The following is a 57671-nucleotide window of genomic DNA, read 5'->3' as shown; positions in this document are numbered from 1 at the left end:
CTGCAATACGCAGGGCTTTCACGTTACCCGCCTCATCACCGATGAACTCTTTAGTCAGAATATTCCAATGACGCTCACAGCCTTCTTCATGTGACGTGGATGTTTTCATTATCATCGGGTAAGACGGCCAGGGTTGGTGAGCTGGACGCTTCTCTGGCGGGATCGGCATGATCTCCACCTGAGTAACACTGACCGCGCCGTGACGGTTAGAGGTTCCGACACAGTCCGAGCCGGTATCACCGCCGCCGATAACCACAACATGCTTGCCTGTAGCGTGAATTTCTTCACCCTTAAGATCCATGTCGTTGGCACGGCGGTTATTTTGCGCAAGGAATTCCATTGCATAATGAACGCCCTTAAGCTCACGGCCGGGAATTGGCAGGTTACGTGGTACGGTTGAGCCGCCCGTTAGCAGGACAACATCAAAATCCTGCCGAAGCTGCTGTGCATTAATCTCAACACCGATATGGGCGTTAACCTCGAACTTAATTCCCGCTTCGGCCATTAAGTCGATTTTACGGTCAATGATATCCATGCCCAGTTTGAAATCCGGAATACCAAAACGCAGCAGACCGCCGACTTTTTCATCGCGTTCAAACACTGTGACGCAGTGACCGGCACTGTTCAGCTGTTCGGCTGCGGATAAACCCGCCGGGCCTGAACCGATAATCGCTATGGTTTTACCGGTACGAGAACGTGGTGTTTTCGGTTTAGCGTATCCTTCGCGATATGCCGTCTCGACGATTGTTTTTTCGATATTACAGATAGTGATCGGGTCTTGGTTAATCCCCAATACACAGCCACTCTCACAAGGGGCCGGGCATACACGACCGGTAAACTCAGGGAAGTTATTGGTAGAACTTAAAATGTTCCACGCTTCTTCCCAGCTGTCACGATAAACCGCATCATTGAACTCGGGAATGATGTTGCCAATCGGGCATGAGTTATGACAGAAAGGCACACCGCAATCCATACAACGTGATGCCTGTTTGTTGATCTTAGCGCCAAACTCCTTATTTAAGACAAACTCTTTATTGTCTTGAATTCGAACGCTTGGATCTAACTTCTGTGGCAGTTCACGGCCAACTTCTAAAAATCCTGTAGGCTTACCCATTTACGGCCTCCAACTCTTCCTTGTTTTCTGCATCAGCTTTACGCTGCTGCAGTACAGCTTTGTAATCCCTTGGCATCACTTTCACCATTTTTTGAAGGTTTACTTCAAAGTTGGAAAGGAAAGTTTCAGCCACTGTACTGCCCGTCAGCTCAATATGCTTGGTAAGCATCTCTTTGAGCAAGTCCTGATCTTCTTGTTCAATCGGGTCAAGATCAACAAGCTCTGGATTCAGCTTGGTTTCGAAATCTTCAAATTGGTCCCAAACATACGCTACACCGCCACTCATACCGGCTGCGAAGTTACGCCCTGTCTGGCCCAGGATAACGGCCACACCGCCGGTCATGTATTCACAGCCGTGATCACCCACACCTTCCACCACGACTCTCGCGCCGGAGTTTCGGACACAGAATCGCTCGCCAGCTAGGCCGCGGATGTAAGACTCTCCCGAGGTCGCACCGTAGAAGCAGACGTTACCCACAACGATGTTATCTTCCGGGATAATGTCGGATTTGGCGTTCGGATAAAGTACCAGTGTTCCACCAGAGAGGCCTTTACCCCAGTAATCGTTGGCATCGCCTTCGACTTCGAAGTTCACGCCTTTCGCGAGGAAGGCACCGAAGCTCTGGCCTGCTGAACCATTGAACTTGACGTTCATGGGTTGTGGTAACCCCTGGTCTTTATAGATTTTTGAAATCTCGTTCGACAGCATGGTACCGGTACTGCGGTCGGTATTGATGATGTCAAATTCAACGTCGACTTGCTTGCCTTCGTAAAGTGCAGGTGCTGCAGCTTTAATCAGTTTACGGTCAAGGACATTTTCTAAGTTATGTTCTTGCTGGCGCTGATTGTAGATCCCGTCGTCTTCACGTGCCGGTTCGTTAAATAGCACAGGGCTGAGATCAAGGTTCTTGTATTTCCAGTGACTGATATCATCACGGATTTTCAGTTTGTGGGATTGGCCCACCATCTCTTCGATAGTGCGGAAGCCTAGCTCTGCCATCACTTCACGCAGACCTTCGGCCATGTACTGGAAGAAGGTAACCACATCATCTACGCGACCATCAAAGCGCTCGCGTAGTGTTTTGTTTTGGGTCGCGATACCGACAGGACAGGTATTCTTATGACACTTACGCATCATGATACAGCCTTCAACAACCAATGCAGCGGTTGCGACACCCCACTCTTCAGCCCCCAGCAGTGTGGCTACTGCAAGGTCGCGCGGTGTTTTCATCTGACCGTCTGACTGGACAACGATACGGTTGCGCAGGCCGTTTTTCAGCAGGGTCTGGTGGGTTTCAGCCAGACCCAGTTCCCAAGGTAAACCGGTGTGGCGAATTGATGAGATTGGCGAGGCGCCGGTACCGCCATCAAAACCGGCAATCAGTACCACGTCAGCTTTGGCTTTCGCGACACCCGAGGCAATCGTACCGACACCGGCTTCTGATACCAGCTTGACGTTTACGCGCCCCTTGCGGTTAGCATTCTTCAAATCGAAGATCAGCTGAGCCAAATCTTCGATTGAATAAATATCGTGGTGTGGCGGTGGTGAAATCAGGCCGACTCCAGGGGTGGAGTGACGGGTAGCGCCGATCCAGTCATCGACTTTATCACCCGGTAGCTGACCCCCTTCACCAGGCTTCGCGCCCTGCGCCATCTTGATCTGAATTTCGTCAGAATTAGTCAGGTAGTAAGAGGTGACACCAAATCGACCTGAAGCGACCTGCTTGATCGCAGAGCGTTCCCAGTCACCGTTGTCTTTCTTCTCGAAGCGATCCGGATCTTCACCGCCTTCACCTGAGTTAGATTTCGCACCGATGCGGTTCATGGCAACGGCCAGTGTTGAGTGTGCTTCGTACGAAATAGAGCCAAAGCTCATTGCACCTGTTGCGAAACGCTTCAGGATGCTTTCAATGGGCTCGACTTCCGCCAGCGGAATAGAACCTGCCGGATTTTTAATGAACTCAAGCTGGCTACGCAGGGTTGCCGCGTGGTCACCCTGAGAATCAACCGCATGGCAATATTCTTTAAACTGGCTGTAATCCTTGCCGCGGGTGGATTGCTGCAGCAGTGAAATCGTTTCAGGGTTGAACAGGTGTTTTTCACCACGCTGTTTCCACTGGTAGACGCCGCCCACATCCAGCATTTGGACTGGGATCTCGCGCGTCGGGTAACCGACACGGTGACGAATTAGGACTTCCTGGGCAATGTCATCGATGGTCAGCCCCTGAATCCGGGACACGGTACCGGTGAAGTATTTATCAACAACGGCTTTGCTGATCCCCAGCGCTTCAAAGATTTGCGCACCGTGGTATGACTGCAGGGTTGAAATACCCATCTTCGAGAAGATCTTAAGCAGGCCGCCATTCACACCTTTACGGTAGTTATTGAATAACTCGTCTGTTGGCAGCTCCGGGTCTAGCTTGCGCTTTTTCTGCAAATCAACCAGCGTTTCTGTTACCAGGTACGGGTTAACCGCGTTAGCACCGTAACCGACCAGGGTGGCAAAGTGGTGCGTTTCACGTGCGTCGCCGGTTTCAACAATGATGTCACACTTGGCTCGCAGGCCTTTGCGGATCAGGTGGTGATGCACCGCGCCTACCGCAAGCATCGCAGGGATCGCGGCATGGTTTGAGTTAACTGCCCGGTCCGTCAGAATGATGATGGAGTAGCCGTCAAGCACGGCATCTTCTGAGTACTGACAAATACGCTTTAGCGCGCGTTCTAATTTGCCCTGCTCACCATTGGCGCGGAATACGATATCCAGCGTTTTAGCCTGCAGGTGCTCTTTATCGATAGCCCGCAGCTTTTCAAGCTCTGCGTTTGAGAGTACCGGTGATTCCAGCTCTACTTTCTGGCAGTGCTCGGGGGTTTCTGTCAGCAGGTTCTGATCTTTACCGAGGTAGGTGTTCAGCGACATCACCATCCGCTCACGGATCGGATCGATCGGCGGGTTGGTGACCTGGGCAAATAGCTGTTTGAAGTAGTTTGACAGATGTTGTGACTGGTGCGAAAGAATCGCCAGTGGCCAGTCGGCCCCCATTGCCCCGAGAGGCTCGTAAGCTGTTTTTGCCAGTGGAACGATGATCTCGTTCACTTCTTCAGAACTCATACCAAACGCTTGTTGATGGTGAAGAAGGCGTTCTGGTGTTGGCTGGTGGTGCATGTTATCAGCTTCAGGCAGCGCTTTGAGGGTCAGCAGGTTGTCTTTAATCCACTGCTCATAAGGCTGTGCTGTTGCAATGCTGTCTTTTACCTCGTCATCGGAAATAATCCGACCTTGTTCCAGATCGGCAACGAAGATACGGCCAGGTTGCAGACGACCACGGAACTGAACGTTTTCCGGTTCGATTTTAACCACGCCTGTTTCTGACGCCATCACCAGGAAGTCATCTTTGGTCACGGTATAACGTGACGGGCGCAGACCGTTACGGTCAAGTGTTGCACCGACCTGAACACCATCGGTGAAACAGACAGACGCCGGGCCATCCCAAGGTTCCATCACGTTAGCGTGGTACTGATAGAACGCACGACGTTTTGGATCCATGTTTTTGTTTTCTTGCCACGCTTCGGGGATCAGCATCATCAATGCATGGGGCAGGCTGCGGCCAGACAGAACCAGAAGCTCCAGCGCCATGTCGAAGTTAGATGAATCTGAACTGCCTTCCTGGCAGATAGGAAGGAGCATGTCGATTTCTTGCTGGCTGAACAGGTCAGATTCAAGGATCGCTTCACGCGCTTTCATCCAGTTCAGGTTACCGCGAACAGTATTGATTTCACCGTTGTGGGCAATATAACGGAATGGTTGCGCCAGGCGCCACCTTGGGAAGGTGTTGGTCGAGAAACGAGAATGCACCAATGCCAGCGCGGTAACCATAGATGGGTTTTGCAAGTCTAAGAAATACAGCGGTACTTGCTCAGTAGTCAACTGCCCCTTATAGACCAAGGTTTTATACGACAATGAGTTGATGTAGAAATCATCGCCGATATTTGAAATGCTTTCGAGGCAAACACGAACGGTATAGTTACGCAGTACATACAGTTTTCGTTCAAGTACGGCGGGGTCTAAGTTGGCACCGCCGGTAATAAAGACGTGTTCAAACTGTGGTTCAGTGCTGAGTGGATCTTCACCGATCATTGAGTTGTCGACTGGCAATACGCGATAGCCAATCACTTCAAGATCAAGGCGTTTTGCATTACGCTCTAAAATATCGCGACATTGCTGGCGTTTGTGCTCGTCTTTAGGGAATAGCACAACACCGACACCGTATTTATCAAATGACGGTAATTTAATGCCTTGTTTTACAGTTTCTTCTAATAAAAACTCATGGGGCTTTTGCAGAAGAATACCGGCACCGTCACCACTGCATGGATCGCAACCCTGGCCACCGCGGTGCTCCATACGCGCGAGCATGTCGAGGGCTTGAGTTACAATCTCGTGAGATTTACGGTTTTTCAGGTGGGCGACAAAGCCGATACCGCAGGCATCGTGTTCCAATTCAGGCACATAGAGTCCCTGGGCGTTAAGCTCTTGATCTGTCATAGATACATCCTTCCAGTTTTCAACAAGCCCTTATCCAAAGGCTTGGTTATCCCTAATATTATTGTCACCTCTTCATCGAGCTTTATAGCGGACAGTCTGTCCGGCTCATTGATGAGATGCTGTTTGCTATGGGATGAAGTTCTTATTCATTAGCAAACTAAATTCTGAAGTGCTTTTGATCTGGTATGCAAAAACACTGCAGTTTTGCCAAAAGGGTGGCATAAATCACTATTTTAAGAGTAGATTTAGTCACATTTGTTGTTCATATTTTGCACACAAGTGTAACTATCCTACATTTTTGATACATTAATTACCAACAAAAATTAGCACCAGAACAGCATTAAATCACCGCCATCTGCATTTAAACCGTTTCAATATGACTGGATATTCGATAATGGTTATTACTATGAATACTGTCCGGCCTGAGTGCACACTAACCCTTATTTTTTTTATGTTTTATCGTGGGGTTGAAGAATAATATCTGTAGTTTTTTATCAACAATAAAAAGGCATTACATTGGTGGTATCAGATATACGTTTTTTCTTGCTTTGGCACAACATTCAGTGGCGGCTGTGATGTTACTCTGCGCGACTTTAAAATGCCCCTGCACAGTGGTTGCAGGTTATTATCGCATGCTCCTTATGGGCTACTGGCGACAATGCATACAGAGATAAAAACGTAGGTGAAATGATGCAGCTGCACGAATTAGTCAATACATTTGGACAAGACCTCCAGCGTCGCTACGGGGAGAAGGTGCATAAATTGACCCTGCATGGCGGCTTTAGTTGTCCAAATCGCGATGGCACGATCGGACGGGGCGGTTGTACTTTTTGTAATGTGGCTTCTTTTGCGGACGAACAGGCCCAGTATTTACCTATTCGCCAGCAACTTGCTCAACGTGCCGCTCAAACGGACAGGGCGAAGCGTTATCTGGCTTATTTCCAGGCCTATACCAATACCTATGCTGAAGTTCAGCTGCTGAAAAACATGTATGAAGAGGCATTACAAGCTGCAGATATTGTTGGTCTGTGTGTGGGAACCCGTCCCGATTGTGTGCCCGATGCGGTATTAGCGTTATTGGCGGGGTACTGTCAGCAAGGGTATGAAATCTGGCTTGAGCTTGGATTGCAAACCGCCAACGATAAAACCTTAAAACGGATTAATCGCGGGCATGATTTTGCTTGTTATGAGCAAGTCACAAAGCGTGCTCGTGCAATGGGGATCAAAGTGTGTACCCATTTAATTGTCGGGCTGCCGGGCGATACGAAAGATGATAATCTCGAGACCATCAGGCGCACAATAGCCGTTGGTGTTGATGGCATTAAGCTTCATCCGTTGCATATTGTGGAAGGCAGTAAAATGGGACAAGCCTGGAAAGCCGGGCGCCTTGAAGCGCTCAGCCTTGAAAAATATGTCGACATTGCTTCTGACATGATCCGTCTGACTCCCCCTGATGTGGTTTATCATCGTGTATCAGCCAGCGCACGCCGCCCCACATTGCTCGCCCCTACGTGGTGTGAAAACCGCTGGTTAGCGATGACTGATATTGGTCGCAACCTGGACCAGCTCGGCGCGCAGGGGACGGCTTTGAACCAGCCTTTCGTGTATCAGCCTGTCACCCCTAAAAAACCGCGACAGGTGTAATGCTTATCTCATCGCGGTCTTCCCGTCCGGTATGCCTTCTCTTTGCTTTTTAATAAAATAGTGGCATAAACATACTGAGTAATTGCAATTATGTTAGATTAGCCTGGTGCCATCAATTAACTGATTAATAACAGCTTGTTATATTCTTGGTTGTTTTAGATTGGTTGTATATGCCTGTTGGTATGATCAGGTGAGTTGTTATTACTGTCCGGGAATGCGCGATGCTTTTGAGTCGTAGTTTGATCATTTTATCCTTATTGCTCAGCCCTTTTTCGGGCTGGGCTGCTTTGTCCGCTGCGGAGATGGCCAGTCCGATCCTTGTTTTTACCCTGACGGTCCTGCTGCTTTTTCTGGGTAGCGCGGTGCTTGTACTCGTCTTGCATAATATTGAAGCCTCTTCATTTAAAAAAATGTATGCCACTCTGACGAATATGCCCGTGGCGGTAGTGATCGTCAGAAGTAAAGACGGCGCGCTGTTATATGCCAATAAAACCTGCAGGGAGCTGACCGGTGCACGTAAAGTCGGCAGCAGCTATTTTTATCCGGATGATATCGACCCCCAGATGATCTGCGATGTGTTACGTCCTTATAGCCATGGTAAAAGGGGGCGGGGCACAAGTGAGGTATTGCAGTTATCGGATCGGATGGCATTGAAGTTACAGGTTTCAGGTCAGCAGGTTCGCTATAAATGGCAGTCTGCCTGGATGCTGTTTTTGTTCAAGCCCCAAGATCAACCGTCAACCCAGACCCAGCTTGAGCAAGAGCAGCGGGTCTTCCAGAGCGTACTTAACTCGCTGTCGGAGTTAGTCTACTTCCAGGATAATGCGGGCAATATTCTCGGAACTAATAAAGCGTTTGACCGATTCTGGCGCGGGCGCGTTAATGAAGGCATGATTGACGGTGATGAAATGTCATCATCAGCCGAAGCGTCATTATCCGACAATAACTCAACCCATACCTGGACGACCTCGCCAGATGGTTCAAGTCGGCTACTGGAAACGAATAAGACGTTACTTATTGATGATCTCGGCGAAACCATCGGTACCTTGAGTATCAGCCATGATGTGACCGACTGGCATGAGATGCAGGAAAGTCTGAAACTGGAAATTGAGAAACGGGAAGTCACAGAGCAAGCACTTGCCCAGCGAAATAACCTATTGGACACGATCTTAAGTGCGAGCCAGGATCCTATTGGTCTGTTTAACGAGCACTGGGTCTATGTCGGTTGTAACGAACCGTTTGCTCAATCGCTCGGTTATACCCAGGAAGAGTTGCTGGGCAAAGTGGCTTCTGATGTGCTTGAACCTGACAAATGGGAAATATTTGAAGGTATCGATCGCGAGGTGATGGAAAAAGGCGTCACCAGTAAAACCGAAGATTACGTTATCTTAGAAGACGGTACACCGATTTGGTACGAGGTCGCCAAGTCTCCCTATTGTGATCCGACGGATGGTTCGGTGGGGGTCTTGATCATGGCTCGCGATGTCACGGAGCGTAAAATGGCGGAGCAACAACTAGCTGATGCGATCATGGAACTCCAGGAGCTCAGCTTTGTTGACAGCCTGACAAAAGTTGCCAACCGACGTAGTTTTGATGAGCTGTTGCGCCGAATGTGGCATGATCATGTCCGTGAGCAAAAGTCGCTGACGTTGATTTTATGCGATATCGACTATTTTAAAGCTTTTAATGATAACTATGGCCATCAGCAAGGTGATTTTGCCCTGCGGGAAGTGGCAAAAGTGCTGCGGAGTGTCATCCATCGTGAAACTGACGAGGTCGCCCGTTACGGCGGGGAAGAGTTTGCTTTCCTGCTGCCAAATACGGATTTAACCGGCGGCGAAGTCGTGGCCGAAAATATTCACCGGCAACTGGCAGCCAAGGGTATTATTCATCACTATTCGGATGTGGGCACGAAACTGACGGTTAGCCTTGGAGTGGCAACGCTTATTCCGCAGCCGTCACAGGACTATGGCGAGCTGGTCGAAATGGCTGATGTTGCGATGTATAAAGCGAAAGCTGCAGGGCGAAACTGTACCATGTCGCTGTCTGAGAACGACAAATGGAACCGTGACAGTAAGTATACCAACGCAATGTAATGTTAAGCGGGACAACTATCCCGAAGGGGATGTCGACATGTGATTTAAAGCCTGCGCATGCAGGCTTTTTTGGGCAGGAATAACAACATTAGAGTATAACTGTGGGGCTTGTCCTTTGGATCGGTCACTGCGCACGATATTATCGAATGAAGCACTTTTGGGTTACGGGTTGAATAATGAAACAAATCAAAGTATTGGCTCAGTTTTATGTCGACTTGCTGGTCAAGTTAGGCATTGTACGGTTCAGTATGTTGCTGGCGCTGGCCTTGGTGGCACTTGCTGTGGTGGTTCAGGTCAGTGTGACCTTAGTGCTTCAGGGGGAAGTGCTTGACATTGATATTGTCCGATCGGTATTTTTCGGTCTGTTGATCACACCATGGGCTGTTTACTTCTTATCAGTGGTGGTCGATCAGTTAGAAGACTCCCGCCAGCGCCTGTCTAAACTTGTGACCAAGCTGGAAGAGATGCGCTCGCGTGATATGCAGCTGCATAAACAGCTACAGAGCAATATCACGCAGCTGAATCAGGAAATTGAAGAACGAGAGAAAGCGGAAGAAGCCCGCCAGCTCGCGATGCAAGATTTAGAAAATGAGGTATACCAGCGTGAAAATGCTCAGCTTGAGTTGGCAGAGCAGAGCGCACTGGTCAAGTCATTCCTCGATGCTTCACCGGATCTGATCTATTACCGCAATGAAAAAGGCGAATTTTCCGGTTGTAACCGGGCGATGGAAGAGCTGACGGGTAAAACAGAAAAACAGTTGGTGGGTTTGACCCCGTGGGATGTCTACAGCCAAGAAGTTGCCACCAAAATCGCTGAAACCGATCAGCAGGTGTTTAAGCAAAATGTTTCTCTCACTTATGAGCAGTGGCTGGAATATCCTGACGGCGGAAAAGCGATATTTGAATTACGTAAAGTCCCGTTTTACAGCCGTGACGGACGCCGGTTGGGATTGATGGGATTTGGCCGCGATATTACCGAGCGTAAGCAGTATCAGGACGCGCAGGAAAAAGCCAGTCGCGATAAGACTGCCTTCATTTCAACCATTAGCCATGAATTACGTACGCCGTTAAATGGTATTGTCGGTTTAAGCCGTATGTTGCTGGACACCAAGCTGGATGACGAGCAGCGCGGCTACATGCGAACCGTTCATGTCAGTGCTATCACCTTAGGTAATATTTTTAACGATATTATCGATATGGATAAGTCGGATCGCCGTCGTTTGGAGTTGTTGCCTAAGCCCTTGGACTTTCATGAATTTGTTGCCGATATGGAAAATATTTCCAGTTTAATGGCAGAGCAGAAAGGGCTGCGTTTTGATTTAGAGCGGCTAACGGAATTGCCTGCATGCATTGAAGTCGACAGTACCCGCCTACGCCAGGTGTTGTGGAACCTGATCGGTAATGCCACCAAATTCACCAAAGAAGGGGGAGTGGTGCTGTCGATCAGTAGCGAGCTCCACGATAACGAGGCGGAGATCATCTTTGAGGTAGAAGATAGCGGCATCGGTATTCCGGCATCAGAGCTGGATAAAATTTTCGCGATGTATTATCAGGTCAAAGAGGGTGACGATAACCTCCATGCGGTGGGCACCGGAATCGGCCTGGCGGTATCGCGTCAGCTGGTGCAGCTGATGGGGGGCGATATTACAGTAACCTCAGATGTGGGTGAAGGCAGTACATTTACCGTCACCATTCGTGTGCCGCTGGTGGAAAGCGCTGTTGAAGAAGAAGCGATGCCAGTGCTTCCGCAAGTCAGCTTAAATATCTTAATGGTTGAAGACATTGAGTTGAATATTACCGTGGCCAAGGCATTGCTTGAAAGCCTGGGCCATGACGTCACGGTTGCAATGCGTGGTGATGAGGCTCTGCGGCTGTTTGATCCTGACATCTTTGACTTGGTGCTGCTCGATATCCAGTTACCGGATATGACCGGTTTTGACATTGCTCAGGCACTGCGTGAAAAGTATGATCATTTGCCAGCTCTGGTGGCATTAACGGCTAACGTCATTAGTGACAAAGCCGAATACCTTGATAAAGGCATGGATGAGGCTCTGAGTAAGCCATTAAGCGTTAAAGCGATCACCGATGTGATCCAACGTCTGGTACTGACCTGCCCTCTTGAGGAACCGGATGAAATTGCGTATGACGATGCGCCGGGCAGCCCGAGTAATGAGATGATTAACCAGCTGCTTGATTTGGAAATGCTCACCTCGTATATCGATATTGTTGGCGCAAAGCCGGTGTATGACAGTATCGCGATGTTTGAAAAAATGATGCCGGAGTACATTACGATCTTAGATTCTAATATGACCGCTAAAGATAAAGACGGGATCAAATTTGAAGCTCATAAAATTAAAGGGGCGGCAGGTTCGATAGGCTTGAAGCATATCCAGCAGGTCGCCCAGAAAGCTCAGTCGCCAGAGCTCCCGGCATGGTGGGAGAACATTAATGATTGGGTTGATGAGATCAAAAATGGTTATCTGAATGATATTCAGGTCTTGAAGGAGTGGCTTGCTCAGCAGAAGTAAGCATAGGCTACAGGTTCGCCGCGACAGCCTGATTATTTACCGCATTAAAAAAGGCTCCCACGGGAGCCTTTTTTCTATCTAACTGGTTGCTGCAGACGGGTAAGAATCTTACCACGGCAGCAATGCCAATTATTCTTCGCCGAGATCACCGCAGAAACGATAGCCTTCACCGTGAATCGTAGCAATGATTTCAGGAGTATCAGCGACGGATTCGAAGTGCTTACGGATACGACGGATTGTTACGTCAACTGTCCGGTCATGAGGTTTGAGCTCACGGCCTGTCATTTTCTTCAACAGATCAGCACGAGTCTGGATCTTACCCGGGTTTTCACAGAAGTGAAGCAGGGCACGGAACTCAGAACGTGGTAGTTTGAACTGATCACCATTCGGACTGACTAGAGAGCGGCTGTTAATTTCCAGCGACCAATCATTGAACTCGTATCGCTCTACCAGTTTCTTGTCTTCAGTTGGCAGGCCTTGATTCATGGCACGAGTCAACAGGTTACGCGCACGAATGGTCAGCTCACGAGGATTGAATGGCTTGGTGATGTAATCATCGGCACCAATTTCAAGACCCAGGATCTTATCAACTTCATTATCACGCCCCGTCAGGAACATTAATGCCATATCACCTTGTTCACGCAGTTCGCGCGCGAGTAATAGGCCATTTTTACCTGGAAGATTGATGTCCATGATCACCAGGTGAACATGGTGCTCTGAAAGCATCTGGTGCATTTCAGCGCCATCGTTGGCTTCGAATACCGTGTAACCTTCAGCCTCAAAAATACTTTTAAGGGTGTTACGTGTTACGTGCTCGTCTTCTACAATTAGAATGTGAGGGGTTTGCATTGGCAGTACCTAATTTCAAAAAACTAAAACTGGTCAAAAATAGAATAGTTAAATTCTATAAAAAAAATTCACATACAGGCAAAGTATTAGACAAAATACTTTCATTTACGCTGTAAAGCAGCCTGTTTGGTATGCCATCCATAAATTCAGTGTGGTTTTGTGTCATCACAAGACTGAAAGGCCCGATATTCTACGGGTATTGGCTACAATCTCCCTGGGATGGCGACGATTGTAAGCACTTAACAGCTCGCTAACAATATAGCGATTTGTTTCAATAACGCTTTCTGGATGTTTCTTGATTTACATCAAGTTGGGTGAAGATGTATTGCGGTCAATCAGGTTGATTAACATACGCGACAACTTAAGACATCATTAACCGGCAGAATCTGCGATGTGTAAAAATACCTTGCTGTGGCGAAGCTATCAAACCATTTCATTCAAAGCTAGGCAACACCCTGTTTACCATTCTTTTGCAATTCTAACAGCATTTAATCCCAGAAGCATTGTTCTTAATAGATTGGACAATCAAAAGCGTAATAAAATATTAGAAAAAGAGTTGGCAATGTTAACTGGGTCATATTTTCCTGTGCGCTGTTGCGCGTCGGATGGGGATTGGGAGGAGGCGGGTTATATCGTCGATATAAGGGCCGAGCAGGCATATCAGTTAGCAAAAAAATGGCAACAAAATGCCATCTACTGGGTTGAGGACAATCAGTTATATTTGGTGCCAGTGTTAATTAAGGGGTTTAAAAAACAAAGACTAGGTAAATTTTCAGCCTTTTTCTACACTTAATGGAATAATCTCTATTTACGGCGTGCTATGTGAAAGCTATTTGTGCTGGAAAGTAGAATTCGAGATTCTTCGCGGGATTGGAACCCGTAACTTTGGGAAGATCAACAAAGGAGTAAGTGAGATGAAAGATCTATTACCTGACTTGTGTGATCACTATGAACAGGATGTTAGCTGGCTGCCTCTTACCTTTCACAATTATGGCGGAAAAAAAATATTCTATGGCGAAGTCGTTACCCTCCGCTGTTTTGAAGATAACAGTTTAGTCCGGGAAATTGTGTCGCAAGATGGCAGAGGAAAAGTACTGTTTATTGACGGTCATGGTTCATGTAATCGGGCGTTATTGGGTGATCAGCTGGCTTTACTGGCCGTTGAAAATGGCTGGCAGGGGATCATTATTAATGGTGCGGCTCGTGATGTTGGAACTCTGGCCACGCTCGATCTTGGGGTTAAAGCACTGGGCGTCTGCCCGTTTAAAACGGTAAAACGTCAGAGCGGTGATAAGAATATGACGTTGATTGTAGGGCACACCATGATTTATCCCGGCGATTACGTCTACGCAGATCTTAACGGTATCTTGCTAAGCCGTCACCCTCTGAACTTGGCAGTGCTGTAAATAATGGTGACGGCGCATCCATCGATCCTGTGCCGTCTTATTCGGAATCAGAAGCGATAGCCAATTCCAAGCAGGTAAATTTGCTCTAAGGCTTCGTAATCAACGGTTGCATGCAGGTTAACCTTCTCCGTCATTTTATACTGACTGCTCAATTCAACGCCGAGTATGGTATCTCGATCAACGGTTTCGGACGTGATAGCACTTTTCAGGCTCACTTTTGGTGTGACTTGATATTTTACCCCCGATAAAACCCCACGGCCTGCAGAGATAAGATCATTACCAGAAGAGAGGCGGGTACTGAGATAAAGCTCGAGATTATTGTTGAGCGAATAGGCATAGCCACTATCAATTTGCCACAGATCGAATTGATCTGCCGCTCGTGAATGTGAAGATATGAACCACCCAGAGGGAGTATTATCACCGATTAAGCTGAAAAGTCCCTTTTCTGCTGCTGTTGTTGGTAAAGCCACGACCAGCAGGGCTAATGTGAGCAGCAATTTTTTCATTACGTCACCATCCCTGTTCTTAATTTTGCTTATGCTTATGCTTATGCTTATGCTTATTCATATTAGGGCACAATTCTAATTATTAAAATGCAATGAGAGACATAATGAGACTTTCTGCATAAAATCCGGCTTTGTTATAAAGTCGACGGTTTTTTTCAGCCTGACACGGTGTGTTAGCTGCCACGAAGATCGGCTGTAATGCATTATTTTCGCAGTCGATGTTCCTTTTTATAGGGATAGACATCTTCATACTGGCCGTGCGTGATATTTTGCTGGAGTTGCTGCCAGTATTTAGCCTCAAATAAGTCACTGTGCAACTCATTAAACAGTGCGCGGACTTTTGGGTTGATCAGCAGAAAGGTACGAAACTCTTCAGGGAAGACGTCGTTGATCCCCACGCTGTACCAGGGCTCTGCGGCCATCTCATCTTCTGGATAACGAGGCGGTGGGATCTTGCGGAAGTTCATTTCTGTCATGTAGCTGATTTCATCATAGTCGTAAAAGACCACTCGCTTATGACGGGTAACCCCGAAGTTCTTAAATAGCATATCCCCGGGAAAAATATTGGCCGCAGCCAATTGTTTAATTGCTTTGCCATATTCATCGACCGCATGACGAAGATCATCATCGTTAGCCTGTTCAACATAAATATTGAACGGGATCATCCTTCGTTCCATATAGAGATGCTTGATAATGACCCTGTCCTTGGTCACTTTAACTATCGAGGGGGCCACCTCGAGCAGTTCAGCCAGTAATTCGTCGCTGAAGCGATGGCGTTCAAAGGTGAAGTTGCGATATTCCTGGGTATCAGCCATGCGCCCGACCCGATCGTGTTCCTTAACCAGCTTATATTTCTCTTTGACCGTGGCATGGCTGATGGCTTTTTGTGGGGCGAACTTATCTTTGATGATTTTGAAGACAAAACCATAAGAGGGCAGGGTAAATACCGCCATCACCATCCCTTTAATTCCCGGAGCTGGAATAAACTTATCGTCAGAATGTTCCAGATGATCTAAAAATTCCCGGTATAGCTCGGTTTTTCCGTGTTTCTGACAACCAATTGCGGTATACAGCTCGGCGGTGGTTTTGTTCGGAATGATATGCGATAGAAAGCATACCAGTGCCGCCGGGGCTGGGGCGTAAACCATGAAGTACGAGCGGGCAAAGCCAAAGATAATACTGACATCGTTGACGTGGCAGATACAGGCATCGATATAGAGCTGCTTGTTGCTGTTGCTCAGTACCGGTAATACCAAAGGAACGGTCTTCTCCTGGTTATTGTGGCGGAGTGTGATGGATCCGATTAAGTAAGCGGCTTTATTACGGTAAAAAGGTTCCCGGATCAGTTCGAGGGAAGTGTCCTGGTTGAGGGCTTCTCCGAATTCGTGTTGTAAGTGGTCAATGATTAATGTGATATCTCGACTCTTATCTTCCCAGTCCAAGGTAAAAGGAGTGTCGTCGAGTACGCGTTCAAATAATGCCGAGAGCCCGGAGTGGGCGGTATAGCGGCGTGTTAGCTGAGTCGGATAGGTCGGAATACGATTTTCTTGTGAACTATGGACAAACAGCTTGTCACGATTGATATTGCGGTGTTCGAAAATTCGGCAATAGACCGAGTTAAAAAAACTTTCGGCGATTTCATAGCGGGGGTAATCGAGCAGCAGATCTTCATAAGCAGATTTAACGGCCATTAAAAAAGAGCGGTTAGCATGACGTTTACCCAGCATAATCTGGATCTGGCTGGTGACTAAGCCGACATGGTGGTCATAAAAGCTGATCCGCTTTTTGAGTGCCAGATGCACCGCTGACCAGTCCTGATGTTCAAATCGTTCCTGGGCACCAGCCGTCACATCAAGGAATCGGCCATACATGGCATCAAAGCCTTGCAAGATAGTATGGGCGACAAGCTGTTCCATTGCTGCAGCCATTCGGGTGTCCCTCCGAATTGATTTTTTATGTCATTACTATTCACTATGCAACGTGGAGAGGTTAACTGCAATAAGTGATGGTTATTTTTTATACTTTTTCCGAATAATATGATTGTATTCCCACCTAGCCCCAGGATGCTCGTTTCAGAGGTCGCGTAGGGATACTCTGCGGGCCAAGGGGCGGTGATTTTATCGGTTAAGCGATAAAACGTGGTTGACTCTGAATCCCGGTTCCGGTAAATGTAAAGTAATACAGAATTTTGAGTAAATCGACAGCACACATGTTTAACGTAATCAGCGCAACCACCACCATTATTATTACCGGCACAATGAGTGCTGGGGCGGGCTGATGCGTATACGATTTATATGAAAAAGCCCGCACTTCACATAGTGCGGGCTTTTTTTTAACTTCACGGAATTGAATGAAATTGTTTATTTTTGCTACCTATACAATGTGGTAGCCAATAAATTAGGAACTTGGGAGTAGGGAATGCGAGTATTTAAGTTTGGTGGTTCATCGTTGGCTGATGCTGAACGATTTTTAAGGGCAGCAGATATCATCGCCAATAATGTCCAGCAAGGGGATGTGTCTGTGGTGCTGTCGGCGCCGGGCAAAGTGACGAATAAATTGGTGTCAGTGGTCAACAGTACAATAAATACCGGCGATGCGGAGCTTCAACTGGCCGATCTTGAAGCGGTATTTACTTCGCTGTTTGAAGGCTTATTGGTTTTGGAGCCTAAATTCGATAAAGCCCTGCTAGATGCCAAGCTGGCCAGTTCGCTGGGACAGCTGAAACAATATGTGCATGGCATGAAGTTATTAGGCCTGTGTCCTGATAATGTTTATGCCAAAGTGATCAGCAAAGGCGAGCGCCTGTCGATTGTCGCGATGAAAGCGCTGCTCGAAGCCAAAGGGCTGGCCGCAAGCCTGATTGATCCGGTTGAATACCTGCTGGCTCATGGTGATTACCTTGAAGCGCATGTCGATATTGAAGTTTCCACTGAAAATTTCAAACGAAATCCCCTCCCACAAGGCCACGTTAATATCATGCCGGGCTTTACCGCAGGCAACAGCAAAGGTGAGCTGGTGACGTTAGGCCGTAACGGTTCCGATTATTCCGCTGCGGTATTAGCGGCTTGCTTACGTGCTGAGTGCTGCGAGATCTGGACGGATGTTGATGGTGTTTACAGCTGTGATCCGCGTATCGTTCCCGATGCTCGCCTGCTGAAATCCCTGAGCTATCAGGAAGCGATGGAGTTGTCTTATTTCGGGGCCTCTGTACTGCACCCTAAAACGATCGCCCCGATTGCCCAGTTCCATATTCCCTGCTTGATTAAGAACAGCTTTAACCCTCAAGGTGCCGGAACCCTGATCGGTCAGGATACCGGCGAAGACAAGCTGGCTATCAAGGGCATTACGACCCTGAAAAACCTGACGATGGTGAATGTCTCAGGCCCGGGTATGAAAGGGATGGTTGGCATGGCGGCGCGCGTGTTTAGCGCGATGTCAGCGTCAGGAATCTCTATTGTATTGATCACTCAGTCCTCATCGGAGTACAGCATTAGCTTCTGCATTGAGAGTGCGGATAAAGCCGCAGCTCAGGAGACGTTACAGAACTGCTTTGAACTTGAGCTGAAAGAAGGCCTGCTGGAGCCAGTTGAGTTTCTTGATGACTCCGCTATCGTTACTCTGGTTGGCGATGGCATGCGGACATCTCGTGGTGTGGCATCACAGTTCTTCACGTCGCTGGCTGAAGTCGACGTCAATGTTATTGCGATAGCCCAGGGATCTTCAGAGCGTGCGATTTCGGCCGTGATCCCGGCGGATAAAGTGTCTGAATCGGTCAAAGCATGTCATGAGAATTTGTTTAACAGTCAACACTTTCTGGATGTTTTTGTCATTGGTGTCGGTGGTGTCGGGGGCGAGCTGGTTGAGCAGATCCACCGTCAGCAGGCGAAATTAGCCCAAAGTGGGATTGTTATCCGCGTCTGTGGGATGGCGAACAGCAAGGGGCTGCTGCTTGATAGTAACGGTTTGCCTCTTGATAACTGGCGAGATCAGATGGGGTCGGCCCATGAGCCACTGAGTCTGGCGAGGATGATCCAGTTAGTAAAGCGTCACCACATCATTAACCCGGTCATTATTGATTGCACATCGGATCAAGGTATCGCCGAGCAATACGTCGATTTTCTGGCTGCGGGCTTCCATGTCATTACTCCAAATAAGAAAGCCAATACTGCGAGCATGATGTATTACCACCAATTGCGTCAGGCGGCACGTTCTAAACGGCGTAAGTTTATGTACGACACGACAGTCGGTGCCGGTTTGCCGGTCATTGAGAACCTGCAAAACCTGATGGCTGCGGGTGATCAGCTAGAACGTTTCTCCGGCATTCTATCGGGGTCACTCTCTTATATTTTCGGTAAACTCGACGAAGGTATGAGCTTCAGCGAAGCAACGACGGTTGCCCGAAGCAATAGCTTTACCGAACCCGATCCCCGCGATGATCTGTCCGGTATGGATGTCGCGCGCAAGCTGCTGATCCTCGCCCGTGAAGCCGGAATGGCACTGGAACTTGATGACGTTGTGGTGGAGCAAGCCCTGCCGCCTGGTTTTGACTCTGATGGTTCGGTTGAAGATTTTATGGCGCGGTTGCCTGAAGCCGATGAGTACTTTAAACAGTTATCAGAAAAAGCTACCAAAGAAGATAAAGTGCTGCGTTATGTCGGTGAAATTGATCATGGCCAATGTTCGGTGAAAATTGCGGCGGTCGATCCTGACGACCCGATGTTCAAGATCAAAGACGGTGAAAATGCGCTGGCGTTTTATAGCCGTTATTATCAGCCGATCCCACTGGTGCTACGTGGTTATGGTGCCGGTACTGAAGTTACCGCCGCCGGTGTGTTTGCGGATTTGATGCGTACATTAGGCTGGAAGCTAGGAGTATAAGATGAGTGTTGTAGTTTATGCGCCAGCGTCGATTGGCAATGTCAGTGTCGGGTTCGATGTCTTAGGCGCAGCAGTTTCACCAATTGACGGCACCCTGCTGGGGGATCGGGTGAGAGTGGCTGACGGCGAACAACCGTTTACCCTCGATTGTGTGGGTGAATTTGTTGCCAAATTACCGCCCGAGCAGGAAGATAATATTGTATATCAATGCTGGCGTGTGTTTGCCCGCGAGCTGGATAAAAAGGGCCTGGCGCTAAAACCCGTTGCCATGACGCTGGAAAAGAACATGCCGATTGGTTCTGGGCTCGGCTCTAGTGCCTGCTCGGTTGTTGCGGCCCTCGATGCACTCAACCGTTTTCATGACTTGCCGCTCAATGAGGTTGAATTACTGGCCTTAATGGGCGAAATGGAGGCGCTGATTTCTGGCAGTCTGCACTATGATAATGTCGCCCCTTGTTATTTGGGCGGCCTGCAGTTTATGGTTGAAGAGCTGGGGATCATCAGCCAGTCGGTACCGTGTTTTGATGACTGGTACTGGGTCATGGCGTATCCGGGGATTAAAGTACCAACCGCAGAGGCGCGTGCCATTCTGCCGGCTCAATATCGCCGTCAGGATGTTATTGCACATGGTCGCTACCTTGGCGGCTTTATTCATGCGTGTTATTCACAGCAGCCGGAGCTTGCAGCAAAAATGATTAAAGATGTGGTTGCAGAACCCTATCGCGAAAGATTATTACCGGGTTTTTCCAATGCAAGGCAATATGCGCTGGAAGCTGGCGCACTGGCCAGTGGGATCTCTGGCTCTGGGCCGACGATGTTTAGTGTCTGTAATGACCTCGAAGTTGCAAAACGTATTGCACGTTGGCTCGAAGAGAATTATGTTCAGAACGATGAAGGATTTGTCCATGTCTGTCGCCTTGACAGCCAGGGCTCAAAAGTAACAGGAAGTGAGCTATAAACTATGAAGTTGTATAACTTAAAAGAACCTCAAGAGCAGGTTTCATTTGGTCAGGCTGTGCGTCAGGGCTTGGGTCGCAACCAAGGCCTGTTTTTCCCATCAGAACTACCTGAACTGGGCGATATTGACGCCCTGTTAGAGATGGATTTTGTTAGCCGCAGCAGTAAAATTCTCTCTGCCTTTATTGGTGATGAGCTTGCTTCTGAGACCGTCAGCCAGATGGTCAGTAACGCCTTTCAATTCCCGGCCCCGATTGCAAAGATTAAAGACGGTGTTTATGCCCTGGAATTGTTCCATGGCCCGACGCTGGCGTTTAAAGACTTTGGCGGCCGCTTTATGGCCCAGTCGCTGGCTGCCGTGTCAGATGGCGACGGTAAAGTGACCATTTTAACCGCCACATCCGGTGATACCGGTGCCGCGGTTGCTCATGCCTTCTATGGTATGGACAATATCAAGGTCGTGATCCTGTATCCGAAAGGCAAAATCAGCCCGCTGCAGGAAAAATTGTTCTGCACCCTTGGCGGTAATATCCATACCGTTGCCGTTAATGGCACGTTTGATGACTGTCAGGCCCTGGTTAAAAACGCATTTGATGATGCAGAGTTGCGCCAGGAAGTCGGTCTTAACTCGGCCAACTCAATCAATATCAGCCGGTTGATGGCGCAGATATGCTACTATTTTGAAGCGGTTTCTCAGCTGCCAAAAGCACAGCGTGATAATCTGGTGATTTCGGTACCAAGTGGTAACTTTGGTAATCTGACGGCAGGTTTATTAGCGAAATCACTCGGCTTACCGGTTAAGCGTTTTATTGCCGCAACGAACGTCAACGATACGGTGCCTCGTTATCTGAAAACCGGCGAGTGGACACCAACCCCAACGATTCCGACTATTTCTAATGCAATGGATGTCAGCCAGCCAAATAACTGGCCACGTATCGAAGAGTTGTGTCAGCTTAAAGGTTGGGGACTGAATGAGCTTGGATATGGCGCGGTTACCGATGAGCAAACGGCAGAAACGTTACGTCAGATGCACACGGAAGGTTATCTGTGTGAACCGCATGGTGCGATAGCCTATCGGGTGCTTAATGAACAACTACAAGACGGTGAAACCGGTTTGTTCCTGTGTACCGCGCACCCGGCGAAGTTCAAAGAAGTCGTTGATGAGATCCTTGGCATCGATGTTGATCTGCCGGCACCATTAGCCAAGCATGGTGCAATGGAGCTGCTGTCACTAGAGCGTGACAATGACTTTGACCAGTTGAAAGCTGTGTTGCAAAGCGTACAGGATTAACCTAGGCCGGATGTGCGCACCATAGTGATCGAAAAGGGAGCCAGTCGGCTCCCTTTTTTGTCTCTTGGTTTACAGAAGCTGCGCGCTATGAGATCACAGGCTTTTAGTAAATGTACGTGCAATAACGTCGCGCTGTTGGTCAGGCGTTAGCGAGTTGAAACGTACTGCGTAACCTGAGACGCGGATAGTTAGCTGAGGATACTTCTCTGGGTGTTTAGCGGCATCTTCTAGTGTTTCACGCTTAAGGACGTTAACGTTCAAATGCTGACCGCCTTCGATTTTAGCCGGCGCTTCGATAGCCAGTTCGCGGTACTCAATCTCACCAAGTTCTGCGGTGGCTACAACTTGATCTTCTTCGTAGCCAGATTGTGCACATACGCAGCGAGCCTGGTTTGTTTCGCTATCCAATAACCAGATAGAGTTCAGTAGTTCGTTGTTTGCTGTTTTCGTAATTTGAATACCGGTGATCATGACTTACTCCTTCGAAGGATGTTGTTAGATTTTTCAATTTCTTGTTGAGTTGCGTATTATATACCCCGAAACTGGTGGGCTGGTATTGACTTAGATCAAGAAACAACTATAAACCTTAATTTTGATAGGGCTGTTTTTTTGAGCTAAATCAACATAACCTTATTTTTTAAGTATTAATGAGAATATTTTATTCTTTAAAAAATATTTTAATAGTTGGATTGTAGTAAAATTACAACAAAAAGAGGGCGATTTTCATTTTTTTAGCGAAGGAATATGGTCTGTGTCTGATCATCTTGTCGTAACTATCGTGGAAACATAACACAATTAAGAGGTGAAAAATGAAGTTAATCGGTGCTCATGTGTCTGCAGCTGGTGGGGTGTTTAATGCGCCGGAAAATGCGGCCAAGATCGGAGCGAATGCATTTGCATTGTTTACCAAGAACCAAAGACAGTGGGCTGCTAAACCTCTTGAGCAAGATGTGATTAAGGCATTCAAAGCGCGTTGCCAGCAATATGGCTTCAGTGCCGATGCCATTTTGCCTCACGATTCTTACCTGATCAATCTGGGGGCACCTGAAACGGATAAGCTGGAGAAGTCTCGCGCAGCCTTTATCGATGAAATGCAGCGCTGTAATCAGCTTGGTTTAACCCTGTTGAATTTCCATCCGGGCAGCCATTTGAAGAAAATTTCACAGCACGATTGCCTGTCGTTAATAGCGGAGTCGATTAATCTTGCCCATCAACAGGTGCCTGGTGTCGTCGCGGTTATTGAGAATACTGCTGGTCAGGGGTCCAATTTAGGCTGGCGTTTTGAGCATCTGGCTGAAATTATTGCGCAAGTTGATGATAAGAGCCGGGTCGGCATCTGTATCGACACCTGCCATACTTTTGCCGCCGGTTATGATTTGCGTACCGAAGCGGCGACAGAGGCAACTTTTGCAGAGTTCGATCAGGTCGTCGGAATGAATTATTTACGCGGCATGCATTTAAATGATTCGAAAGGTGGCCTGGGCAGCCATCTCGATCGCCACCACAGCTTAGGTGAAGGTGAGATTGGCTGGGATTGCTTCCGCTACCTGATGCGCGATAGCCGATTTGACAATATTCCCTTGGTGCTGGAAACCATTAACCCGGATCTCTGGCAGCAAGAAATTATGACGTTACGCTCATTCGTGAATGCTGAGATCTAATGGTGGTTTGCTCCTGATCTTCAGGCTTGATGCAGGTAGAATATAGGGCTTAAAAGTATCAGGAGCATGTAATGGACCATTCACTCACTTGGCATGAGATCATTGAGCAGGAAAAACAGCAATCTTATTTCCAGTACATAGAACAGTTTGTAGCGACCGAGCGCGCCGAGGGAAAAGTCATTTACCCTGCAGAACAAGATGTCTTCAATGCTTTTGACTCCACCCCCTTTAATCAGGTTAAAGTCGTTATTTTAGGGCAAGACCCTTATCACGGTCCCGATCAGGCTCACGGCTTGAGTTTTTCGGTATTGCCCGGGGTTAAAATTCCCCCCTCACTGGCTAATATGTATAAGGAGCTGGCGACTGATATTCCGGGCTTTGAAATCCCGAATCATGGCTGTTTGCAAGGCTGGGCCGGCCAAGGCGTATTACTGCTTAATACAGTGTTGACGGTGGAACGCGGACAAGCACATTCACACGCCAAAATTGGCTGGGAAACCTTTACTGACCGCATTATTGATACGCTGGATCGCCACCTGGAAGGCGTGGTGTTTTTGTTATGGGGCGCCCATGCACAGAAAAAAGGCAGAAGAATAGATGATGAAAAGCATCATGTACTGAAGTCAGCGCACCCATCGCCATTGTCTGCTTATCGGGGGTTCTTCGGCTGCCAGCATTTTTCTCAGACGAACCTGTTGCTAAAGCAGATGAATAAACCGGAGATTAACTGGCAACCCTGAGTACTGGTGTCATTGACGTTTGTTCGCTAATTGAACAATTTGCAACTACGATCAATATGCTTTCTCCGGCTATGGCATACACTTAAAAGGTAACGATTAGGGAAATGTTGCCTGGGAGTGAACTATGATTTTGGAAATTATTCATACAGAACACGGTTATATTAATCGCTTGCTGAAAGTGCTGCAGCAGAAGTTAGCAAGCATTAAAAATGGTCAGTCGGTTGACTACAGTTTGATCAAGGATATTGTTGACTACCTGCACAATTATGCTCAATGCTGCCACCATCCTAAAGAAGATATCTTGTATCACTATTATCAGTCGCATTATGACAAGAATGACGATATGAAAAGTCTGGAGCTGGAGCATCAGGAGCTGGCGCAACTGACCAGTGAGTTTTCCGAGACGGTCGATATGATTCTGATGGATGCGGTGATCCCATTAGATGTGTTTGCGGAAAAGCTGAATACTTTTGTCACCCGCCAGAAAGCCCACCTTGAGTTCGAAGAAAAGCAGGTCTTTCCTCTTATTCGTCGCCATTTTACTGCTAAGGACTGGGTCGCGGTATCGGCTGAATATCAAGGGGAGTATTCCGATCCACTGTTTGGGGATCAGGTTGCGGACCGCTATCTGAAACTGTCGAAGCGCCTCTTGATCTGAATCGCGATAGAAAGAAAAAGCGCCAATGGCCAACAGATTAATTATCTGGCGCTTTGAGTACCAATCGGATCAAATAACAATACGTTAAGTGATTCGATTGGCCTGAAATTAACATTCAGCCATTTCGTCTGAATACTCTCTGAACAGATCAATATCTTCTAATTCTTTGCGCAGTCTTTGCTTGTCCTTTAAAGCTTCAATTTCACGCCATTTACGTTTTTCTGGCTTGTTCCGAGAGCGACGTATCGGGCGTTCTGTTGCAAGAATGTCATCGAATGCATAGCTATCCATAAAGCACCTCTTTCTTACATATTGGGATTAACTAAATATCATATCGGGGTTTAAAATAATATTGAGGTGTTTCACAAATGTTACTTTTTAATGAATTATTTATGTGCCAATAATCACACAAACAACCTTTCCGCTCAAAAAGTAAGCACAATCAGTATTTTGTATAAAGAAGTGTTTAGAGTGCTTCTTATCAACTGTTGGGTTAGGCTCTAAAACGGAATGAGGAATAAATTACAAGAAAGGCATACAGTTAAGTTATTATGTTCACTTCAAATATTGCTATTATCAACTTAAATTCATATTTTCTTGTGCCATTTGTTTCGTGCTACAGAACACACATTTCTTCACTGCATCATAAGAACAGCGACTACTCATTTTATTGTATCTGGCTCGTGAAATGACCGAGGAGATGCAGCTTGTTGACGATTTTTAAGAGGGGGGGTTGCTGTGGCAAGCCAGATTAATTTTTTTAACGATCTGTTGTGGGGCTCAGTACTCATTTACCTCTTGGTTGGTGTGGGCATTTTCTTTACCTATCGCCTGGGGTTTATCCAGTTCAGGCATTTTGGTCATATGTTCAAAGTGATGAAAAACAGCCGCAGATCAGATAAGGCGGGTATCTCCTCTTTTCAGGCACTTTGTACCAGTCTGGCGGCTCGGGTCGGAACGGGAAACATGGCTGGTGTGGCCGTGGCGCTTACTTTAGGTGGTCCAGGAGCTATATTCTGGATGTGGCTGATCGCAATGCTGGGCATGGCCACGGCATTTGCCGAGAGTGCCCTTGCCCAGCTGTATAAAACCCGTGACGATGACGGTAACTACCGCGGAGGGCCTGCTTATTACATGGAAAAAGGCCTCGGTATGCGCTGGATGGGGATCGTTTTTTCGATTTGTCTCATTATTGCATTTGGTCTGGTATTTAACTCGGTACAAGCCAATTCCATTACTCTGGCGATGAATGTCGCCTTTGGCTGGAACCCGACGTATATGGGCGTGGTTCTGGTCGTGATGACGGGCGCGATTATTTTTGGTGGTCTGCGCACCATTGCGCGGACGGCTGAAATTTTAGTTCCGGCGATGGCGTTATGTTACCTGGTATTGGCGCTGTTTATTATGTTCAGCAATATCGAGAAGTTGCCGGAGGTACTGTCGCTGATTTTCCGCAGTGCGTTTGGCCTGGAAGAGGCGGCGTCAGGCGCACTGGGTTATAGCATTGCTCAGGGGATGATCAACGGCCTGAAGCGTGGATTGTTCTCAAATGAAGCGGGTATGGGGTCTGCACCGAATGCTGCGGCATCTGCAACGCCGTATCCGCCGCATCCGGCTTCGCAAGGCTATGTTCAGATGCTGGGTGTTTTTATGGACACGATTGTGATCTGTTCGGCGACCGTCGCGATTATCCTGATGTCTGGCGAGTATGTTCCGCATGGTGAAATTACCGGTATAGAACTCACTCAACGTGCGTTAAGTGCCCAAGTAGGCGGTTGGGGGGCAATCTTTATCGCGGTGGCTATTTTCTTTTTTGCGTTTACCTCTCTGGTGGCTAATTATTCGTATGCCGAAACCAACCTGATCTTCTTAGAGCATAATCATAAAGCGGGTCTGACTATTTTCCGCCTGGTTGTACTGGCTATGGTGATGTTCGGTGCGGTAGCCGATCTGCCAACCGTGTGGGCGATGGCGGACGTGTCGATGGGAGTGATGGCAATCATTAACCTGATAGCGATAGTACTGTTGTCCGGAACGGCGGTTAAGCTGGCGAAGGATTACAATAAACAGCTAGCGCAAGGAAAGGTGCCGACATTTAACAGTAAAGATTACCCTGAGCTGCATGCCCAGCTGGAAGAAGGGATCTGGGATCAGGACAATCGGTGATAGGTTAAGCTTATTGGAACAATACCTAAAGTCACGCGTCAATGCGTGGCTTTTTTTATCGATGATGATAATCTCATATTACACCAATCGGGATTATCATCCGTTAAGGAACAAAGCCTTATGTTAATTGTGGTCTCTCCTGCCAAGACACTTGACTATGAATCGTCTCTGGCGACCCAAACTTATACCCTGCCTGAACTGACGGATCACTCAGCAGAGCTCATTGATGTGTGTCGTAAGCTGACACCCGTGGACATTGCAAGCTTGATGAAAGTGAGTGATAAAATTGCCGGCCTGAACGCCGCTCGTTTTGCTGAGTGGCAGCCGGAGTTTACGATGGATAATGCCCGCCAGGCTATTTTGGCGTTCAAAGGTGATGTCTATACCGGTCTTGATGCGCAGACCATGAATGAAGATGATTATGCTTATGCCCAGCAGCACCTGCGGATGCTCTCGGGCCTTTATGGGTTATTGCGGCCTCTGGATTTAATGCAGCCATACCGTTTAGAAATGGGGACCAAGCTGGCCAATGCCCGTGGTACTAATTTGTACCAATTCTGGGGCGATATTATTACCGATAAACTCAATGCTGCATTGGCAGAGCAAGGCGATAATATTCTGATCAACCTGGCATCGAACGAATACTTTAAAGCGGTAAAAATCAAAAAATTGGATGCACAGCTAATCACTCCGGTATTCAAAGACTGCAAGAATGGTAACTATAAGGTTATTAGTTTCTATGCCAAGAAAGCTCGTGGCATGATGGCTCGTTATATCATTGATAACCGTATCAAATCAGTCGATGAGCTTAAGCAGTTTGATGTGGCTGGCTATTACTTTGTTGCTGCGGAGTCGACTGATAAAGAATTGGTGTTTAAGCGCGAAGAGCCAATGAAATAAAGCGTGAGCAGGCAATAAAGGACTGATTGGTAAAAGAAAGGCAGGGTATTCACCCTGCCTTTTTGGATCTCGTGCTTTTAGAAGCGGTAACCGAAGGATTACGCTTCTTTTTTGCTATCAGTCTTTGGCTGTGAGGCTTTTTTTTGCTTTTTCGCCGCTTTCTTTTGCTTCGCGGCTTTAAGCTTTTTATCGACTTTAACTTTTTTCTTTTTCACTGTTTTCGTTTTCTTGCTTACAGGTCGCAAGCCATTGATAAAACGCTCAGGCACTTCTTCTTTCATGTAACGGCCCACACGTTCGATCATGGCTTGATCATGTGCCTCAATCAAAGAGATCGCGGTGCCTTTTTTACCGGCACGTGCCGTACGACCAATACGGTGCAAATACACATCAGAAGTACGAGGCATGTCGAAGTTAATAACATGGCTAATATCAGGCAAATCGATACCACGGGCTGCAACATCTGTTGCCAGTAAGACGTTCACTTCACCATCACGGAAACGAGCAATCGCGTTGTTACGTGACAGCTGCGCCATCTCCCCTTGGATCCAGCTGCATTTGATGTTCATTGCGGCAAGCTGATCGCGCAACTCGCCAAGACGCTCACGCGTTTTGATGAACACAATACTGCGTTCGGCCTGGTGCTTCAGAATGTTCTCAAGCAATGCCAGTTTGTGGCCCATGTCATCACAACGCAGGTATAACTGATGAATCTTCTTGCGCTCGCGACGTGAAGGCTCAGAGTCAATTTCTACAGGCTCAGTCAGAATCGTTTCAGAGAACTCACGAACACCCTTACCTTCCAGCGTGGCAGAAAACAGAAGGCTCTGGCGACGCCAGCGACACTCATGGTTGATACGCTCAACAATCTTCGTGAAGCCCATGTCCAGCATGCGGTCAGCTTCATCTAAGATTAAGCATTCGATGGCACGGCAATCAAAGCGCTCACTCTCGATGTATTCCATGAGACGACCGGGGGTTGCTACAACAAGATCCTGGGTTTTACCCAGAAGTTCTGCGTGATCGTCGTACGAAATGCCACCGGTGATGGTGAAAATATTCAGCTTGGTGTGTTTCGCCAGGGCACGAGCGTGATCTGCCACCTGAATCGCAAGTTCACGTGTTGGGGTCAGAATTAATACACGTGCAGGACCTGGCTTCTTACGTGGGAAATCAAGTAAGTGCTGGATCATCGGCAGAAGAAATGCGGCGGTTTTTCCGGTACCTGTTGGAGCGGAAGCCAATACATCTCTACCGTCCAGGGCGTGAGGGATAGCCTGCGCCTGAACTTCTGTCGGGCGGGTATAACCGATTTCTTCAATCGCGTGTAATAGTGCGCTATCTAACTCTAATTCGGAAAAGTCTTTCACCAGTCATCTCTCCTCGGACAAGACCAATTCCAATAACAATCGCCACCTCTTTTCCGGTGCAGGATAGTGGATCGATCATTAGTGGTATTCATATAAGGGGCGGCATTATAGAGATAATTGCCGCAAGTATCACCGATTAAAGCATAAAAACTTTAGGAACAATTCATCTCATTGCCATTTTTGATGATCTCTTTATTTATAACTTGCTCTGTCCGTGGCCTATAGCTTCAGATAAAAGTCACGGGTAAGGGCAATGAAATCAGAGGAGTACTGGCCGCGGTCATGAATGCAAAGTTGTTCTTCCTGATAGGTTTCGTCTGCGATTGTCCGAGCGCATCTTACTGGTGATAGTGCGATCAGCAGTCGGCTGGCCGGTTTCTTCTCGGTACTTTTGACGGCACACAAACGCTGGCAGTGTAAGCCATATGCTGCTACTGACTGTAGCAGCTGACGCCCTTCATACTCCGGCAAAATGAGACTTGCTGCTCCCTCGGTGGTTAGCAGGTGCTGGATGGTAGTGAGCAGGACGTCATGGCTCAGGTTATCGGTATGTCGTGCTGTAGCACGGGCCTCGCAGTCTGCCTGCAGCCCCGAATTAAAGTAAGGGGGATTACAGATAATCGCATCGACACTGTGCGCTGGCTGAGTGGCCATCCAATGTACAATATCCTGCTGTATGCAGTGTAAGCGGGCAGGCCAGGGGGAAGCGGCGAAGTTGTGCCTGGCCGCTTTTGCGGCAGCGATATCTAGCTCGATAGCAGAAATGGTGCAGGGCAGTGCCGCGGTACGCTGGGCTGCCATTAATGCAAGCAAGCCGCTGCCCGTGCCAATATCTACGATCTGCCCCTGCCGAGGCAGTTCGGCCCATGCCCCCAGTAGTACGCCGTCAGTACTCACCGGCATGCCGCAGCCGTCGTCATCGACGTGAAACTGTTTAAAAGTAAAACCTTTTGCCATTAGACCTCCTGATATCCCCAAACCATCTTGGTGTGCGGTGTTCTCTCTGAGCACGGCATTTTGAGGTGGCTTGGGTATAAAGGAGCATTATAGCGACAGCTAATACTGGCAGCCAAAAAAGAAATGAACATTTAAATTTGTTGAATTGTTGTTAAATAGGGATAAATGCTATTTCTTATCTTTTACATTAGCCAATAATGCTGGGTTTTAGTTCTGATTGCGAGCTTCATATTGGTTCGATCTACTGGTTTTTAAGGTGCTACGCCAAAGAATGTGGTGTTTTTTGCTGTAAGGTTGCTAATTGTTCTCTTTTTCTTCATTATGCTGCGATAAATGTCACATTAAGAAACAAATATCGTGTGGCGTAAGACTATAAAAATGCATACACATCATATAATCAGATAACGAGTGGGAAGGTGCAGTTTGAATAAAACACTCAAAGTAACAGATGTTTTGGCGTTAGGTTTTATGACCTTCGCATTCTTTTTAGGAGCGGGTAACATCATATTCCCTCCTCAGGCGGGTCAACAAGCAGGGGATCATTTATTACCTGCGATGCTTGGCTTCCTTTCAACAGGTGTGAGCTTACCGCTTATTGCCATCATTGCTGTGGCAGTGGCTGGTGGTTGGAAAGGGCTGACTCAAGATTTACCTTCAAAGGCGGCAACGCTGCTGGCGGTATTGATTTTCATCGTGATTGGTCCGGCATTTGCCGCACCTCGTGCTGGTCTTGTAGCTTACGAGATGGGTGTGAAACCGTTTATTGCAGATGCCGGACAGCTTAGCCTAACTATTTTCTCTATTGTCTTTTTCGCTATTTCGCTGTTCCTTTCTCGCTCTCGTGGCAACCTGGTTGATCTGGTGGGTAAGTTCCTGACACCTATTTTGTTTATTGCACTTGTTGCATTGGCAGTGGCCGTCGTGATTAACCCGCAAGATGCTATTGAAGCGGCAAAAGGCGATTACGTTGAAATGCCATTTATTAAAGGCTTCGTTGAAGGCTATAACACACTAGATGCCGTCGCAGCATTGCTGTTTGGCATGGTTATTGTTGATGCCGTTCGCAGCAAAGGTGTGACAGACGAAGCCGCGACACGTAAATACCTTATCAGCGCGGGCTTGATTGCTGCTGCGGGGCTGGCTTTTGTTTATGTATCACTGTTCTATCTTGGTGCTACCAGTGTTGAAATCGCTGCGAATGCTTCGAATGGGGGGGACATCCTAGCGATTTATGTTGCTGCACTGTTTGGCCCGGCCGGACAGATGATTTTGTCATTAATCGTTCTGCTGGCTTGTTTGACAACAGTTGTTGGCCTGATAAGTGCGTGTTCTGAGTACTTTTCGACGCTGACAAGCTGGTCATACGAGAAGTGGGTAACGGTACTGGCTGTGATTTGCTGCGTCGTGGCCAATGTTGGTCTGAACCAGCTGATCAAGATTTCATTGCCTGCGTTGTTTGCCCTGTATCCGATTGCAATGGCTTTGGTTATTCTGACTTTCATTCGTCGTTGGTTACCTAATCCGGTGTTGTCATACCGAGTGGTAATGTTGGTGGCCTTGTCCTTCAGTATGATTGATGCGGCTAAAGTGTCTGGCTTTGATGTCACAGCATTCAAAATTATTCCGTTATTTGATTACGGCATGGCATGGTTGCTTCCAACCACGATTGCGCTGGTAATCACTCGCTTTGTGGGTGGCAAAGCCATTCAAGCAGAGCGTCAGACGGCTTAATTCATTCTTCGCCAAACAAAAAAACGGGATGCCATGGGCATCCCGTTTTTGTTTGGATTGGTTGTCTGGAGGGTTATAGCGAGTCGCTGTACTCAATCAAAATTTGTTCACACCATTGAGTAATGCGTTCATCGCTCATTTCATACTGGCTGTCTTCATCAAGGGCCAGGCCAACAAAGAACTGCTTATCTTCTGTTAACGCTTTCGATGCTTCAAATTGGTAGCTATCATTATTTGGCCAGTAACCGACAACGTTAATACCGGCTGGCAGCAATTTGTCGTGCAGTATGCCCATCGCATCCTGGAACCATTCGGTATAGCCTTCTTGATCGCCGAGGCCGAAAAACGCAACGGTTTTGCCCGCCAGGTGCAGACCGTCAAGCTGAGTCCATACCGCTTCCCAGTCTTCTTGCAACTCACCAAAGTCCCACGTTGAAATGCCAAGGATCAGCATGTCAAAGCGATTCATGTCGCTAATATCCGCTTCTTTGATGTTATGCAGTTCAATCAGCTCGTCCCCGATACAGTCGCGGATTTTCTCTGCCGCCATTTCGGTATAACAGGTGGTCGAGCCGTAGAAGAGGCCAATTTTCATGCTGATAATCCAGTTGGTTTTTGCGATGGCAGAGAGTTTACCTAGCTTCGCATCCGGACACTATATTTTATCTCCATTTAGCGTCTCTGACCGTAACATGACAAGTTACTTTTTATCTCAAATAGACTACCATGGCTAAAGTACTGTATTTATATCCATATGTTTTTTGAGTGGTTTAGAGGCTGTTGTGGAAAACGACGAAATTATCATTGAGCGCTTTCTTGATGCGATGTGGATGGAACGTGGCTTGTCGGAAAACACGTTGACATCCTACCGTAATGATTTAATGAAGCTGTACAAGTGGATGGAAAACCAGCGTCTGAGTTTGGTTGCTGTTTCTGTCGATGATTTGCAGCGCTACCAGCAATGGCTGTTTGATGCTGATTATATGCAGACATCCCGTGCCCGTATGGTGTCTGCCATTCGCCGCCTGTTTCAGTATTTATATCGCGAGAAGCTGCGTGATGATGATCCGAGTGCAATGATGGTAAGCCCAAAGCTTCCCAAGCGTTTACCGAAAGATCTCAGTGAAGAGCAGGTGGATGCCTTGCTGGATGCCCCCGATCCTAACGATCCGGTAGAATTACGCGACAAAGCGATGCTCGAGCTGCTCTATGCCACAGGGCTGCGGGTGACTGAATTAGTGAGCCTGACGATGGAGAGCATCAGTTTACGCCAGGGCGTTGTGCGGGTGACGGGTAAAGGCGATAAAGAGCGGCTGGTACCGATGGGCGAAAATGCGGTTGACTGGATTGAACAATTTCTGACCAGCGGCCGGCCTCAGTTGCTCGGTGAAAAAAGCTCCGATGTCTTATTTCCCAGTAAGCGGGCAAGACAAATGACCCGGCAGACATTCTGGTATCGTATTAAGCACTATGCCGTACTGGCAGGCATTGATAGTGATAAGCTTTCACCTCATGTGATGCGCCATGCCTTCGCGACCCATTTGTTAAATTACGGGGCGGATCTACGGGTTGTTCAGATGCTATTGGGTCACAGTGATTTATCAACGACGCAGATCTATACTCATGTAGCGACGGAGCGATTGAAACAGCTTCATCAAACTCACCATCCCCGCGCTTAATTTCAATGGCTTAGGTGAAATTGCTTTACTGTTAGAGGACGAATACATATAAGGTTACTTGGGTATTCATAGTTCCTGTGAACTTTGAAAGTATTTCGAACTCTTACAGGTCTTACTCTCTAACTCATAATAATGCTTAAGGAAATAGTCGAATGCACTTTTTTGGCCGTACGTTACTTGCTACAGCTGTTGCGTTTACCGCTTTTACCGCAATGGCAAAGCCTGACAATGCTGCAATTGAAATGAAATTGAGCGCGATTGGCTTAGCACCAAGCTCTATTTCGCCGTCTCCGGTTTCAGGCCTGAATGAAGTCGTGACTGAACGCGGTATTGTCTATGTTTCTGACAATGGCAGTTATTTCCTTGCCGGTCATCTGTATCAGAATGATGGTGCAGAGCCAATGAACCTGACTGAGCAGAAGATGGCGAAAATCAACAAAGACAAACTGCAGGGCATGGAAGATGAGATGATCATCTACCCGGCCAAAAATGAGAAATATGTGGTGACTGTCTTTACCGATACCAGCTGCGGTTATTGCCGTAAACTGCACAATGAAATGCAAGCGTATAATGATGCGGGTATCACCATTCGCTACCTCGCTTTTCCTCGTGGCGGTGAGCGTTCAGGCAACTTTGGCCAGATGAGTGCGGTTTGGGGGGCGAAGGATCCCGCAAAAGCGATGGACGAGGCGAAGAATGGGAACTTTGACGAAAGCGGTATTACGCTTCGCGAAGATCTTGTTCGTAAGCATTATCAGCTGGGTGTGGCAATGGGCGTCAATGGTACACCGGCGATGGTATTGGAAGATGGCACTATGTTGCCAGGTTATCAGCCAGCCGCCAGATTGCGCCAGATGCTAGACAGCCGCAGCTGATTTTGAGTTTGCTCGATAGCGAGATTCGCGCAATATAGAAATTTAATGCCCGCGACCTGACGGGATCAGGTCGCGGGCTTTTTTCATGGCTTGTGCCGTGAATTGAGATAGAATGCTATCCATTCAGCCCCCCCAAAGTATGCCAGTAATTAGCTAATATGATTGAAATCAAGCGCCGACCTCAAGCCGGGATATCCGGTTTTTCCAATACTGTCCCCCCCCTGTTACAACGCATTTACGCCAGCCGGGGAATTCGCTCGGAAGCGGAGTTAGAACGCAGCGCGAAAGGATTGCTGAGTTATGAGCAATTGTACGGTATTGCGCCGGCGGTACAGTTACTGGTGAAGGCCCTGGCTGACAATCGACGTATCATTGTGGTCGGTGATTTTGATGCCGATGGCGCAACCAGTTCCGCCCTGTCGGTGTTGGCATTACGAATGCTTGGCTGTAACAACGTTGATTACTTAGTACCGAACCGATTTGATGATGGCTACGGCCTGAGTCCTGAGGTCGTTGAGCAAGCCGATGCCCGTGGGGCCGAATTAATCATGACGGTGGATAATGGAGTGTCTTCGATCTCTGGTGTTGCCGCGGCCAAAGCCAAAGGCATCCAGGTGCTGGTCACCGATCACCACTTGCCTGGCAGCGTATTGCCAGACGCCGATGCTATCGTTAACCCTAACTTGTATGAATGTGAATTTCCGTCAAAAGCACTGTGCGGGGTTGGGGTCGCCTTTTACTTGATGCTGGCGCTGCGGGCTGAGTTACGTAAGATCAACTGGTTTGCTGAGCAGGGCATTGCTGAGCCGAACTTAGCCGAACTGCTAGATTTGGTGGCTTTGGGTACGGTGGCGGATGTGGTGGCCCTGGATGGCAACAACCGTATTCTGGTCCATCAGGGCTTGCAGCGTATCCGGGCGGGAAAATGTCGTCCGGGTATTCAGGCGTTGATAGAAGTCGCCAACCGTGATGCTTCACGCTTAGTCACCAGTGATTTAGGGTTTGCATTGGGGCCGCGAATCAATGCCGCCGGGCGATTGGATGACATGTCGTTCGGGGTTGAGTTGCTAATGTGTAACCATATCCAGGCGGCACGGCGAATGGCGTCTGAGCTTGATGCCTTGAATCAGACCCGCAAAGAAATTGAACAGGGTATGAAGGAAGAAGCCCTGGCAATCTGCGAGCGCCTCAAATTCAACCAGCAAGAGATGCCCTATGGTTTAGCGCTGTTTCAGCGTGACTGGCATCAGGGCGTGATTGGTATTCTGGCTTCCCGTATTAAAGAGTTGTACCACCGTCCGGTGGTTGCATTTGCTGACGCCGGTGATGGCGAAATTAAAGGTTCTTGCCGTTCAATCCCCGGTCTTCACATGCGTGATGTACTGGATCTGATTGACACCAAAAATCCGGGCATGATTTTAAAGTTTGGTGGCCATGCCATGGCGGCAGGCTTGACGATCCCGGCAGAAAAGCTGGCCGCCTTTAGCGAAGCTTTTGATTTGGCGGTACGTAACGAGTTGGATGAAGATGCGCTAAAAGGGGTGTTGTTAACCGATGGCGAGTTGGCCAGTCATGAGCTGAATTTGGATACCGCAGAAATCCTGCGGGCTGGTGGGCCGTGGGGACAGCAATTTCCGGAGCCGTCATTTGATGGCATGTTCAGGTTATTGCACCAGAAGCTGGTCGGGGGTAAGCACCTTAAAATGATGGTCGAGCCGCTCAGTGGCGGCAGTGTGATTGATGCGATTGCTTTCAACATTGATCTGAAGCGCTGGCCTGATGCGTCAGTACAGCAGATCCGGCTGGTCTACCGTCTCGATGTCAACGAATACCGTGGCAACCGCAGTGTTCAGTTGATGATAGAACACATGGCTGCGATGTAAGGCCCAGGAAAGTCTAACCGCTAAGGCGAGACAGAAGACGGTCCCGCCTTTCAGCTATATTGAGTGAAAATGCATAATTAGTGATCCTTTGCGGATTTTATTGCCACCACCGGATGTGGATAAATAATTGCAACCGGGCTACGAATCTCTTTTTGTGATCTGCTTAATAAAATAAATTCATCGATAACCTTTCTGCGCCACTGTATATTCTATCTACAATTCGATAGAATCCTTCCGTTATGTCCATTTCGGCGGTGAAGAGTGGCAATGTTCGAGATTAATCCTATTAAAAACCGACTTGAGGATGTATCAGCACGTACTGACATTCTTAGGGGGTACCTTTGACTATGATGCTAAGAAAGAGCGTCTGGAAGAGGTAAATGCAGAGTTAGAACAACCTGAAGTGTGGAATGAGCCAGAACGTGCTCAAGCTTTGGGCAAAGAACGCGCGGCATTAGAAGCTGTGGTCGATACTATCGATCAATTGGATCAAGGCGTTGAAGACGTTGAAGGTCTGCTTGAATTGGCGGTGGAAGAAAACGACCAGGAAACCTTCGATGAAGTCGATTCAGAGCTGGCAGAGCTGGAAACGAAGCTAGAGAAGCTGGAGTTCCGTCGGATGTTTGCCGGTGAGCATGATGCGTCTGACTGTTATATCGACCTGCAAGCAGGTTCCGGTGGTACGGAAGCGCAAGACTGGACGTCGATGATGCTACGCATGTTTTTGCGCTGGGCGGATGCCAAAGGCTTCAAAACTGAAATTATCGAAGTGTCTCCAGGTGATGTGGCGGGTCTGAAATCGGCAACAGTCCGGATCAGCGGCGAATACGCCTATGGCTGGTTGCGGACAGAAACCGGTGTTCACCGTTTAGTGCGTAAGTCACCGTTTGATTCCGGTGGTCGTCGTCATACCTCATTTGCATCTGCGTTTGTGTATCCTGAAATTGACGACAATATCAGCATTGACATCAATCCGTCAGATCTGCGTATCGATGTATACCGAGCCTCGGGTGCGGGTGGTCAGCACGTAAACACCACCGAATCGGCGGTACGTATTACCCACGTACCAACCAATATTGTCGTGCAGTGTCAGAATGACCGTTCTCAGCACAAAAACAAAGATCAGGCGATGAAGCAGTTGAAAGCAAAACTGTTCGAGTTTGAGATGCAAAAGCAAAATGCTGAGAAGCAAGCCAGTGAAGACTCGAAGTCTGACATTGGCTGGGGCAGCCAGATCCGTTCATACGTCCTGGATGATTCCCGCATTAAAGATTTACGTACAGGGGTGGAAAATAGAAACACCCAAGCTGTACTTGACGGCGATTTAGACCGTTTTATTGAAGCCAGCCTGAAATCAGGTCTTTAACCGAATTTGGTTACAAAATTAAAGGGTCAACCCATGACTGATCAATTACAAGATGAAAATAAGCTGATTGCTGAACGTCGTGCGAAGCTAGAAAAAATTCGCCAACAGTGTCAAGCAAATGGCCACCCGAATGATTTCCGTCGCGACAGCCTGGCTGCCGACTTACAGGCTGCATTCGGTGACAAGACAAAAGAAGAGCTGGAAGAAGCCGGCAACGTTGTCGCGATTGCGGGCCGTCTAATGGCCAAACGAGGCCCGTTCCTGGCTATTCAGGATGTTTCTGGCCGTATTCAGGCATATGCAGCGAAAGATGTTCAGCAAGAGCTGAAAGAAAAGTATTCAGGTTTAGATATCGGTGACATTATCGGTGTTAAAGGCCAACTGCATAAGTCAGGTAAAGGTGATCTTTACGTGAATATGAGTGAGTACGTGCTGCTGACTAAAGCGTTGCGCCCGTTACCGGAAAAATTCCACGGTCTGACTGATCAGGAAATGCGTTACCGTCAGCGTTACGTCGATCTAATCGTTAATGAAGACTCACGTAACGCCATGATGATGCGTTCAAAAGTCGTGAGTGCGATTCGCCTGTTCATGACCACGAAAGGTTTCATGGAAGTGGAAACGCCAATGATGCACGTGATTCCAGGTGGTGCATCAGCGCGTCCATTTATCACACACCATAATGCATTAGATATCGATATGTACCTGCGCGTGGCTCCAGAGCTATACCTTAAGCGCTTGGTGGTCGGCGGCTTTGAGCGCGTGTTCGAAATTAACCGTAATTTCCGTAACGAAGGTCTGTCACCTCGTCATAACCCTGAATTCACCATGATGGAATTCTACATGGCGTATGCTGACTATAACGATCTTATGGATCTGACCGAAGAGATGCTCAGCAGCATTGCGATTGATCTGTGTGGCTCACCAAAATTACCGTATGGCGATGAAATAATCGACTTTGGTGGCCCGTATACTCGTATGAGCATGCTGGACGCGGTGAAGCAGTATAATCCGGACAATGCAACGATTCAGGCGCTGACTTACGAGCAGGTCAAAGATCGTGACTTAATGGCAAATATCGCAAAAGAGCTGCATGTCGAAGTCGAACCCTTCTGGACATGTGGCCAGCTGTTAGAAGAGATCTTTGGCGAAACGGCCGAACCTCAGTTGCTTCAGCCTACTTTCATTACTGAATACCCAGCCGACATCTCGCCGCTGGCGCGTCGTAATGATACCAACCCATTCATCACGGATCGTTTTGAATTCTTTGTTGGTGGCCGTGAAGTGGCAAATGGTTTCTCTGAGCTTAACGACGCAGAAGATCAGGACCAGCGCTTTAAGGCGCAGGTTGATGCGAAAGATGCCGGTGATGACGAAGCAATGTTCTATGATGCCGATTACATCACGGCACTGGAGCACGGTCTGCCACCGACTGCGGGCCAGGGCATTGGTATTGACCGTCTGGTCATGCTGTTTACTAACACCCATACTATCCGCGACGTTATTCTGTTCCCGGCGATGCGTCCACAAAGCAACAATTAATTGTTGTCTTAATCGCGGTTATTTTGAAGGCCACCATTAGGGTGGCCTTTTTTATTGCTAGCAACTTGCTGACTTCTGCTCCATATCGTCAACACAAAGTGTTGTTACCAGAGACCAATTTTTGCTGTCAGGCCCCTGATTTTTATGAAATAGCATGAAGCTTACCGCGATTTATACTAAATGAGTTGCATTTGTTTTATTGTGCCATATATCATCAAGTTATTAGTGGCACTGTATATTATACCAACCACGGAGTAACTGAACGCGCTTAATACCTTGGTTCGCAGCAGTGATCGGGGGTTATTTGTCGGACGGTTCGCTCGATCATTTAGGGCTGACGGTTAACCGATTGAAGGGCGATATAGGATGAGGAGAGATTTAAGTACGGGATCTGCACCTGGAGCACTGGTTGTTTTGGGCGGGATTGAGGAACCATGGTTAGCTTCACTGGAGCAAGCCGGTTGGTCATGCCATCGCTGTTATGATCTCAGAGCGGCAGAGTCTTTGTTACTGGATCTTGGTCCTTGTATAGGCGTAATTGATCTGAGCCAGGATGATTTTAGCCTGCAAGGGATAGCGGCACTGGTGAACCGCAATAAGCAGGTTCGCTGGCTTGCGATGGTACGTGAAGAGCAGCTGGACTTCGGGGCGATTAGCCAGTTTATCGTCAGTTTCTGTCTTGATTATTTTACTTCGCCGGTACCGGCTTCCCGGTTGCAGGAAACGATCGGGCATCAGCTGGGTATGTTGCAGCTTGAACGTAAGGTCTGGCCTCAGTTAGGTCAATTGGGTCAGCAGGGATTGCAGGGTACAACCGATGTAATGAAAAAATTACGCAACCACGTTAAACGGATGGCGATGACGAATGTGCCTGTTTTTATTCAGGGCGAGATCGGAACCGGAAAAGAGTTAGTTGCCCGTGCTATTCATCAGGCCTCAACCCGCGCTAAATATCCCTTCATTCAGTTGAATTGTGAAGCCATCAGTGCCGTATGGCAAAATGAAGCGGCTGTTATGGCAAGTGACAAAGATAAAGGGCAGTGCTGTTTTGCTGCCGCCGATCAAGGCATATTGTACCTCCATGATATTTCAGCTCTAACGGATGCCAGGCAACAAGAGCTGTTATTATTCCTGCAAGATGGAATGTTTACCGCCCCTGACGGTCAGCAGATCCAAGCGGATATCCGGCTGATTGTCTCCACGAACTACCCGGTAGAAGCATTAGTGGCCGAAGGTAAACTCCGTCAGGACTTGCTCTATCGCCTTAATGTACTGAGTTTAACCGTACCATCATTGCGTGAGCGGGGATCTGATATTTTGTTGCTGGCTGAGCTCTTCTTACTGAAGTTTGCCCGGCAATATAACAGTGCAGCGAGGCAATTTTCTGCAGACGCGCAAAAAATGCTGCTCAGTTATCCCTGGCCAGGCAATGTACGGGAATTGATCAGTCAAATGAAACGGGCAGTTTTGCTGACTGAGCAACCGTGTATCGAAGCCGATCATCTCGATATCCCGCGCTTTGGCGATGATAAGCAGAGTCTTAAGAGGATCCGCGAAGAGTCGGAGCGAAGCGCGCTACTGGCCGTATTAGAAAATAATAAAGGTCAGATCTCGGCGGCCGCCCGTGAGTTAGGCATTTCCCGTGCGACCATGTACCGACTGCTGAGCAAGCATGATCTGGACTCTGCCCAGAGAAATTTCCGTTGATACCGTTTCTAATTTTAATGGAAGCGGTTATTGCGTCGGGAATAGCTTATCGTAAGCATCTGTAAGATGCGTTTATTCGATCTGGATTTCTGTTAATTGGTGCCCTTACAAGTGGCACATTCTTCTATTCTGTGCTTACTTTGCCGTGATTTTATCTTATGATTAAATTTTGTACTTTTTGGGTTAATGAAAATGAATGGACAAGCAATGCGATAAGCCTGATCCAGGCATAGAGATCCGAGTTAAAGGCAGGGTTCAGGGGGTGGGTTTTCGCCCTTATATCTGGCAAATAGCACAAGAGCTGGCGGCTGTCGGCCATGTATTAAATGACAGTAAAGGGGTGCTGATACGCTTAGCTCCGACGACGGATGTGGCCCTATTTCTCCAGTTAATCCGGGATCGCTGTCCGCCGTTGGCTTTTATCGAAAGTGTTGAGACGGCGGTTTATCACTGGCTGGAGATCCCTCACGGCTTTGAGATCATTGCGTCGCAGCAAGTCGAGATGGAGACTCAGATCATCCCCGATGCGGCAACGTGTAAAGCGTGTCAGCAAGAGCTTTTTGATCGGCATGATCGCCGCTACCGCTATCCATTTATAAACTGTACTCATTGCGGTCCCCGTTTCACTATTATCTCTGCCATGCCTTATGACAGACCTTCGACAACGATGGCTGGCTTTCCTCTTTGTGATTGCTGTTTAACCGAATATAAAAATCCGGCCAATCGCCGTTTTCACGCCCAGCCTGTAGCGTGCCCTGTCTGTGGTCCGGTTATGTGGCTGATTGATCAGCAAGGAGATCAACATACTGAAGATGCGCTTTTACTAGCCGCTCAGGCTATTGAGCAAGGTAAAATTGTGGCGATGAAAGGTCTGGGGGGCTTTCACCTTGTCTGCGATGCCGGCTCTGACCAAGCGGTTAGTAAATTAAGGGAGAGAAAGCGCCGTCTGACCAAGCCGCTTGCGGTCATGGTGCCCGACTTAGCCTGGGCGAGCCAGATTGCGGAAATGAATGAACATCAAACTGCTCTGCTGGTATCCAGTGCAGCCCCGATTGTTTTAGTGACCAAAAACAAACAGTCTGTCGATTATATCTCAAGTCAAATTGCCCCCGGATTGGTCGAAGTCGGCTTGATGTTACCGGCTAACCCACTGCAGCACTTGTTAGCAAAGCAACTGGCAATACCGGTTGTGATGACATCGGCTAATGCGACGGGGTATCCGCCCGCGATGACCAACCAGCAAGCTTTATCTCAGCTCTCAGAGATTGCCGATCTCTTTTTATTGAATAATCGTCCCATAATACAAAGAGCAGATGACTCGCTTGTTCGGGTTAATGGGCAGAACCAATTAGAGATGCTGCGTCGAAGCCGAGGTTATGTCCCTAATGCGGTACCCGTTCCCGATGATTTTCCGTCCGTTAACAAGATATTAGCCGCTGGTGGTGATTTGAAAAACAGTTTTGCCTTCGGGCGGGATAACGATGTCATTGTCAGTCAGTTTTTTGGTGATCTGGAACAAATTGAAATTCAACAACAGTACTTGCAAAGTCTTGACCACTTTACGGAAGTGTATAACTGGCAGCCGGAAAGGCTGGTTATAGACTGCCATCCCTATTATTCAACTCGCTTACTTATTCAGGCCCATTATCCGGAGGTTCCCGTCAGTCAGGTTTTTCATCATCATGCACACGTGGCGGCGTGTCTGTTTGAGCATGGTTGGACGCTTTCGGATGGAAAAGTATTAGCACTCGCATTGGACGGTATCGGAGTGGGGCCGAATAAGGCGCTATGGGGGGGGGAAGTACTCCTGGCTGACTATCAAGACTGCCATAAATTGGGGGGACTGCCTGAATGCCCACTTCCTGGCGGTGATATGGCAGCGAAACAACCCTGGCGAATCTTACTTTCTCAGCTTGAAACATTTATACCAGAGTGGCAAGAGCATATAGGTATTACCCTATTTCAGGACAAACCCTGGCCGTTATTATTGAAAGTGATCCAACAAAAAACGTATGCACCGGCTACCAGCTCTGCCGGACGTTTGTTTGATGGCGTAGCGGCATCTCTTGGAATTTGTTTTGACCAGATTAACTATGAAGGAGAGGCGGCTTGTCAGTTGGAAAGTCTGGCATGGCAGGCTGATACGTTTCGTTTAAACGAGCAGTTAGATATACCATTGAACAATAAAGGCAATTCATTGAATTTAAATGTCTTTTGGTTGCAGTGGTTTAAATTAAATTGCTCAAAGGAACAAAAAGCCTGGTTGTTTCATGACGCTCTTGCTCGCGCTTTTGTCAAACTGGTATTGATGAAAAGTCGAGAACATAACATTACGACATTAGTTTTGACCGGAGGTGTTTTCCATAACCGGCTCTTAACCAAGCTGGTGATGAGTCACTTTGATAATCGCTTGAATATATTACAGCCCAGTCTTTTTTCATGCGGTGATGGTGGCCTAGCATTAGGACAGATAGCCATAGCGGCTGTGGATAATAACCGTTCAAGTTGTTCTCTTTAATAACAAATAACGGTCATTTTTCCAAAGGCTTATTTTTAGATCATTCCATGCTCATTTCGCTTTTATTTTAAATTAACGTTTTTCATCAACGTTTTATTTTGTATGGATCCCATCGCTTAGCTAAGCTTCTTCTAACAGCAAGTTGAAACTCGGGCTACCGACCTGTGAGTCTCTATTGGTCGCCGTATACGATCCTGGCGCGGGGTTTGTGAGCCTCCTTTTGTGGGAAGCAACGTATTAGTCTGGGGCAGTCAGATGCATGAAATGTCATTATGCCTCGAAACAGTCAAATTATTAGACCAGCAGGCACATATCAAGGGATTTCGGAACGTCACCGCGGTTTGGTTGGAGGTCGGTGCCTTATCTTGTGTGGATCCGGCAGCATTGCAATTTTGTTTTGCATTTGCCGCGAAAGACTCCGTTGCGGCAAATGCAAAACTGCATGTGATCTGTCAACAAGCGATAGCGTGGTGTCTTGACTGCCGGCAAGATGTTGAAATAGCGCAGCGCGGTGATAGTTGTCCGCATTGTAAGGGCTATCAGCTGACAGTGGCCCAAGGTGACGCTTTGCGTATCAAAGAAATTGAGGTGGAATAAAAATGTGTAGTGTTTGCGGCTGCGGCGAGCCCCGTATAGAAGGGGAGCAACAAGGTGAGCATCATGTTCACTCTGATCATCACCGTGATCACCACCACCATGGCCATGATACGGCTCAAGATCGTGGCAATGAGCAAAGAACGGGATCGGACTATGGAGCAGGACAAACTGTCGTGATCCACCATTACCATCATCAGGGCGATGTACACCATCACCATCACCATCACTATCATGGCGCTGCTCAAGAAAATTCGACGGCCGTAGAAAAACAGGCCGGCCATTCTCACGAGCTAGCACCGGAGCACTCGGTACAAGGTGATCTGCATTATGGCAAGGGCGAAGCGGGCACACATGTTCCCGGACTCAACCAGCGTCAACTTATTCAAATAGAGATGGATGTCCTGGGTAAAAATGATCAGCTGGCAGAGCATAACCGCGAACATTTTTCCGCGGCCCGGCAATTAGTGCTTAACCTTGTATCTAGCCCCGGTTCAGGGAAAACAACATTACTGGCCGAGACGCTCAAGCAATTGCGACAACGGCGGGCGTGTGCCGTCATTGAAGGTGATCAGCAGACAACGCATGACGCCGATCGGATCCGGGCCACAGGGGTACCAGCCATTCAGGTTAATACCGGCAAAGGGTGTCACCTTGATGCGAAAATGGTACATGATGCATACCACCAGCTTTCCCTGGATAACGAAGGGATCCTTTTTATTGAAAATGTCGGCAACCTGGTTTGCCCGTCAAGTTTTGATCTTGGTGAAAACTACAAAGTTGCGATTTTATCAGTCACGGAAGGTGAAGATAAGCCGTTGAAATATCCTAATATGTTTGCCGCTTCCCCGCTGATGATCATCAATAAAATCGATCTCCTCCCTTACGTTAGTTTTGATATTGATAACTGTATTGCAAATGCGCGCAGGGTGAATCCTGATATTCAGGTGATCCCGCTGTCAGCCACCACCGGTGAAGGAATGAGTGCCTGGTTTAATTGGCTGGAGACGGCCTGATGTGCTTAGGGATCCCGGGCAAAATTATTGCACTCGATGAGCATAGCCAGACGGGGGCGACAATCGACGTTTGTGGTATTAGTCGCAGGGTCGATATTTCCTGTCTGTTAGCGCCCGGCATTTCGCCTGAGCAACTTATCGGACAGTGGGTTCTTGTTCATGTCGGGTTTGCAATGGCAGTGATTGATGCACGGCAAGCGCAGCAAACCTTACAGGCATTACAGTCAATGCAGGCACTTGAGCACGAAATTTCAGATTTTAGCCAGCTTGATAATCAGAAACGGAAATAATAATGCAACTTGTCGATGAGTTTCGTGATCCCCTGTTGGTTAAAAAAGTCGTTGAGCATATTAATGCTGTTTTTGCCGAGCTTGCTTATAGCCGTGAGCGCCCTTTGCAAATAATGGAAGTCTGCGGAGGACATACCCACACCATTTTTAAGTTTGGTCTTGATCAGCTCTTACCTGACGGGATCGAGTTCGTACACGGCCCGGGTTGTCCGGTTTGTGTCTTGCCGATGTCACGGTTAGATGACTTTATGGCGTTAGGTGGGGCGGAAAAGACGATTTTATGTACTTTTGGTGATGCAATGCGAGTTCCCGCAACCAATGGCTCTTTACTCGATGCCAAAGCCCGCGGGTATCAGGTCAGGATCGTCTATTCGCCGCTTGATGCATTGAGCATTGCTAGAGAAAACCCGGATCATGAAATTATTTTCTTTGCCCTGGGCTTTGAAACGACGATGCCGTCGACCGCGATGACGCTTAAACAAGCCAAACAGCAGGGGGTGACTAATTTTAGTCTTTTCTGTCAGCACATTACTATTGCGCCGACATTGAAAGCGCTGCTTGAACAGGCTGATATCCGCATCGATGGTTTCTTATTGCCCGGCCATGTCAGCATGATTGTGGGCTCGGAACCCTATCAGTTTATAGCTCGCGATTTTTATAAGCCTTCTGTCATAACGGGGTTTGAACCGCTGGATATTTTGCAATCAATCTTAATGCTATTGGAGCAGTTCCGTGATCAGCGTTGTGAGATCGGAAACCAATATCAACGTGTGGTTATCAAGCAAGGCAACCCCGTGGCTCTGAAAGCGATGGCAGAGGTGTTTACCGTTAAGCACTCAAGCCACTGGCGTGGCTTGGGACATATCGCTGATTCCGGCATTCAATTGACCCCGGATTATGCTGATTTTGATGCTGAGCAAAAATTTACGATTGATCATTCCACGGCCGTCGAGCCTGAAGCATGTCGTTGCGGGGATGTGTTAACCGGGCGCTGTAAACCTTATGACTGTCCGTTGTTTGGAAAGCGGTGTACGCCGACCAATGCCATTGGCGCGTTGATGGTTTCCTCAGAAGGCGCTTGCGCGGCCTATTATCAATATCGTCTAGAGACCAATTAGCTAATGAGTGGATTAATAACCCTTGCCCATGGCAATGGCGGCGGGGCAATGCAACAGCTTATTCAGGATGTTTTCGTCCAGAGCTTCAGCAATACCGAGCTGGATAAGCAAGAAGATCAGGCCCGGATCTCGATTTCTGAGTTACAGCAAACAGGTGACCGACTGGCATTTTCCACCGACTCTTATGTTATAGACCCGATTTTTTTTCCGGGAGGAGATATAGGTAAAATTGCGGTATGCGGAACGGCAAATGATGTCGCCATGAGCGGTGCAAGGCCGGAGTACCTATCATGTGGTTTTATCTTAGAGGAGGGATTGCCGATCGCGGTACTGAAGCGGGTGGTGCAATCGATGGCTGATACCGCCGCTCAGATCGGGATTAAAATCGTGACGGGGGATACCAAGGTTGTCCCTAAAGGGGCGGCAGACAAACTGTTTATCAATACCTCAGGCCTTGGCGTGATCCCGCAAGGGATTGATTATGGCGCTGATAAGATCCTGCCCGGCGATCAGGTGATTGTCTCCGGAACCATTGGCGATCATGGTGCCACCATCTTGAACCTGCGTGAAAATCTGGGGATAGAAGGGAGCCTGAGCAGCGACTGTCAGTCCTTATATCCGCTTGTCGCTGCCCTCAAGAATATTCAAGGGGTAAGAGCGTTACGCGATGCAACCCGCGGCGGGGTTAATGCGGTACTGCATGAGTTTTGCGCGAGTTCTGGCTGTGGTATTACGGTCTCTGAGAGCCAGTTACCGATTTCCAGCCAGGTACGTGGTATCTGTGAGCTGTTGGGGCTGGATCCGATTAACTTCGCCAATGAAGGAAAGCTGATTGCGGTGGTGACCAAAGAAGATGCCAAGGATGCTTTAGCCGCAATGAAGACCACGGCAGAAGGGGCGAATGCGGCCATTATCGGGCAAGTCAACGATCAGCGTCGGGTGACGCTTTCAGGTTTATTTGGAGGAACACGACGGCTAGATCTTCCCTCATTTGAACCGCTGCCCAGAATTTGCTAAGTCACGAACAGCAACTCAGAGCGAAGACTTCGTGCATAGCGCTAAAAGTCTTCAGGATGGTTACAGGCTCGAGCGACGCCGGCTGAGCGTAAAGGTTATCTTCTAAGGCGAGAATATCTTTTCAGATCAGTTACGTAATCCTAGTGCCCCACACTCTTGTTTAATGAGTGGGGCACCATAACCATCGAATGGAAACTACTTAGTATTCTGAACTTAACGCAACGACTATTATGGGCACGGGTTAGAATAGCGGATTCCGGCTTGTTCCAAGTCGCTCAACACTTCTTCGGTCAGGTCAAGATCGATACTGGCAATATTGGCTTCCAGCTGAGTCAGGGTCGTTGCCCCGATAATATTAGAGGCAACAAAAGGACGCTGATTGACAAAAGCCAATGCCATTTGGGCGGGATCCAATCCGTGCTTGTTGGCAATGTCGACATAGGCTTGTGTTGCGGCCACGCCTTGCGGGTTGAAATAACGAGAGAAGCGCTCAAATAAGGTGCAGCGGGCACCTTCAGGACGAGCGCCATGCAAGTATTTACCGCTGAGTGTACCGAATGCCAGCGGTGAATAGGCGAGTAGTTCTACTCCTTCATGGTGGCTGATTTCAGATAAGCCGACTTCAAAACTACGATTCAGCAAGTTATAGGGATTTTGGATAGTGACGACGCGTGGTAAATCGTGTTTAGCGGCCAGGTTCAGATAAGACATCACTCCCCAAGGCGTTTCATTTGAAAGGCCGATATAGCGGATCTTACCGGCACGGACTAACTCAGCCAGCGCATCAAGGGTATCAGCCATCGTGACACCAGAATGATCTTCTTTGTATTGGTAGTTTAACTGGCCAAAACAGTTAGTTTCACGTTGTGGCCAGTGCAGCTGATACAGATCGATATAGTCGGTTTGTAACCGGTTGAGACTGGTTTCGACGGCATCGTGAATATTCCGGCGATCAAGTGCCATATTGTCACGGATATAAGGCAGGTTGCGAGGCCCTGCGACTTTTGTCGCGAGAATAACTTTATCGCGTTTTCCGGATCGTTTTAGCCAGCTGCCGATGTAAGTTTCCGTCAGCCCCTGAGTCTCAGACTTCGGCGGTACGGGGTACATTTCGGCGGTATCGATAAAGTTGACCCCGCGCTCGAAGGCAAAATCAAGCTGGTTATGCGCATCGGCTTCCGTGTTCTGTTCACCAAATGTCATCGTACCCAGGCATATCTTGCTTACTTCCAGCGAAGAGTGGGGGATTTGATGGTATTCCATGAGCCCTCCTTGGACTGTCAGTCATATCTTGCAGTAATAACATAGTCATGGGGCTCTGAAAAGGTAGCAGTTCGATGTATTGTGGCTTCTTGGCCATGCGGTGTAGGGAATGTGACGGGTAACTTGATGAGATGCCCATCATGACACATAGTTATAGTTCAGGGGTGTCAGTTAAAGATAACGACGGAAGGGGCTGCGATGAAATTATCTCAATTGAAACACTGGCTGAAATCGGGGCATGGGGCGGCTCCTAAATGTATTATAACCAGTTACGCCAGCTGCTCGGACTATCTGATGGAAGTGGAGTATAAGCATCATCTGGAGCCGTTGAAAGATGATCACGACGAGATGTTACGTTTTCAGTCGATAGAACAGATCAAAGAATTTTTACGACCGTTAGGGATCACGTCTGTCGTGTTGCGGGTGATCGATCCCTATGATGAGTTTTCTACAGATGGTCAAGTGTCGCAATGCCGGGAAGATATGCAGATATCTCTGTAATACAGCAACGTACTGTTCAGATATTACAGAATGAAATAACGTTCGAGGATCTCTGCGGTAAAGGCGGTTTTCAGATAAAAGCCTCGGGGTAAGGTTTTTATTGGTTGGCCATTGGCACCGTAAGCTTCTGTCAGTGCTTTACTGTTAGCCGCTTTAGGGCGTAACTGCAGGATCTCGCCATGTCGGGCCGTGATCTGTTCGACCTGTCCCAGCACTATCATATCCATTAACTCTTCCCAGTCCTGGCGTAAACGCTGTTCTTCTTGTGCCGATGGACTCCAGAGCAGAGGAGAGCCGACATGACGATCTGCCAGGGGGATATCTCGCTCACCTTCCACGGGGATCCACAGAACCCGCGACAGCTTATGGCGAATATGGCTGTTTTCCCAATTCAGACCATGCAGTCCGATCAGCGGGGCAACGCAGACAAAAGTCGTTTCAAGCGGTTTGCCGCTATATCCAATCGGGATCGTTTTTAACTCAATACCCAGTTCAGCAAAATCAGGAACCGGTTTGCTGCCAGCCGTTGCCCCGAGATGCCATTCTAGCAGTTGGCCGACCCAACCTTTATCTCGCTTGAGATCGGGCGGGGTGATCATATCGGCCTGCTGTGCCAGCTCTTTTAAGGTTAAACCGGCCAGTTCTTCGGCACGGGCCAGCAGTTCTTGTTCTGATTGAGGTGTTGGGCGCATAGCAATTAAGGCATATAAAAGTGAGAGGGGGGTTGTAAGGCACGAAATATTGTCATCTGACCGATATCGTTGTTGATCATAGTAAGGCATGAGCAACGTAAGTCACAGTATTTTATCACAGTGGTATTGAGGAATCTGCTGGTTAGCTGTTCAGTCTTGTTCACGACCAAAATGGTCAACATCTGTTCGATCCTTCGGTTTCAGGGTTAAACATGACGGTAAATGGTAGGTTGTATTTGCTGTAAGGGTTTGATTATAGTTGTTATTTTTCCATTTTTTCGGTTGTTGATGAGCAATGTATAATGATATTTTTTGTTATTCAGAATAAATGCAAGGATCTTTCACAAAGATATCCACAGGATGTTTGGATAAATATTTTAACTCCCGCCGTGCTGGTTAAATAAACAGGGGTGTGTCGGTTATTTAGGCGGTTTATTTGTCGGACTTTTGGCTGTTGATGATTTCAAGTGTGGATAATTTCAATATTGGTGGATCTTTGACCGATCTTGTTACGGTCACAATAATGATCTCGGAAATTAATTTTTAATGATAATTTTTAATTTATATCATGTTGATTTTTAAGTTTAATTTTTTTATTTTTTGAGAGGTGAAGGTTTTTTATAAGATCGTGAAATTGTTGAAACAGCTGTTTATCTAAGCTTCTTCACAAATCTATCCACAGAAAGAGTGAATAAATGTGGCGTAGGTCTCACTTGTCTGTTTATAAATTGGTCTGAGCAAAAAAGTTATCCCAAAATTGGGTGCTAGGTAGTAAAAAACGGTTATTAATTAGAATGTTTGTTTACCGCTCCCCACGATCTGTGAAAAAATCACTGTTAATAGAGATTTATACTTGAGGTCGTCCAGTGATAGATGGCGATGGATACCGTCCTAATGTTGGGATAGTCATCTGTAATAGCCACGGCCAGGTCTTCTGGGCTCGACGATATGGACAACATTCTTGGCAATTTCCACAAGGTGGCATCGATGAAGGGGAAACCCCTGAACAAGCCATGTACCGAGAATTGTATGAGGAAGTGGGACTTACCAAAAAAGATGTCAGGATTTTAGCTTCTAGCCGTCATTGGCTACGTTATAAGTTACCCAAACGTCTTGTCCGGTGGGACTCCAAACCTGTTTGTATCGGGCAAAAACAGAAATGGTTTTTGCTCAGCCTGGAATGCGATGAGTCAAAGGTTAATATGCAGCGAGGCAAGACGCCTGAGTTTGATGGTTGGCGCTGGGTCAGTTACTGGTACCCAGTTCGTCAGGTTGTGTCTTTTAAGCGCGACGTATATCGCCGTGCCTTAAAAGAATTCGCCGCAATGGCGATGCCGTTCAAAGAACGAAAACTTAAGCGTAAAGGCAAGTGAGGGTCAATGAGGATCTATCCTTAATCCGTTTGGTATAGCAGATAAGGCAAACTATGCTGACACAGCTAAGAGAAATCGTTGAGAAAGTCGCCAGTGCTCAAAATTTGATTGAAGCGCTCGATCTGCTCGTAGTCAGCACATGTCAGGCGATGAAGACAGATTGTTGTTCTGTTTACATCGCCGATGATGAACGACAAATATACACATTAATGGCAAGCCAGGGGTTGAATAAGCCCCGTCGTCAGGTCGGATTACGGTTTGATGAAGGGCTGGTGGGGCTGGTGGGTCGCCGCGCCGAGCCGATCAATGTGGCTGATGCTCGAACCCATCCTCATTTCAAACACCTTCCCGGCACCGGGGAAGAGTTATTTGGATCTTTCTTTGGTACCCCCATTATTCATCAGCGTCAGGTACTCGGCGTGTTGGTTATCCAGCAGCGTCAGCGACGTGAGTTTGATGAAAGCGAAGAATCTTTCATGGTAACGCTGGCTGCTCAGCTGGCGGTCATTCTGGCTCATGCAAAAGCGCAAGGTATGTGGCCTGATAAGCATGACGGCCTGCATCTTGTCGGTTCAGCGGCGTCTTCCGGCGTTGCGGTGGCAAAAGCCTGGTGGGATGATAATCAGTTGCAGCTGGAGCAGGTTTTACCCGCATCCTGCCTCGATATTGAAGCCGAGCAAGAGCGTCTGAGCATTGCAATTGAGCTCGCGAGTGCGGAGTTTCGGCGTTTACGGAAGCGATTTGACAGCGATCTGCATAAGGAAACGCTGGCGATTTTTGATCTGTTCAGCCACCTGTTAAACGATCCCATGTTGCGTAAAGACCTGTTTGCCAAAGTATTGGCAGGGGATCAGGCTGAGTGGGCAATTCGCCAGGTCGTAGAAGCCTATTCCGCGCGTTTTGCCAAGATGAAAGACGAGTACCTGAAAGAACGCGCTCGGGATCTTCGTGAACTGGGTCAGCGTCTGCTCTTTTTCTTACATCATGACGATGTCACCGAACAGCTGTGGGATGAACCCATCGTCTTGCTCACCCGCGAGTTGACCGCGGCGATGTTAGCGACTATTCCGCCGGGGAAACTGGCGGCCGTCGTCGCGCAGGAAGGGGCGGCAAACTCTCATGCTGCTATTCTATCGCGGGCATTAGGTATACCTGCACTGATGGGCGTCGATTTTATCCCGGAGATGGTCCACAACCGCCTGGTTATCGTTGATGGCTATCGGGGGGATTTGCTGGTGACGCCTAATCCTCATGTGCTGGCGGAATACCGCCGTTTACTTAAAGAAGAAAATGAGCTGGCTAAAATCGTGGAAGGGGAGCTGGACAAAGCTTCTTATACCAAAGATAACCAGCGCATTTATATCCATCTCAATGCCGGACTCAGTGCTGATACCAGCATTGCCGTCAATAAAGGGGTCGATGGGGTCGGCCTTTACCGTACCGAAGTGCCGTTTTTGCTGCAGCGCAGCTTTCCCTCAGAAGAAGAGCAAACCTCACAGTATCGGGCCATTTTAGCCACTTACCCGGATCAGCCGGTGGTAATGCGTACCCTTGATATCGGTGGTGACAAACCGCTGCCCTATTTGTCGATAGAAGAAGACAATCCGTTTTTAGGCTGGCGCGGCATCCGTTTTACCCTCGATCATCCTGAGATTTTTTTGATCCAGGTACGTGCCATGTTAAAAGCCAGCATGGGGCTGGATAACATGGATATTTTGCTGCCAATGATCTCCGGGATTGCCGAGTTGGATGAGGCCAAGGGCCTGATTGAACGCGCGTATTGCGAGGTTGCGGCATACGCTGAAGAACAGGGTGTTGAGCTTAAACGTCCGCGGCTTGGCATCATGATTGAAGTACCTTCTATTTTGTATCAGTTAGCGGCATTAAAAGGCCGGGTTGATTTCATTTCGGTTGGCAGTAATGATCTTACGCAGTATTTACTCGCGGTTGATCGCAACAATGCGCGGGTCGCGAATATCTACGATTCATTACACCCTGCTGTTTTAAACGCGTTAAAACACATAATCGATACCGGAAATCGACTGGAGATCCCGGTTAGTGTCTGCGGAGAGCTGGCGGGAGATCCTGTCGGGGCCTTATTGCTGGTCGGTATGGGGTATCGTTCATTGAGTATGAATACCCGTAATGTTGCCAAGATCAAATATATCTTACGGCATATAACACTGGCTGAAATGCAACAGCTGACTCAGTTTGCATTGACGGCAACATTAGCCGATGATGTGCGTAGCAAAACAACAGACTTCGTCGAAGAACGCGGTTTAGGTGGCTTTATCAGAGCTGGTAAGTAGGTAGTCGGATGTTAGAAAGCACGCTATGGCTGTTTGCCATGTGTCTGGTGTTAGGAAGCGGGGTCGGGCTGTTAGCCGGGTTATTGGGGATCGGTGGAGGGCTGGTAGTCGTACCTGCGCTGTTATGGTTACTGCCCGAAGCGGGGATTGATGGCCGTTTAGTCATGCATATCGCGCTGGCCACATCGCTGGCCAGTATTGTATTAACCTCTGGTGCTTCAGCTCGTAACCATATCAAACTGGGTAATGTGGATTTTTCGATTGTAAAAAGCATGGCCCCCGGGGTGGTGTTAGGCGGCCTAGGCGGCAGTGTCATTGCTGAACTGGTACCTACGGAACTGTTACCTAAGATATTTTCCGTTATTGTGTTGTTACTGGCGGTACAGATGCTGGTATCAATGCGGATGACCCGTCGCCGGGAATTACCAGGTTCGGTGGCCTGCGCCTGTAGTGGTGGAATGATTGGGGTTATCTCCAGCCTGGCGGGGATTGGTGGCGGCTCGTTAACGGTGCCGTATTTAAGTTGGCACGGGGTCGAAATGCGGTGTGCTATCGGCAGCGCTTCACTGTCCGGTGCGATTATCGCGGTTGCAGGAATGACCGGCTTTATTGCTGCCGGTGTCGGGAATGAAACCTTACCGGCAATGAGTATTGGTTATGTTTATCTGCCTGCATTGTTAGGAATAGTATCGACGTCAATGCTGACAACACGTTATGGTGCGGCGTTAGTGAGCCGTTTGCCGACGATGACATTAAAGAAATTTTTTGCGGTTTTTCTGCTCTTCATTGGTAGCAAAATGTTTTTGGGATAAGTGATGACGGGATGGACTAAGTCGAAGAGTGACTCGAGATATTTACCCGCCATACAAGTATGAATATGAGAATGCATAATGAGCCAAAGCTTTTTAACCTTTCCAAATATTGACCCGATCTTAATTGAAATCGGTCCTCTCGCGATCCGCTGGTATGGCCTGATGTACCTGCTTGGCTTTGCCTTTGCGATGTGGCTGGCTAATCGGCGAGCGAGTAAGTCGAACAGTGGCTGGACCCATGAACAGGTTAGTGATCTGTTATTCGCTGGCTTCCTGGGAGTGGTAATAGGAGGGCGCATTGGCTACGTGTTGTTCTACAACTTCGATCTGTTTTTAGCTAATCCGCTCTATCTGTTTAAAGTCTGGACCGGTGGTATGTCGTTCCATGGCGGGTTACTGGGCGTGATCGCTGCCATGTTCTGGTACGGCCATAAAAACGGCCGCACTTTCTTCTCGGTCGCGGATTTTATCGCGCCGCTGGTGCCTTTTGGTTTAGGCGTTGGCCGGTTGGGTAACTTTATTAATGGCGAGCTATGGGGGCGTGTCAGCGATGTGCCCTGGGCGATGGTCTTCCCTACCGGCGGTCCGTTGCCTCGTCACCCGTCGCAGCTTTACGAGTTCTTCTTAGAGGGGCTGGTACTATTGCTGATTTTGAACCTATTCATTCGTAAGCCGCGTCCGGCAGGCGCGGTGTCGGGCTTGTTCCTGACGGGGTACGGTAGCTTCCGCTTTATTGTCGAATATTTCCGTGAGCCAGATGCCCACCTGGGACTGTTTAGCGGCTGGATAAGTATGGGGCAGATCCTCTCTCTGCCAATGGTCATCGGTGGTTTGCTGATGGTGCTATGGGCGTATAAAACGCAGCCTAAAGGCAAAGCGGCGTAAGTTTAAGTCCGATTAATAGGTAACGCACAAAGGCAGTATCGAAAGATGCTGCTTTTTTTTGATTCTGGTAAAATCGCCGCCATCAGGGGCAAGCGCAGCTTGTCGCCGGCGAGATTTAGTTAAATTAGCGAGTAGGACGATGAAACAGTATTTAGACCTATGTCAGCGGATCGTTGACGAGGGTGTTTGGATTGAAAACAAGCGAACGGGGAAACGATGCCTTACCGTCGTCAATGCCGATTTAACCTATGATGTGGCAAACAACCAGTTCCCACTCATTACAACGCGCAAGAGCTTCTGGAAAGCGGCGATTGCTGAGCTTCTGGGTTATATCCGCGGTTATGATAATGCGGCGGACTTCCGTGCTCTGGGTACCAAGACCTGGGATATGAATGCCAATGATAATGAAGCATGGTTAAGCAACCCGCACCGCAAAGGCCAAGACGACATGGGCCGCGTGTATGGGGTTCAGGGCCGAAGTTGGCAGAAGCCGGATGGTTCAACCATTGATCAGCTGCGCAAAATTGTTGATGATCTGAGCCAGGGAATAGATGACCGTGGTGAAATTCTGACTTTCTACAACCCGGGTGAATTTGATATGGGTTGTTTGCGCCCCTGTATGCACACTCATACCTTTTCTTTGCTGGGTGATACGTTGTATCTGACGAGCTACCAGCGTTCGTGTGACGTGCCGTTGGGGCTCAATTTCAACCAGATCCAAGTCTACACGCTGCTGGCGCTGATGGCACAAATCACGGGTAACAAACCCGGTCAGGCTTATCACAAGATCATTAATGCCCACATCTATGAAGATCAGCTGGATCTGATGCGGGATGTACAGCTTAAACGTGAACCGTTTGAGTCTCCGCAATTGATTATCAATCCGGAGATTAAGAGCCTGGAAGATCTGGAAACCTGGGTAACGATGGATGATTTTGAAGTGGTCGGTTATGAGCACCATGATCCTATCAAATATCCATTTTCTGTATAATTGATAGTATTTAGCGATTAAACAGAAATAAATAAACCGAAATAAAAAGCCCCGCGCCCTCTGTTACCAGAGAATGCGCGGGGCTTTTTTATGTCAGAGCGATACGTCAGGCGTTAGTTTATTAAACTGTGAACGCCAGAATAGAGCCCGGAATAACAATAAAGACGAGACCAATGTAACCAGCAACGGCTGTTTTACTCTTCGTTGCGAGTTCGCCTAAGTAGAATGCACCTTTTAGCGGAAGCTCACGCAGTACAGGGATGCCGAAGATGAGCAGTGTAGCCATCAGGTTAAATGATAAGTGTACAAGAGCAATTTGCAGGGCAAAGACTGCGAATTCACCAGATATCGCGGTTGCCGCCAATAGCGCCGTGATACACGTACCAATGTTTGCACCCAATGTGAATGGGTAGACATCGCGTACTTTCAGGACACCGGTACCGACTAGCGGTACCATCAGGCTGGTGGTCGTAGAAGAAGATTGAACCAGAATCGTTACAATAGTACCTGATGCAATACCGTGTAGCGGACCACGGCCAATCGCACTCTTTAGGATTTCACGCGCACGGCCAACCATCAGGCTGCGCATTAGCTTACCCATTGCGCTGATTGCGATGAAGATAAGTGCAATACCGATAAAGATAAGTACGATGCCGCCCATGTTGCCCATCGCTTCCAGCGGGCCTTTCACCAGTTCAACGGCAGGCTTTGTTAACGGCTTCATGAAGTTCATACCCTTCATGCTCATATCACCCGCATCCAGCATTGGTGAGACTAACCATGAAGAGACTTTATCTAGCAGGCCAAACATCATTTCCAGTGGCAGGAAGATCGCAACCGCGAGCAAGTTAAAGAAGTCATGCACGGTTGCACTGGCAAATGCCCGGCGGAATTCTGTTTTACAGCGAGCATGACCTAGGCTTACAAGAGTGTTGGTCAGGGTTGTACCGATATTGGCACCCATTACCATTGGAATCGCCGTTTCTACCGGCAGACCACCCGCCACAAGACCAACAATGATCGAGGTAACAGTACTGGACGATTGAATCAGCGACGTTGCCACCAGGCCAATCATCAGGCCAGCTATCGGATGGGATGCAAATTCAAATAAGGTTTTAGCTTGTTCACCTACAGACCATTTAAATCCGCTGCTGACCATAGATACAGCAACGAGCAGTACATAAAGCATGAACGCCAGGTTTGCCCAGCGGACCCAGCGCATAGAGCTGTTTGTTGATTCAGCAGTCG

General features: G+C 48.0%; 45 protein-coding genes and 1 other annotated feature (2 of these 46 cut by a window edge). Of the genes, 32 read left to right on the top strand and 13 right to left on the bottom strand.

Going from position 1 to position 57671, the window contains the following annotated elements:
• On the bottom strand, positions 1-1114 hold the 5' portion of the coding sequence (locus R3289_RS13585; protein ID WP_318926218.1) for a glutamate synthase subunit beta. Its footprint begins 359 nt before the window's first position; 1114 of the gene's 1473 nt are visible here — the first part of the coding sequence; it begins with the start codon at positions 1112-1114; its stop codon lies off the left edge, out of view.
• Complete coding sequence (gene gltB / locus R3289_RS13580) at positions 1107-5654, bottom strand: glutamate synthase large subunit (RefSeq protein ID WP_318926217.1); 4548 nt, start codon at positions 5652-5654, stop codon at positions 1107-1109. The genes R3289_RS13585 and gltB overlap by 8 nt, the downstream gene beginning before the upstream one ends.
• Before the next feature lie 690 nt (positions 5655-6344).
• Here gltB and R3289_RS13575 point away from each other — a divergent pair.
• From R3289_RS13575 to arcB, 3 genes are all read left to right on the top strand, one after another.
• Positions 6345-7298 (top strand): TIGR01212 family radical SAM protein, encoded by a 954-nt coding sequence (locus R3289_RS13575; RefSeq protein WP_318926216.1) that lies wholly within the window; start codon positions 6345-6347, stop codon positions 7296-7298.
• A gap of 221 nt (positions 7299-7519) precedes the next feature.
• Complete coding sequence (locus R3289_RS13570; protein ID WP_318926215.1) at positions 7520-9394, top strand: diguanylate cyclase domain-containing protein; 1875 nt, start codon at positions 7520-7522, stop codon at positions 9392-9394.
• A 176-nt stretch (positions 9395-9570) separates the two neighbouring features.
• Positions 9571-11922 (top strand): aerobic respiration two-component sensor histidine kinase ArcB, encoded by a 2352-nt coding sequence (gene arcB / locus R3289_RS13565; protein WP_318926214.1) that lies wholly within the window; start codon positions 9571-9573, stop codon positions 11920-11922.
• A gap of 129 nt (positions 11923-12051) precedes the next feature.
• On the opposite strand, the gene arcA is transcribed toward arcB, so the two are convergent.
• Positions 12052-12771: a two-component system response regulator ArcA gene (gene arcA, locus R3289_RS13560; protein ID WP_107284110.1), complete on the bottom strand. Its 720-nt coding sequence runs from the start codon at positions 12769-12771 to the stop codon at positions 12052-12054.
• A 391-nt stretch (positions 12772-13162) separates the two neighbouring features.
• Here arcA and R3289_RS13555 point away from each other — a divergent pair, with 391 nt between their 5' ends.
• Positions 13163-13564: a DUF3293 domain-containing protein gene (locus R3289_RS13555; protein WP_318926211.1), complete on the top strand. Its 402-nt coding sequence runs from the start codon at positions 13163-13165 to the stop codon at positions 13562-13564.
• A gap of 121 nt (positions 13565-13685) precedes the next feature.
• Positions 13686-14177, top strand: coding sequence for a putative 4-hydroxy-4-methyl-2-oxoglutarate aldolase (locus tag R3289_RS13550; RefSeq protein ID WP_318926210.1), 492 nt, complete (start codon positions 13686-13688; stop codon positions 14175-14177).
• A 47-nt stretch (positions 14178-14224) separates the two neighbouring features.
• Here the strand turns inward: R3289_RS13550 and R3289_RS13545 are convergent, their stop codons facing one another.
• Entirely contained in the window at positions 14225-14683 is a 459-nt protein-coding gene (locus tag R3289_RS13545; RefSeq protein WP_318926208.1) for a hypothetical protein, read from the bottom strand.
• A 203-nt stretch (positions 14684-14886) separates the two neighbouring features.
• A complete protein-coding gene (gene aceK, locus R3289_RS13540) occupies positions 14887-16611 on the bottom strand; it encodes a bifunctional isocitrate dehydrogenase kinase/phosphatase (RefSeq protein ID WP_318926206.1) in 1725 nt (574 codons plus the stop codon).
• Between the two features lie 291 nt (positions 16612-16902).
• Positions 16903-17018, top strand: a sequence feature (Thr leader region).
• Between the two features lie 83 nt (positions 17019-17101).
• Here aceK and thrA point away from each other — a divergent pair.
• Genes thrA through thrC form a run of 3 tightly spaced genes read left to right on the top strand, consistent with a single transcriptional unit; the run spans position 17102 to position 21809 of the window.
• Positions 17102-19561, top strand: coding sequence for a bifunctional aspartate kinase/homoserine dehydrogenase I (gene thrA / locus R3289_RS13535; RefSeq protein WP_318926204.1), 2460 nt, complete (start codon positions 17102-17104; stop codon positions 19559-19561).
• Position 19562: 1 nt separating this feature from the next.
• Positions 19563-20519, top strand: a complete 957-nt coding sequence (gene thrB, locus R3289_RS13530; RefSeq protein WP_318926202.1) for a homoserine kinase — start codon at positions 19563-19565, stop codon at positions 20517-20519.
• Positions 20520-20522: 3 nt separating this feature from the next.
• A complete protein-coding gene (gene thrC, locus R3289_RS13525) occupies positions 20523-21809 on the top strand; it encodes a threonine synthase (protein ID WP_318926201.1) in 1287 nt (428 codons plus the stop codon).
• 93 nt (positions 21810-21902) lie between these two features.
• On the opposite strand, the gene grcA is transcribed toward thrC, so the two are convergent.
• Positions 21903-22280 carry an autonomous glycyl radical cofactor GrcA gene (gene grcA, locus R3289_RS13520; RefSeq protein WP_107284102.1) on the bottom strand — a complete coding sequence of 126 codons (378 nt, stop codon included), beginning with the start codon at positions 22278-22280 and terminating at the stop codon, positions 21903-21905.
• Positions 22281-22618: 338 nt separating this feature from the next.
• On the opposite strand from grcA, the gene nfo reads away from it, so the two are divergent.
• From nfo to R3289_RS13505, 3 genes are all read left to right on the top strand, one after another.
• The gene (gene nfo / locus R3289_RS13515) at positions 22619-23470 is read left to right on the top strand and encodes a deoxyribonuclease IV (protein ID WP_318926199.1); all 852 of its coding nucleotides are present in this window, start codon (positions 22619-22621) and stop codon (positions 23468-23470) included.
• 71 nt (positions 23471-23541) lie between these two features.
• A complete protein-coding gene (gene ung / locus R3289_RS13510; RefSeq protein WP_318926197.1) occupies positions 23542-24210 on the top strand; it encodes a uracil-DNA glycosylase in 669 nt (222 codons plus the stop codon).
• Positions 24211-24334: 124 nt separating this feature from the next.
• Positions 24335-24868, top strand: a complete 534-nt coding sequence (locus tag R3289_RS13505; protein WP_318926195.1) for a hemerythrin domain-containing protein — start codon at positions 24335-24337, stop codon at positions 24866-24868.
• Between the two features lie 108 nt (positions 24869-24976).
• On the opposite strand, the gene R3289_RS13500 is transcribed toward R3289_RS13505, so the two are convergent.
• Positions 24977-25159 (bottom strand): DUF3545 family protein, encoded by a 183-nt coding sequence (locus R3289_RS13500; RefSeq protein ID WP_318926193.1) that lies wholly within the window; start codon positions 25157-25159, stop codon positions 24977-24979.
• 447 nt (positions 25160-25606) lie between these two features.
• Between R3289_RS13500 and R3289_RS13495 the strand changes: the two genes are divergently transcribed.
• Together R3289_RS13495 and yaaA are read left to right on the top strand one after the other, a co-directional pair.
• On the top strand, positions 25607-27034 hold the full coding sequence (locus R3289_RS13495) for a sodium:alanine symporter family protein (protein ID WP_318926192.1): 1428 nt from the start codon (positions 25607-25609) through the stop codon (positions 27032-27034).
• Positions 27035-27154: 120 nt separating this feature from the next.
• Positions 27155-27934: a peroxide stress protein YaaA gene (gene yaaA, locus R3289_RS13490; protein WP_318926190.1), complete on the top strand. Its 780-nt coding sequence runs from the start codon at positions 27155-27157 to the stop codon at positions 27932-27934.
• A gap of 98 nt (positions 27935-28032) precedes the next feature.
• Here the strand turns inward: yaaA and srmB are convergent, their stop codons facing one another.
• Together srmB and R3289_RS13480 are read right to left on the bottom strand one after the other, a co-directional pair.
• Positions 28033-29304, bottom strand: a complete 1272-nt coding sequence (gene srmB, locus R3289_RS13485) for an ATP-dependent RNA helicase SrmB (RefSeq protein ID WP_318926188.1) — start codon at positions 29302-29304, stop codon at positions 28033-28035.
• Between the two features lie 219 nt (positions 29305-29523).
• Entirely contained in the window at positions 29524-30261 is a 738-nt protein-coding gene (locus tag R3289_RS13480) for a tRNA1(Val) (adenine(37)-N6)-methyltransferase (RefSeq protein ID WP_318926187.1), read from the bottom strand.
• 423 nt (positions 30262-30684) lie between these two features.
• On the opposite strand from R3289_RS13480, the gene brnQ reads away from it, so the two are divergent.
• Positions 30685-31992 (top strand): branched-chain amino acid transport system II carrier protein, encoded by a 1308-nt coding sequence (brnQ, locus tag R3289_RS13475; protein WP_318926186.1) that lies wholly within the window; start codon positions 30685-30687, stop codon positions 31990-31992.
• Between the two features lie 73 nt (positions 31993-32065).
• Here brnQ and fldB read toward each other — a convergent pair whose 3' ends face one another.
• Positions 32066-32587, bottom strand: coding sequence for a flavodoxin FldB (gene fldB / locus R3289_RS13470; protein WP_318926185.1), 522 nt, complete (start codon positions 32585-32587; stop codon positions 32066-32068).
• Positions 32588-32774: 187 nt separating this feature from the next.
• Between fldB and xerD the strand changes: the two genes are divergently transcribed.
• From xerD to hypE, 12 genes are all read left to right on the top strand, one after another.
• The gene (gene xerD, locus R3289_RS13465; protein ID WP_318926183.1) at positions 32775-33671 is read left to right on the top strand and encodes a site-specific tyrosine recombinase XerD; all 897 of its coding nucleotides are present in this window, start codon (positions 32775-32777) and stop codon (positions 33669-33671) included.
• A 152-nt stretch (positions 33672-33823) separates the two neighbouring features.
• Positions 33824-34546 carry a bifunctional protein-disulfide isomerase/oxidoreductase DsbC gene (dsbC, locus tag R3289_RS13460; RefSeq protein ID WP_318926181.1) on the top strand — a complete coding sequence of 241 codons (723 nt, stop codon included), beginning with the start codon at positions 33824-33826 and terminating at the stop codon, positions 34544-34546.
• Between the two features lie 158 nt (positions 34547-34704).
• On the top strand, positions 34705-36429 hold the full coding sequence (gene recJ / locus R3289_RS13455; protein WP_318926180.1) for a single-stranded-DNA-specific exonuclease RecJ: 1725 nt from the start codon (positions 34705-34707) through the stop codon (positions 36427-36429).
• Positions 36430-36696: 267 nt separating this feature from the next.
• Positions 36697-37795, top strand: a protein-coding gene (gene prfB / locus R3289_RS13450) for a peptide chain release factor 2 (protein ID WP_318926178.1) whose coding sequence is annotated in 2 segments (ribosomal slippage) — positions 36697-36771 and positions 36773-37795 — 1098 coding nt in all. Because the reading frame shifts where the segments join, the coding sequence is not laid out codon by codon here.
• Positions 37796-37828: 33 nt separating this feature from the next.
• A complete protein-coding gene (gene lysS / locus R3289_RS13445; RefSeq protein WP_318926177.1) occupies positions 37829-39337 on the top strand; it encodes a lysine--tRNA ligase in 1509 nt (502 codons plus the stop codon).
• A 366-nt stretch (positions 39338-39703) separates the two neighbouring features.
• Positions 39704-41044, top strand: a complete 1341-nt coding sequence (locus R3289_RS13440) for a sigma-54-dependent transcriptional regulator (protein ID WP_318926176.1) — start codon at positions 39704-39706, stop codon at positions 41042-41044.
• Positions 41045-41240: 196 nt separating this feature from the next.
• The gene (gene hypF, locus R3289_RS13435; protein WP_318926174.1) at positions 41241-43562 is read left to right on the top strand and encodes a carbamoyltransferase HypF; all 2322 of its coding nucleotides are present in this window, start codon (positions 41241-41243) and stop codon (positions 43560-43562) included.
• A gap of 222 nt (positions 43563-43784) precedes the next feature.
• Entirely contained in the window at positions 43785-44159 is a 375-nt protein-coding gene (gene hypA / locus R3289_RS13430; protein ID WP_318926172.1) for a hydrogenase maturation nickel metallochaperone HypA, read from the top strand.
• Between the two features lie 2 nt (positions 44160-44161).
• Positions 44162-45172 carry a hydrogenase nickel incorporation protein HypB gene (gene hypB, locus R3289_RS13425; protein WP_318926170.1) on the top strand — a complete coding sequence of 337 codons (1011 nt, stop codon included), beginning with the start codon at positions 44162-44164 and terminating at the stop codon, positions 45170-45172.
• Positions 45172-45462, top strand: a complete 291-nt coding sequence (hypC, locus tag R3289_RS13420) for a HypC/HybG/HupF family hydrogenase formation chaperone (RefSeq protein ID WP_318926169.1) — start codon at positions 45172-45174, stop codon at positions 45460-45462. Before hypB ends, hypC begins: the two co-directional genes overlap by 1 nt.
• A 2-nt stretch (positions 45463-45464) precedes the next feature.
• Positions 45465-46580, top strand: a complete 1116-nt coding sequence (gene hypD / locus R3289_RS13415) for a hydrogenase formation protein HypD (RefSeq protein WP_318926168.1) — start codon at positions 45465-45467, stop codon at positions 46578-46580.
• Between the two features lie 3 nt (positions 46581-46583).
• The gene (hypE, locus tag R3289_RS13410; protein WP_318926167.1) at positions 46584-47597 is read left to right on the top strand and encodes a hydrogenase expression/formation protein HypE; all 1014 of its coding nucleotides are present in this window, start codon (positions 46584-46586) and stop codon (positions 47595-47597) included.
• A gap of 228 nt (positions 47598-47825) precedes the next feature.
• Here hypE and R3289_RS13405 read toward each other — a convergent pair whose 3' ends face one another.
• Entirely contained in the window at positions 47826-48860 is a 1035-nt protein-coding gene (locus R3289_RS13405) for an NADP(H)-dependent aldo-keto reductase (protein WP_318926166.1), read from the bottom strand.
• 198 nt (positions 48861-49058) lie between these two features.
• Here R3289_RS13405 and R3289_RS13400 point away from each other — a divergent pair, with 198 nt between their 5' ends.
• On the top strand, positions 49059-49361 hold the full coding sequence (locus R3289_RS13400; protein WP_318926164.1) for a DUF6482 family protein: 303 nt from the start codon (positions 49059-49061) through the stop codon (positions 49359-49361).
• A gap of 23 nt (positions 49362-49384) precedes the next feature.
• Here the strand turns inward: R3289_RS13400 and mutH are convergent, their stop codons facing one another.
• Positions 49385-50053: a DNA mismatch repair endonuclease MutH gene (gene mutH, locus R3289_RS13395; protein WP_318926162.1), complete on the bottom strand. Its 669-nt coding sequence runs from the start codon at positions 50051-50053 to the stop codon at positions 49385-49387.
• An 866-nt stretch (positions 50054-50919) separates the two neighbouring features.
• Between mutH and rppH the strand changes: the two genes are divergently transcribed.
• The 5 genes from rppH (at position 50920) to R3289_RS13370 (ending at position 56423) form a co-directional block, all read left to right on the top strand.
• Entirely contained in the window at positions 50920-51426 is a 507-nt protein-coding gene (gene rppH / locus R3289_RS13390; protein WP_318926161.1) for an RNA pyrophosphohydrolase, read from the top strand.
• 53 nt (positions 51427-51479) lie between these two features.
• Entirely contained in the window at positions 51480-53735 is a 2256-nt protein-coding gene (gene ptsP, locus R3289_RS13385) for a phosphoenolpyruvate--protein phosphotransferase (RefSeq protein ID WP_318926160.1), read from the top strand.
• Between the two features lie 8 nt (positions 53736-53743).
• Positions 53744-54547 carry a sulfite exporter TauE/SafE family protein gene (locus R3289_RS13380; protein WP_318926158.1) on the top strand — a complete coding sequence of 268 codons (804 nt, stop codon included), beginning with the start codon at positions 53744-53746 and terminating at the stop codon, positions 54545-54547.
• Positions 54548-54625: 78 nt separating this feature from the next.
• A complete protein-coding gene (lgt, locus tag R3289_RS13375) occupies positions 54626-55432 on the top strand; it encodes a prolipoprotein diacylglyceryl transferase (RefSeq protein ID WP_318926157.1) in 807 nt (268 codons plus the stop codon).
• A 139-nt stretch (positions 55433-55571) separates the two neighbouring features.
• Complete coding sequence (locus tag R3289_RS13370) at positions 55572-56423, top strand: thymidylate synthase (protein ID WP_318926155.1); 852 nt, start codon at positions 55572-55574, stop codon at positions 56421-56423.
• 121 nt (positions 56424-56544) lie between these two features.
• Here R3289_RS13370 and R3289_RS13365 read toward each other — a convergent pair whose 3' ends face one another.
• Positions 56545-57671 carry the 3' portion of a Na/Pi symporter gene (locus tag R3289_RS13365; protein WP_318926154.1) on the bottom strand. Its footprint extends 16 nt past the window's final position, so the window shows 1127 of its 1143 coding nt (coding positions 17-1143); the start codon falls outside the window, past its right edge — the gene reads right to left on this strand; its stop codon occupies positions 56545-56547.

Origin of the sequence: Photobacterium sp. (assembly GCF_033720175.1) — a bacterium.
Lineage (GTDB): Bacteria > Pseudomonadota > Gammaproteobacteria > Enterobacterales > Vibrionaceae > Photobacterium.
The sequence above is the reverse complement of the archived record's forward strand: the minus strand, read 5'-3'. Positions and strand labels throughout refer to the sequence as shown.

Bases quoted from the DNA above. Each gene is read 5' to 3' on its own strand.
- R3289_RS13500 (WP_318926193.1), bottom strand. From the start codon at position 25,159: ATGGATAGCTATGCATTCGATGACATTCTTGCAACAGAACGCCCGATA.
- R3289_RS13380 (WP_318926158.1), top strand. From the start codon at position 53,744: ATGTTAGAAAGCACGCTATGGCTGTTTGCCATGTGTCTGGTGTTAGGA.
- R3289_RS13555 (WP_318926211.1), top strand. From the start codon at position 13,163: ATGTGTAAAAATACCTTGCTGTGGCGAAGCTATCAAACCATTTCATTC.
- thrC (WP_318926201.1), top strand. From the start codon at position 20,523: ATGAAGTTGTATAACTTAAAAGAACCTCAAGAGCAGGTTTCATTTGGT.
- grcA (WP_107284102.1), bottom strand. From the start codon at position 22,280: ATGATCACCGGTATTCAAATTACGAAAACAGCAAACAACGAACTACTG.
- thrB (WP_318926202.1), top strand. From the start codon at position 19,563: ATGAGTGTTGTAGTTTATGCGCCAGCGTCGATTGGCAATGTCAGTGTC.
- nfo (WP_318926199.1), top strand. From the start codon at position 22,619: ATGAAGTTAATCGGTGCTCATGTGTCTGCAGCTGGTGGGGTGTTTAAT.
- recJ (WP_318926180.1), top strand. From the start codon at position 34,705: ATGATTGAAATCAAGCGCCGACCTCAAGCCGGGATATCCGGTTTTTCC.
- R3289_RS13400 (WP_318926164.1), top strand. From the start codon at position 49,059: ATGAAATTATCTCAATTGAAACACTGGCTGAAATCGGGGCATGGGGCG.
- mutH (WP_318926162.1), bottom strand. From the start codon at position 50,053: ATGCGCCCAACACCTCAATCAGAACAAGAACTGCTGGCCCGTGCCGAA.
- yaaA (WP_318926190.1), top strand. From the start codon at position 27,155: ATGTTAATTGTGGTCTCTCCTGCCAAGACACTTGACTATGAATCGTCT.
- R3289_RS13370 (WP_318926155.1), top strand. From the start codon at position 55,572: ATGAAACAGTATTTAGACCTATGTCAGCGGATCGTTGACGAGGGTGTT.
- ung (WP_318926197.1), top strand. From the start codon at position 23,542: ATGGACCATTCACTCACTTGGCATGAGATCATTGAGCAGGAAAAACAG.
- hypC (WP_318926169.1), top strand. From the start codon at position 45,172: ATGTGCTTAGGGATCCCGGGCAAAATTATTGCACTCGATGAGCATAGC.
- hypD (WP_318926168.1), top strand. From the start codon at position 45,465: ATGCAACTTGTCGATGAGTTTCGTGATCCCCTGTTGGTTAAAAAAGTC.
- R3289_RS13505 (WP_318926195.1), top strand. From the start codon at position 24,335: ATGATTTTGGAAATTATTCATACAGAACACGGTTATATTAATCGCTTG.
- fldB (WP_318926185.1), bottom strand. From the start codon at position 32,587: ATGAAAATTGGCCTCTTCTACGGCTCGACCACCTGTTATACCGAAATG.
- dsbC (WP_318926181.1), top strand. From the start codon at position 33,824: ATGCACTTTTTTGGCCGTACGTTACTTGCTACAGCTGTTGCGTTTACC.
- hypF (WP_318926174.1), top strand. From the start codon at position 41,241: ATGGACAAGCAATGCGATAAGCCTGATCCAGGCATAGAGATCCGAGTT.
- R3289_RS13480 (WP_318926187.1), bottom strand. From the start codon at position 30,261: ATGGCAAAAGGTTTTACTTTTAAACAGTTTCACGTCGATGACGACGGC.
- R3289_RS13575 (WP_318926216.1), top strand. From the start codon at position 6,345: ATGCAGCTGCACGAATTAGTCAATACATTTGGACAAGACCTCCAGCGT.
- lgt (WP_318926157.1), top strand. From the start codon at position 54,626: ATGAGCCAAAGCTTTTTAACCTTTCCAAATATTGACCCGATCTTAATT.
- thrA (WP_318926204.1), top strand. From the start codon at position 17,102: ATGCGAGTATTTAAGTTTGGTGGTTCATCGTTGGCTGATGCTGAACGA.
- R3289_RS13550 (WP_318926210.1), top strand. From the start codon at position 13,686: ATGAAAGATCTATTACCTGACTTGTGTGATCACTATGAACAGGATGTT.
- hypB (WP_318926170.1), top strand. From the start codon at position 44,162: ATGTGTAGTGTTTGCGGCTGCGGCGAGCCCCGTATAGAAGGGGAGCAA.
- arcA (WP_107284110.1), bottom strand. From the start codon at position 12,771: ATGCAAACCCCTCACATTCTAATTGTAGAAGACGAGCACGTAACACGT.
- ptsP (WP_318926160.1), top strand. From the start codon at position 51,480: ATGCTGACACAGCTAAGAGAAATCGTTGAGAAAGTCGCCAGTGCTCAA.
- R3289_RS13405 (WP_318926166.1), bottom strand. From the start codon at position 48,860: ATGGAATACCATCAAATCCCCCACTCTTCGCTGGAAGTAAGCAAGATA.
- R3289_RS13440 (WP_318926176.1), top strand. From the start codon at position 39,704: ATGAGGAGAGATTTAAGTACGGGATCTGCACCTGGAGCACTGGTTGTT.
- hypE (WP_318926167.1), top strand. From the start codon at position 46,584: ATGAGTGGATTAATAACCCTTGCCCATGGCAATGGCGGCGGGGCAATG.
- arcB (WP_318926214.1), top strand. From the start codon at position 9,571: ATGAAACAAATCAAAGTATTGGCTCAGTTTTATGTCGACTTGCTGGTC.
- R3289_RS13570 (WP_318926215.1), top strand. From the start codon at position 7,520: ATGCTTTTGAGTCGTAGTTTGATCATTTTATCCTTATTGCTCAGCCCT.
- R3289_RS13545 (WP_318926208.1), bottom strand. From the start codon at position 14,683: ATGAAAAAATTGCTGCTCACATTAGCCCTGCTGGTCGTGGCTTTACCA.
- aceK (WP_318926206.1), bottom strand. From the start codon at position 16,611: ATGGCTGCAGCAATGGAACAGCTTGTCGCCCATACTATCTTGCAAGGC.
- gltB (WP_318926217.1), bottom strand. From the start codon at position 5,654: ATGACAGATCAAGAGCTTAACGCCCAGGGACTCTATGTGCCTGAATTG.
- lysS (WP_318926177.1), top strand. From the start codon at position 37,829: ATGACTGATCAATTACAAGATGAAAATAAGCTGATTGCTGAACGTCGT.